52 protein-coding genes (2 of these 52 running past the window's edge) are annotated in these 57,671 nt (G+C 56.2%); 29 read left to right on the top strand and 23 right to left on the bottom strand.

Translation table 11 applies throughout. The features are described 5' to 3' along the window. From rpsA to pyrF, 5 genes are all read left to right on the top strand, one after another. On the top strand, positions 1-325 hold the end of the coding sequence (rpsA, locus tag AAFM31_RS05785; protein WP_088273772.1) for a 30S ribosomal protein S1. It extends 1,358 nt beyond the left edge of the window; the window shows 325 of its 1,683 coding nt (coding positions 1,359-1,683); the start codon falls outside the window, past its left edge; the stop codon is at positions 323-325. A gap of 216 nt (positions 326-541) precedes the next feature. Continuing rightward, the gene (gene ihfB, locus AAFM31_RS05780; RefSeq protein ID WP_088273773.1) at positions 542-835 is read left to right on the top strand and encodes an integration host factor subunit beta; all 294 of its coding nucleotides are present in this window, start codon (positions 542-544) and stop codon (positions 833-835) included. A 69-nt stretch (positions 836-904) separates the two neighbouring features. Then, positions 905-1,204 (top strand): LapA family protein, encoded by a 300-nt coding sequence (locus tag AAFM31_RS05775; RefSeq protein ID WP_341706954.1) that lies wholly within the window; start codon positions 905-907, stop codon positions 1,202-1,204. Between the two features lie 4 nt (positions 1,205-1,208). Continuing rightward, on the top strand, positions 1,209-2,378 hold the full coding sequence (lapB, locus tag AAFM31_RS05770) for a lipopolysaccharide assembly protein LapB (protein ID WP_341706953.1): 1,170 nt from the start codon (positions 1,209-1,211) through the stop codon (positions 2,376-2,378). A 39-nt stretch (positions 2,379-2,417) separates the two neighbouring features. Beyond that, a complete protein-coding gene (gene pyrF / locus AAFM31_RS05765) occupies positions 2,418-3,113 on the top strand; it encodes an orotidine-5'-phosphate decarboxylase (RefSeq protein ID WP_341706952.1) in 696 nt (231 codons plus the stop codon). A 50-nt stretch (positions 3,114-3,163) separates the two neighbouring features. Here the strand turns inward: pyrF and AAFM31_RS05760 are convergent, their stop codons facing one another. The 5 genes from AAFM31_RS05760 to AAFM31_RS05740 form a co-directional block, all read right to left on the bottom strand. Next, the gene (locus AAFM31_RS05760) at positions 3,164-4,219 is read right to left on the bottom strand and encodes an NAD(P)-dependent alcohol dehydrogenase (RefSeq protein WP_341706951.1); all 1,056 of its coding nucleotides are present in this window, start codon (positions 4,217-4,219) and stop codon (positions 3,164-3,166) included. Positions 4,220-4,340: 121 nt separating this feature from the next. Continuing rightward, a complete protein-coding gene (bfr, locus tag AAFM31_RS05755) occupies positions 4,341-4,808 on the bottom strand; it encodes a bacterioferritin (RefSeq protein WP_341706950.1) in 468 nt (155 codons plus the stop codon). Between the two features lie 120 nt (positions 4,809-4,928). Further along, on the bottom strand, positions 4,929-5,138 hold the full coding sequence (locus tag AAFM31_RS05750; protein ID WP_341706949.1) for a bacterioferritin-associated ferredoxin: 210 nt from the start codon (positions 5,136-5,138) through the stop codon (positions 4,929-4,931). Between the two features lie 174 nt (positions 5,139-5,312). Beyond that, positions 5,313-5,798 carry an anti-virulence regulator CigR family protein gene (locus AAFM31_RS05745; protein WP_341706948.1) on the bottom strand — a complete coding sequence of 162 codons (486 nt, stop codon included), beginning with the start codon at positions 5,796-5,798 and terminating at the stop codon, positions 5,313-5,315. A gap of 63 nt (positions 5,799-5,861) precedes the next feature. Beyond that, positions 5,862-7,040: a YbfB/YjiJ family MFS transporter gene (locus tag AAFM31_RS05740; RefSeq protein ID WP_341706947.1), complete on the bottom strand. Its 1,179-nt coding sequence runs from the start codon at positions 7,038-7,040 to the stop codon at positions 5,862-5,864. 366 nt (positions 7,041-7,406) lie between these two features. On the opposite strand from AAFM31_RS05740, the gene AAFM31_RS05735 reads away from it, so the two are divergent. Next, positions 7,407-8,858, top strand: a complete 1,452-nt coding sequence (locus tag AAFM31_RS05735; protein WP_341706946.1) for an MFS transporter — start codon at positions 7,407-7,409, stop codon at positions 8,856-8,858. Positions 8,859-9,000: 142 nt separating this feature from the next. Next, positions 9,001-10,878, top strand: coding sequence for an MFS transporter (locus AAFM31_RS05730; protein WP_341706945.1), 1,878 nt, complete (start codon positions 9,001-9,003; stop codon positions 10,876-10,878). A gap of 41 nt (positions 10,879-10,919) precedes the next feature. Here the strand turns inward: AAFM31_RS05730 and AAFM31_RS05725 are convergent, their stop codons facing one another. The 3 genes from AAFM31_RS05725 to msrB all read right to left on the bottom strand — a co-directional run bounded on the left by AAFM31_RS05725 (position 10,920) and on the right by msrB (position 12,594). Further along, on the bottom strand, positions 10,920-11,399 hold the full coding sequence (locus AAFM31_RS05725; RefSeq protein ID WP_341706944.1) for a peptidylprolyl isomerase: 480 nt from the start codon (positions 11,397-11,399) through the stop codon (positions 10,920-10,922). Between the two features lie 74 nt (positions 11,400-11,473). After that, positions 11,474-12,076 (bottom strand): peptide-methionine (S)-S-oxide reductase MsrA, encoded by a 603-nt coding sequence (gene msrA, locus AAFM31_RS05720; RefSeq protein WP_341706943.1) that lies wholly within the window; start codon positions 12,074-12,076, stop codon positions 11,474-11,476. Then, on the bottom strand, positions 12,073-12,594 hold the full coding sequence (msrB, locus tag AAFM31_RS05715) for a peptide-methionine (R)-S-oxide reductase MsrB (RefSeq protein WP_341706942.1): 522 nt from the start codon (positions 12,592-12,594) through the stop codon (positions 12,073-12,075). The genes msrA and msrB overlap by 4 nt, the downstream gene beginning before the upstream one ends. A gap of 163 nt (positions 12,595-12,757) precedes the next feature. Between msrB and AAFM31_RS05710 the strand changes: the two genes are divergently transcribed. Continuing rightward, positions 12,758-14,005, top strand: coding sequence for a serine hydrolase domain-containing protein (locus tag AAFM31_RS05710; protein WP_341706941.1), 1,248 nt, complete (start codon positions 12,758-12,760; stop codon positions 14,003-14,005). Between the two features lie 95 nt (positions 14,006-14,100). Here AAFM31_RS05710 and AAFM31_RS05705 read toward each other — a convergent pair whose 3' ends face one another. Together AAFM31_RS05705 and argF are read right to left on the bottom strand one after the other, a co-directional pair. Further along, on the bottom strand, positions 14,101-15,207 hold the full coding sequence (locus tag AAFM31_RS05705) for an ABC transporter ATP-binding protein (RefSeq protein ID WP_341706940.1): 1,107 nt from the start codon (positions 15,205-15,207) through the stop codon (positions 14,101-14,103). Between the two features lie 6 nt (positions 15,208-15,213). After that, positions 15,214-16,119, bottom strand: coding sequence for an ornithine carbamoyltransferase (gene argF, locus AAFM31_RS05700; RefSeq protein WP_341706939.1), 906 nt, complete (start codon positions 16,117-16,119; stop codon positions 15,214-15,216). A 264-nt stretch (positions 16,120-16,383) separates the two neighbouring features. On the opposite strand from argF, the gene AAFM31_RS05695 reads away from it, so the two are divergent. Both AAFM31_RS05695 and grxD read left to right on the top strand, forming a co-directional pair. Beyond that, positions 16,384-18,477, top strand: coding sequence for a molybdopterin oxidoreductase family protein (locus AAFM31_RS05695; RefSeq protein ID WP_341706938.1), 2,094 nt, complete (start codon positions 16,384-16,386; stop codon positions 18,475-18,477). Positions 18,478-18,546: 69 nt separating this feature from the next. Continuing rightward, positions 18,547-18,867: a Grx4 family monothiol glutaredoxin gene (gene grxD / locus AAFM31_RS05690; protein ID WP_341706937.1), complete on the top strand. Its 321-nt coding sequence runs from the start codon at positions 18,547-18,549 to the stop codon at positions 18,865-18,867. Between the two features lie 208 nt (positions 18,868-19,075). On the opposite strand, the gene cysQ is transcribed toward grxD, so the two are convergent. The 10 genes from cysQ to AAFM31_RS05640 all read right to left on the bottom strand — a co-directional run bounded on the left by cysQ (position 19,076) and on the right by AAFM31_RS05640 (position 28,970). Further along, positions 19,076-19,855 (bottom strand): 3'(2'),5'-bisphosphate nucleotidase CysQ, encoded by a 780-nt coding sequence (gene cysQ / locus AAFM31_RS05685; protein WP_341706936.1) that lies wholly within the window; start codon positions 19,853-19,855, stop codon positions 19,076-19,078. Between the two features lie 67 nt (positions 19,856-19,922). Beyond that, entirely contained in the window at positions 19,923-20,552 is a 630-nt protein-coding gene (locus tag AAFM31_RS05680; RefSeq protein WP_341706935.1) for a transposase, read from the bottom strand. A gap of 123 nt (positions 20,553-20,675) precedes the next feature. Beyond that, a complete protein-coding gene (locus tag AAFM31_RS05675) occupies positions 20,676-21,065 on the bottom strand; it encodes a VanZ family protein (RefSeq protein WP_341706934.1) in 390 nt (129 codons plus the stop codon). Between the two features lie 2 nt (positions 21,066-21,067). Further along, on the bottom strand, positions 21,068-23,194 hold the full coding sequence (locus AAFM31_RS05670) for a YjbH domain-containing protein (RefSeq protein WP_341706933.1): 2,127 nt from the start codon (positions 23,192-23,194) through the stop codon (positions 21,068-21,070). Then, entirely contained in the window at positions 23,187-23,963 is a 777-nt protein-coding gene (locus tag AAFM31_RS05665) for a capsule biosynthesis GfcC family protein (RefSeq protein ID WP_341706932.1), read from the bottom strand. Before AAFM31_RS05665 ends, AAFM31_RS05670 begins: the two co-directional genes overlap by 8 nt. Next, positions 23,960-24,529 (bottom strand): YjbF family lipoprotein, encoded by a 570-nt coding sequence (locus AAFM31_RS05660; protein ID WP_341706931.1) that lies wholly within the window; start codon positions 24,527-24,529, stop codon positions 23,960-23,962. The genes AAFM31_RS05665 and AAFM31_RS05660 overlap by 4 nt, the downstream gene beginning before the upstream one ends. 101 nt (positions 24,530-24,630) lie before the next feature. Further along, a complete protein-coding gene (locus tag AAFM31_RS05655; protein ID WP_341706930.1) occupies positions 24,631-25,749 on the bottom strand; it encodes a polysaccharide biosynthesis/export family protein in 1,119 nt (372 codons plus the stop codon). An 89-nt stretch (positions 25,750-25,838) separates the two neighbouring features. Beyond that, positions 25,839-26,186: a hypothetical protein gene (locus AAFM31_RS05650; protein WP_341706929.1), complete on the bottom strand. Its 348-nt coding sequence runs from the start codon at positions 26,184-26,186 to the stop codon at positions 25,839-25,841. A gap of 79 nt (positions 26,187-26,265) precedes the next feature. Continuing rightward, entirely contained in the window at positions 26,266-28,491 is a 2,226-nt protein-coding gene (locus AAFM31_RS05645) for a polysaccharide biosynthesis tyrosine autokinase (RefSeq protein WP_341706928.1), read from the bottom strand. Positions 28,492-28,535: 44 nt separating this feature from the next. Then, entirely contained in the window at positions 28,536-28,970 is a 435-nt protein-coding gene (locus AAFM31_RS05640) for a low molecular weight protein-tyrosine-phosphatase (protein ID WP_341706927.1), read from the bottom strand. A gap of 230 nt (positions 28,971-29,200) precedes the next feature. Here AAFM31_RS05640 and AAFM31_RS05635 point away from each other — a divergent pair, with 230 nt between their 5' ends. The 19 genes from AAFM31_RS05635 (at position 29,201) to AAFM31_RS05545 (ending at position 54,196) form a co-directional block, all read left to right on the top strand. Further along, positions 29,201-30,607, top strand: a complete 1,407-nt coding sequence (locus AAFM31_RS05635; RefSeq protein ID WP_341706926.1) for an MBL fold metallo-hydrolase — start codon at positions 29,201-29,203, stop codon at positions 30,605-30,607. 401 nt (positions 30,608-31,008) lie between these two features. Continuing rightward, positions 31,009-32,838, top strand: a complete 1,830-nt coding sequence (gene glmS, locus AAFM31_RS05630; RefSeq protein WP_341706925.1) for a glutamine--fructose-6-phosphate transaminase (isomerizing) — start codon at positions 31,009-31,011, stop codon at positions 32,836-32,838. Positions 32,839-32,893: 55 nt separating this feature from the next. Further along, complete coding sequence (gene wbpA, locus AAFM31_RS05625; RefSeq protein WP_341706924.1) at positions 32,894-34,210, top strand: UDP-N-acetyl-D-glucosamine 6-dehydrogenase; 1,317 nt, start codon at positions 32,894-32,896, stop codon at positions 34,208-34,210. A 30-nt stretch (positions 34,211-34,240) separates the two neighbouring features. Next, positions 34,241-35,191 (top strand): Gfo/Idh/MocA family oxidoreductase, encoded by a 951-nt coding sequence (locus tag AAFM31_RS05620; RefSeq protein WP_341706923.1) that lies wholly within the window; start codon positions 34,241-34,243, stop codon positions 35,189-35,191. Continuing rightward, positions 35,184-35,771 carry a UDP-2-acetamido-3-amino-2,3-dideoxy-D-glucuronate N-acetyltransferase gene (wbpD, locus tag AAFM31_RS05615; protein ID WP_341706922.1) on the top strand — a complete coding sequence of 196 codons (588 nt, stop codon included), beginning with the start codon at positions 35,184-35,186 and terminating at the stop codon, positions 35,769-35,771. Before AAFM31_RS05620 ends, wbpD begins: the two co-directional genes overlap by 8 nt. Then, positions 35,772-36,860, top strand: a complete 1,089-nt coding sequence (locus AAFM31_RS05610; protein WP_341706921.1) for a DegT/DnrJ/EryC1/StrS family aminotransferase — start codon at positions 35,772-35,774, stop codon at positions 36,858-36,860. Then, positions 36,845-38,299 (top strand): lipopolysaccharide biosynthesis protein, encoded by a 1,455-nt coding sequence (locus AAFM31_RS05605; RefSeq protein ID WP_341706920.1) that lies wholly within the window; start codon positions 36,845-36,847, stop codon positions 38,297-38,299. Before AAFM31_RS05610 ends, AAFM31_RS05605 begins: the two co-directional genes overlap by 16 nt. Positions 38,300-38,430: 131 nt before the next feature. Next, positions 38,431-39,744: a hypothetical protein gene (locus tag AAFM31_RS05600; RefSeq protein ID WP_341706919.1), complete on the top strand. Its 1,314-nt coding sequence runs from the start codon at positions 38,431-38,433 to the stop codon at positions 39,742-39,744. Between the two features lie 79 nt (positions 39,745-39,823). Next, positions 39,824-41,038, top strand: coding sequence for a hypothetical protein (locus tag AAFM31_RS05595; RefSeq protein ID WP_341706918.1), 1,215 nt, complete (start codon positions 39,824-39,826; stop codon positions 41,036-41,038). A gap of 135 nt (positions 41,039-41,173) precedes the next feature. Then, positions 41,174-43,054, top strand: coding sequence for an asparagine synthase (glutamine-hydrolyzing) (gene asnB, locus AAFM31_RS05590; RefSeq protein ID WP_341706917.1), 1,881 nt, complete (start codon positions 41,174-41,176; stop codon positions 43,052-43,054). Next, positions 43,051-44,187 (top strand): glycosyltransferase family 4 protein, encoded by a 1,137-nt coding sequence (locus tag AAFM31_RS05585; protein WP_371833014.1) that lies wholly within the window; start codon positions 43,051-43,053, stop codon positions 44,185-44,187. The genes asnB and AAFM31_RS05585 overlap by 4 nt, the downstream gene beginning before the upstream one ends. 42 nt (positions 44,188-44,229) lie before the next feature. Next, positions 44,230-45,447, top strand: coding sequence for a glycosyltransferase family 4 protein (locus AAFM31_RS05580; RefSeq protein WP_341706915.1), 1,218 nt, complete (start codon positions 44,230-44,232; stop codon positions 45,445-45,447). Between the two features lie 2 nt (positions 45,448-45,449). Next, positions 45,450-46,046, top strand: coding sequence for a sugar transferase (locus AAFM31_RS05575; RefSeq protein WP_341706914.1), 597 nt, complete (start codon positions 45,450-45,452; stop codon positions 46,044-46,046). Then, positions 46,043-46,660, top strand: a complete 618-nt coding sequence (locus AAFM31_RS05570; RefSeq protein WP_341706913.1) for an acetyltransferase — start codon at positions 46,043-46,045, stop codon at positions 46,658-46,660. The genes AAFM31_RS05575 and AAFM31_RS05570 overlap by 4 nt, the downstream gene beginning before the upstream one ends. 57 nt (positions 46,661-46,717) lie before the next feature. Beyond that, complete coding sequence (locus tag AAFM31_RS05565) at positions 46,718-47,896, top strand: DegT/DnrJ/EryC1/StrS aminotransferase family protein (protein WP_341706912.1); 1,179 nt, start codon at positions 46,718-46,720, stop codon at positions 47,894-47,896. Positions 47,897-48,055: 159 nt separating this feature from the next. After that, complete coding sequence (galU, locus tag AAFM31_RS05560) at positions 48,056-48,937, top strand: UTP--glucose-1-phosphate uridylyltransferase GalU (protein WP_341706911.1); 882 nt, start codon at positions 48,056-48,058, stop codon at positions 48,935-48,937. 24 nt (positions 48,938-48,961) lie between these two features. Continuing rightward, positions 48,962-50,257: a nucleotide sugar dehydrogenase gene (locus tag AAFM31_RS05555; protein ID WP_341706910.1), complete on the top strand. Its 1,296-nt coding sequence runs from the start codon at positions 48,962-48,964 to the stop codon at positions 50,255-50,257. A gap of 2 nt (positions 50,258-50,259) precedes the next feature. Then, positions 50,260-51,909, top strand: a complete 1,650-nt coding sequence (gene pgi / locus AAFM31_RS05550) for a glucose-6-phosphate isomerase (protein WP_341706909.1) — start codon at positions 50,260-50,262, stop codon at positions 51,907-51,909. Positions 51,910-52,195: 286 nt separating this feature from the next. Beyond that, entirely contained in the window at positions 52,196-54,196 is a 2,001-nt protein-coding gene (locus AAFM31_RS05545; RefSeq protein WP_341706908.1) for a nucleoside-diphosphate sugar epimerase/dehydratase, read from the top strand. A 116-nt stretch (positions 54,197-54,312) separates the two neighbouring features. Here the strand turns inward: AAFM31_RS05545 and galE are convergent, their stop codons facing one another. The 3 genes from galE to AAFM31_RS05530 all read right to left on the bottom strand — a co-directional run. Continuing rightward, positions 54,313-55,329, bottom strand: a complete 1,017-nt coding sequence (gene galE, locus AAFM31_RS05540) for a UDP-glucose 4-epimerase GalE (RefSeq protein WP_341706907.1) — start codon at positions 55,327-55,329, stop codon at positions 54,313-54,315. A gap of 61 nt (positions 55,330-55,390) precedes the next feature. Continuing rightward, entirely contained in the window at positions 55,391-57,217 is a 1,827-nt protein-coding gene (glmS, locus tag AAFM31_RS05535; RefSeq protein WP_341706906.1) for a glutamine--fructose-6-phosphate transaminase (isomerizing), read from the bottom strand. 182 nt (positions 57,218-57,399) lie between these two features. Beyond that, positions 57,400-57,671: the final stretch of a PAS domain-containing methyl-accepting chemotaxis protein gene (locus AAFM31_RS05530; RefSeq protein ID WP_341706905.1), read on the bottom strand. Its footprint extends 1,288 nt past the window's final position; 272 of the gene's 1,560 nt are visible here — the last part of the coding sequence; its start codon lies beyond the right edge, outside the window; the stop codon is at positions 57,400-57,402.

Here is a 57,671-nt window from a genome sequence, read left to right as displayed (position 1 = left end):
CATCACCGGTACCGTTAAGGAAGTTGATGCCAAGGGTGCAGTAATCACTCTGGGCGACGACATCGAAGGCACTCTGAAGGCCTCCGAAATCAGCCGTGACCGTATCGAAGATGCTCGCAACGTTCTGAACGTTGGCGATGAAGTCGAAGCCAAGATCATTGGCGTTGACCGTAAGAGCCGCGTTATCAGCCTGTCCATCAAGGCGAAAGACGTTGAAGACGAGAAAGAAGCCATGCAGGATCTGCGTAAGCAGGAAATGCTGGCCGCTGGTCCGACCACCATTGGTGATCTGATCAAGCAGCAGATGGAAGGCAAGGGCAACTAAGCCGTTCCAGCTGTGAAAAAGGGCGACTTCGGTCGCCCTTTTTTGTGCCTGAATATTGGAGGTGTTGCGCTGGCTTTTTGGACTGGTTCACATGCTGGTTCTGCGAATCCTCAGCAGCCTTGTGCTTATGCTCCGCATATCAGGCTGTTCAAACATAGTCAAGCATGGTAAAACCTTATAAAACGAGTCTACTCGCTTGATAAGAAAGGGAAAACCATGACCAAGTCGGAGTTGATCGAGCGCATTGTCGAGCAGCAGGGGCAGCTGTCGGCAAAGGATGTCGAATTGGCAATAAAGACGATGCTGGAGCATATGTCGCAAGCTCTGGCCACCGGAGAGCGGATCGAGATCCGCGGCTTTGGCAGTTTCTCGTTGCATTATCGTGCGCCTCGGGTCGGCAGGAACCCTAAGACCGGTGACTCTGTGGAGTTAGACGGTAAGTTCGTTCCGCACTTCAAGCCGGGCAAGGAGTTGCGTGACCGGGTTAACGAGTCACTCGAAAACGCCTGATCGCATACCTCGCTGCTGATACCCTGGGTTATACTTCGCAGACACTCAACGGATGCGGAGTTGTCTCACATGCTTTGGTTAAAGCGCGTGTTGTTGATCCTGGTTTTGCTGCTGGTAGCATTAGCGACCATGGATTTCATGCTGGAAAATCAGCAAGCCACCTCACTGCAATTTCTAGAAATGCAGTCGCCTGCTTTGCCCCTCTCCATTTACGTCGTGCTCGCATTTATTCTTGGTAGCGTTCTTGGTGTGTTCGTTGGCTGGCTTATCACGACACGTTTGCGTCTGAAGTTGATGGTTCAGAGCAACGAGCTGAACCGCTACCGCAAGGAAATCGACAAGCTACGTACCCAAGCTGTCAAAGGCTGATTCCATGCAGGAACTGATGTTCCTGGGCCTGTTTGTGCTGGCCCTTGCCATAGGTTGGTTCTTGGGTCGCAGGGAGGCGATCAAGGTCGGTTTCATGCTCAAGCCTAATGGCAGTGCTGTCGATCGCCAGTACTTCATTGGCCTCAATTATCTGCTTAATGAGCAGCCGGATGAGGCGATCGAAACGTTCATTCGGGCGCTTGAAGTGAACCCGGAAACAGTCGAAACCCACATTGCGATTGGCAAGTTGTTCTGCCAGCGTGGTGATGTTGAGCGGGCGATCAAGGTCCATCAGAATCTGCTCGCGCGTCCGAACCTTACAGCCCCGCAGGCGGATCGGGTTCAGTTGGAGTTGGCCCGTGACTACCTTGCTGTCGGAATGCATCAGCGGGCAGAGCGTCTGCTGGAGGAGTTGGCGGGTTCCATTTCGTTGCTCAGGGCTGACGCGCTGGTCGATTTAGTGACGGTATACGAGCAGCAGCACGAGTGGCAGCGAGCAATCGAAATCGGTCGGCGACTGATACGCGAGCAGCCACAATTTGGCGTTACTCTCGCACATTACCATTGTGAAATGGCGGTTGCTGCTCTGCAGCAAAGGGATGTAAACCAGGCGCGCAGCTGGCTTCAGGCTGCGCTGAAGATTGATGATGGCAGTGTGCGCGCCATGATTCTGCTGGCCGAGCTTGAAGAGAAAGCCGGTAATCTGAAGGCGCTGCCAAGCCTCTTGCAACGAATTGCCATCAATTCGCCAGAGTTTGTGCCCGAGGTGCTGGCGTTGGCTCGGCGCTGTGCGGATAATGGCGCGCTGAATTTGACCAGCTATCTCGATCAGGCGCTAGCGCAGCCTGGTCAGCCACCAGTCAAAACGCTGTTGGCTCGCGCCCAGCAGATGTGCGGCGAGCGGGGCAGGGAAGCAGCTGAGATGTTCATGCTCCAACGCCTTGAAGTCCAGCCCTCGGTGGCTGGCGTGCTGGGATTGCTCGAGTTGAGAGACGACGGGCAGGCTCAGTCCGAGGTGTTGGCTCCTCTGCAATTGCTGGAGGTATTGCAGCGAAAGCGCCCGCAGTATCGCTGCGAGCACTGTGGGTTTGCAGGCCACTCGTTGTACTGGCAGTGCCCCAGTTGCCAAGGATGGTCTACGGTCAAGCCGCTGAAAGGCCATGAATTGGTCTGAGGCCTGCCCAAAACGTTATTTGTTAACAGGATGCATGTTATGCCCAATACCAGCCCAATCATTGTTGCCCTCGATTTCGCTGACGCCCATTCCGCGTTGGAAATGGCGCAGGTGCTGGATCCCGAAAAGTGCCGTGTGAAGGTGGGCAAGGAGCTGTTTACCAGTGCAGGGCCAGCGGTCGTTGAATCGCTGCAGAGCAAGGGCTTTGAAGTCTTTCTGGATCTCAAGTTTCACGATATCCCGAATACCACTGCGAGTGCTGTGCGTGCGGCGGCAGAGCTGGGTGTATGGATGGTCAATGTTCACGCCAGCGGCGGCCGCCGAATGATGGAGGCTTGCCGTGATGTGCTTGAGCGTCGCGGTGGCAAACGTCCGCTGCTCACCGCGGTAACGATTCTGACCAGTCTGGAGCACGAAGATCTGCAGGAAGTGGGTGTTGATATCGAGCCAATGGTGCAGGTGCAGCGCTTGGCGCGCTTGACCCAAGACTGTGGGCTCGACGGTGTCGTTTGCTCCGCTCGTGAAGCCAAGGCGCTGCGTGGCGCGCTGGGCGATCAGTTCCTGCTGGTGACGCCGGGCATTCGCCCTGCAGACAGCGCGGCAGATGACCAGAAGCGTATCGTTACGCCAGCCCAGGCAATTGAGAACGGCAGTAGCTATCTGGTAGTCGGCCGGCCGATTACCCGGGCGGATAACCCGAACGCGGCGCTTGAGGCCATTCTCGCTTCGCTCTAATGGGTGTTCTGCTGAATAAAAAAGGCCGGGAGTATCCCGGCCTTTTTTATTTACGGCGTGATCGCGACTTTCAGCACGCCATCACGCTGGTGGCTGAACAGTTTGTAGGCTTCGACGATATCGTCCAGGGTAAACCGGTGGGTGACCATCGGCGTCAGATCGACTCGACCAGATGCCACAACCGCCATCAGGCGCCGCATGCGCTCCTTGCCGCCAGGGCAGAGTGTGGTAACGATCTTGTGATCGCCCAGGCCGGCGGCGATGGCGTCCAGCGGCATGGACAGCTTGCCGGAGTACACGCCGAGGCTGGACAGGGTGCCACCCGGCTTTAGCGCGCGCAGGCAGGATTCGAACGTTTGCTGAGTGCCCAGTGCTTCGATGGCAACGTCGACTCCGGTACCGCCGGTGATAGTCTGGATGCGCTCGAGCGGGTCTTCTTCCCGGAAGTTGATGGTCACGTCTGCGCCTAGTCGCCGGGCTACATCAAGGCGTTCGGAAACGCCATCGACGACAATAATACGCGTTGCTCCCATTAACTTGGCGCCTGCGGTGGCGCAGAGGCCAATGGGTCCTTGTGCGAAGATCGCCACTGTGTCACCAATGCGGATATGGCCGCTTTCTGCACCACCAAAGCCGGTGCTCATGATATCTGGGCACATCAGCACCTGCTCGTCGCTGAGTCCATCCGGTACCGGGGTAAGGTTTGCTTGCGCATTGGGAATCCGGACGTATTCAGCCTGGCAGCCGTCGATGCTGTTTCCCAGTTGCCAGCCTCCCATCGCATGTCCGCCGCATTGGCTGGAATGACCGTCCAAACATGCATGACACTGGCCGCAGGGGGTGATGGCGCCGGCGATAACGCGCTGACCAATCTCGTATCCAGTCACCGCGCTGCCAAGTTTTTCAATAACGCCGACAGGTTCGTGGCCAACGATGAGCCCGGGGCGGACCGGGTACTCACCTTTCAGAATGTGTACATCGGTGCCACAGATGGTGGTTGTGGTGACCCGCAGTAAGGCATCGGTTGGGCCGATTTCAGGGATTGGGCGCTGTTGAAGCTCGATGCGGCCGGGTTCGACGAATACGGCTGCGCGCATGCTGTTCATGACTCCTCCTTGACCAGGCAGTGAGGTGGAGTCTTGAGCATAGGGGATTTTGCAAGGAAGGCCTTGACCGAAGTCAAGGGAGTGCAGCACTACCCGGAGGTAGTGCTGGTGAGACCGCTAATCAGCTGATCTGGGACTGCTGATAGTTCTCGAGGCCGACTGCTTCGATCAGGCTCAGCTGGGTCTCCAGCCAGTCGACGTGCTCTTCTTCTGCTTCGAGGATGTCTTCGCATACCTCGCGGCTGCCGTAGTCGCCAGCCTTCTCGCAGAAGGCAATGGCTTCTTTCAGGGCGGGCAGGGCTTGCATCTGCAATTTCAGGTCGCAGTCGAGGATTTCCTTGGTGTTCTCGCCAATCTTCAGCTTGCCGAGGTCCTGCAGGTTGGGAAGGCCTTCGAGGAACAGAATGCGCTTGATCAGGCGGTCTGCATGCTTCATCACGTGAATGGACTCGTGATATTCCTTGTCGCCCAGCTTTTCCAGGCCCCAGTCCTGCAACATGCGTGCGTGCAAAAAATACTGATTGATGGCAATCAGCTCGAAACCGAGCACGGTATTAAGGTGTTGAATGACTTTCTTGTCGCCTTTCATTGCGCGGCCCTCCGGACTGTTCAGTCGCCAAGTGTGGGCCGCTGCTGTGGGGTTGTCAAATCTAAGTATTTGAAAAGAAAGGCGTTAAAAATGATTATCAGGCGATAATGAGAGTCGCAATCAAGCAGCGACGAATTGGCCTGAAGCCATGCCTGAGGCGGCCTGGGCGGTGAGGGTTTCGCTCAGCAGTGATTTGCAGTCGCGGGCGCATTTGCCGCACTGGGTAGCCACGTCCAGATCGTTGCGCAGATCGCGCATGGAGCAGGCTCCGCCGGCGATGGCGTCCTTGATCTGGTTGTCGGTTACACCTTTGCAGAGACAAACGTACATGTAATCACTCCTGAACAGCCTTGGCTGACAATGAGTGCATGCTAATTCGAATGAGAATGATTGTCAAAGGAAATAGCATCCGTCTATCTGGGTGATTGAGGGATGCCGTTCTGCGTTGGTTTACCAGGGAAGGAAAGACAGGAGACGGGCCTTGCGGCCCGTCTGGACTTGAACTCAGTCGAGAACGTCGTAGATGATGGACTCGATAATCCCGGTGGTTACCTCAGCCAGCACAACATCGCCGTCGATTTGGCGCCATTCGTAGCCATCGTAGTGTGGCAAGCGGTTTGCCAGTCGGGGGTCAAGTTGTTTGGCAATGCCCGGAGGCAGCGGCTTGCCGCGCGCCAGGTTCTTGCGAATACCCGGTGGCAGGCTGCTGTCACGATGAACCAGATCGCGGTTGTCCCGGAAAATGCGGCGAATGACGTCTTCTTCAATTCGGTCGGATGGGCGGGTGTAGCGATCACGGTCCCGGTCACGATCTTCATAGCGGTCTCTGTCGTGGTCCCGATCACGATCATCTCGGTAGTCGCTGTGGTGGGACTGGTGGCCGTTATTACCGTTACCATTGCCGCGCTCGTCCTGCTTCGCTTGAATCGGAGCGGCGATGACCATGGCCAGCAGGCCAGCAACGAGCGCGGGTTTCGTTTGTAGGCGCATGAACGTGTCCTTCATATGCGAGTAGTTTCTCTTGGAGTGCGGTTTTGTGCCCATGGTTCCCGGCTACCTGTTCGAGGACGGCGTTCTCCAAGTCCACAGCAGGCTCCAAACCAGTGCGCCCGCACCAAGCCACAGCGTCTCGGGTAACACGCCGCCACGGTTCAGCCATTCGTGGGCAAGCCAGGGACCGATCAGTTGAGTAACACTGTAGAGCGCAATCAGCGCGGCGGAAAGTCGTGGCCCCTGGTGCGGTTGCAAACTGCGACCCAGTCGCTGGGTAAGCAGCACCGCGCCGAGAAAACTGCTGCCCATCAGGGCAGAGCAGAGCACTACGCCCCACGCGCCAGGCAGCATCAGGGCGCAGATGACACTCGTCAGTTGTATCGCATAGTTGAGCAATAGTGCCCGCTGGTCACCCAGGCGCTGACCAAGGTGATTCCACAGCCAGGCGGCGGGCAGGGTGGTGGCGGCGACGATCAGCCAGCTCTGCTGCACCATTGGGTGCGCGGTGCCGAGTTGGATGCTGGCGATCATCGGCAGAAAGGTCATCGGCAGGATGTAACCAAGACCCGCCCCTGCGTAAGCAAGGAACAGGGGGAGAGTTTTACTATCCAGCAGCGGCGAGTGCCTTGCGCCGTTGTTGTGTGTGCTCGGGGGCGTTGGTTCCGCAACCTGCAATCGCAGCAATACCCAGCCGCCCCAGAGGGCCAGGGGAAGACTGAAGAGCGCCGCGGGCCACCATCGATCCGCTGCTGTCATCGCTATTCCTGGCGGATTAGCGAGCACCCCGGATATCAGTAGCCCTGCGCCAACGCCCAGATAGATCAGCCCGCTGAGGTTGATCCGCTGGCGAGCCGCCAGCCACTCCATGACCAGCGCAGGCACCATGACAAAGATCAGCCCATTACTGATCCCGTTGCCCAGCCGCAGCACGGTGATTCCAAACAGGTTATCGGTCAGGCTTAATCCAATCAGGGTAAGACAATGCACGGCCAAGGCCAGAGGGACGCTTCGGTAAATCTGTCTGGGGCGATGCCAGCGAATCGCAATCAGCGCCCCGATCAGGTAGCCAACGTAATTCCAGGTTGCCAGCGACGCCCCTTGTCCGGTGCTGAACTGACCGTCGCTGACCAATAGAGGCATTAAGGGCGTAAAGATAAATCGCCCCAATCCGTGAACGACCAGCAGAAGCGCTGCGGCGGCAAGCACCGCATGGCGAGTGGAGGGTGCAGGAAACGACATCAGGCTTCTCCTGGTTCAGGCCCGGGTGCGGGAGGTGTGCGGCGGCCCAGCAGTCGGTGGACGCGCCATCATCGGGGCGAATAGGCGGTATACGCTCGGATGATGACGTGCGAACAATGCACCGTTTACGCCTGCAGGCCGCATGCTTGCTGAATCTGGGCGCGAGAGGTGCGGCCGGAGCATACCAGCGGCTGAAACATATTGCATGAAGTTGGTAGGCGCAGCACCGCGGGGCGGTGGTGCGAGAGGCGCACTCTGCGGTATAGAGTAGACAAGTGTGCACTGACGCTGTGGCAGTTCCAGTGCGTAGTGAGAAGACAAATATAAGAAAGCGGGCGGCGCTCGCACGATTCTCTGGAGAGTGGCATGTCGCAGTCGAACAGCGATGCAAACGGCGTTCTGAAACGCTCAACGATTCTGCTTCACGGGTCCATCGGCATGCCGCTGGCCATCATCGGCTACCCCCTGGTGGTCTACCTTCCCCCGTTTTACGCCCAGGAAGTGGGTTTGAACATGGCGCTGATGGCGCTGGTGCTGGTTATCGCACGTTTGTCAGATGTTGTGACTGACCCGCTTATCGGCACGTTGAGTGACCGCTGGCGTACTCGCTTCGGCCGCCGCAAGCCTTGGTTGGTCATGGGGGTACCGCTGATGCTGGCGGGAACGGTGATGATCTTCATGCCACCAGACGGCGCCGGCATCGGCCACCTGCTGTTATGGACCGTGCTGATGTACCTTGGTTGGACCATGGTGACCCTGCCCTACGGGGCCTGGGGGGCGGAACTCTCCAATCAGTATCATCAGCGCAGTCGCGTGGTCGCCTCCCGTGAAGGCTTTGTGCTGATTGGGCTGTTTCTGGCAGCGCTGGCTCCTGCGCTGGTTCAGGCGCTGGGCGCACGTTATCAGGCGGGTCAAACCGATGGCTGGTTGATGGAGACAGCGGTACTGCTGTTCGGAAAGGATGGGCAGCTGGGTATCGGTTACGGCCCAATTCTCGCCGTCATGGCCTGGATGCTGCTGATTCTGCTGCCGCTGACGGTGTTCTGGGTCGTCGGGGCGGTCAAGGAAGCACCTCCGCAATCGGCTGAGCGTACCGATTGGAAGAAGGGCCTGCGGGTCATGAAGAACAACGGCCCATTCAAGCGCATGATTCTGATGCTGCTGGTGGTGGTTACCGGCGAAGCGTTCCGCAATGCCCTATCGGTATTCTTCATGCAGCACGTCATTCAGATTCAGGGGCAGATCGGTTTGATGTATCTCCTGTACTTCGGTATCGGCATACTCGGTATTCCGTTCTGGCTCTACGTCGGCAAGCGCATTGGCAAGCACCGGGCCTTCTGCGCCGCGTTGGCCATTTCCAGCACGAGTATTTTGGGTATGTTCTTCCTGGGTGCAGGCCAATTGGCACCGTTTGCCGTGTTGTTTGCGATCAAAGGATTTTGTTTCGCCGCCTTCCAGTTCCTGCCGTTATCGATGCTGGCTGACATTGTGGATCTGGATACCGCACGCAGCCGCGAACATCGCACCGGTCTGTTCTTCGCTATCAGTGGCATGGCGCAAAAAGCCGCAATGGCGCTTGGGCTAGGTCTATCGTTGGGGCTGCTGTCGCTGGTCGGCTTTGATGCCAAGGCGGTTGAGCACAGCGCCGAGCAGTTACTGTCGCTGCGGGTTCTCTACATCCTCGGGCCGGTGTTGCTGTACATGACGGCGTTTTTCATCGCCTGGCGCTACCCGCTGACGGCCGAACGTCAGGAGCGGATTCATCGCTGGGTCTTGCGCCGCGAACAGCGTCTCTCCGTCGCAGTGGCGACACGCTGATCTTCGGTTTCACCGGTTTTGTCGGCACATTCCGCGCGCGGATGTGCCGACATTGGGTATGCTGGCGTCCTGAAGAGGAAACGGGTGGGGCAGATAAGCCATCCGGTATGCCGCAAATCTGATCGGAAGGACACGCAGGATCATGTCGGAACACTCGCAGTTTCGTTTGCTTGGCAGCAAACGGTTTCTCCCGTTTTTCATCAGCCAGTTGCTTGGTGCCTTCAACGACAACCTGTTCAAACAGGCGCTGATCCTGGCGATTCTGTTCAAGCTCAGCTTCAACAGCGATCGTGACTTGCTGATCAACCTGAGCGCACTGCTATTTATCCTGCCGTTTTTCCTGTTCTCCGCGCTGGGCGGTCAGTTCGGGGAGAAGTTTGACAAGGACCTGCTGATTCGCCGCATCAAGCTGGGCGAGGTCTGCATCATGCTGCTGGGCGCCCTCGGTCTCTGGCTCGGCAGTCTGCCGCTGCTGCTGGTCGTGCTGTTTGCGATGGGTACCCAGTCGGCGCTATTTGGGCCGGTCAAGTATTCGATCCTGCCGCAGGCGCTAGAGGAAGATGAACTGGTCGGCGGTAACGCTCTGGTTGAAATGGGCACCTTTCTCGCGATTCTGGGCGGCACCTTGTGCGCCGGTATTCTGATGGCTTCGGGTGGTTGGGCGGCATTGGTCGGTGGCTCGGTGGTGCTGGTGGCTATCGGCGGCTATCTCGCTGCGCGCCGCATTCCGGCGGCCAGCGCCGGTCTGCCGAACCTTGCCATTGACTGGAATATCTTCCGTCAGTCCTGGGTGATTCTGCGGCTGGGATTGAAAGAGCAGGTGCCCTCGGTCTCGCGCTCGATCCTTGGCAACTCCTGGTTCTGGTTCCTCGGCGCAACCTATCTCACTCAGATTCCGGGTTTTGCCAAGGACTACCTGCACGGTGATGAAAGCGTGGTGACGCTGATCCTGACGGTGTTCTCGGTTGGCATCGCGCTGGGCTCGGTGCTGTGTGAGCGCTTGTCGGGGCACAAGGTCGAGATCGGTTTGGTGCCGTTCGGCTCGTTTGGCCTGAGCGTCTTCGGCCTCCTGATCTGGAGCTTGTCGGGCAGCATTGCCGTCGGAGCCTCACCCTATGACTGGATCGAACTGCTCAAGCAGCCGGGCGCCTGGGGTGTGATGGGCAGTATTCTCGGTTTGGGCGTGTTTGGCGGTTTCTACATCGTGCCGTTGTATGCGCTGATTCAGTCGCGCAGCCACGAAGACGAGCGCGCGCGCGTGATTGCCGCTAACAATATTCTGAATGCGTTGCTGATGGTCTGCTCGGCGATTCTCGCGATTGTCATGCTCAGCGTGCTGGAACTGTCGATTCCCACGCTATTCCTGACCATCTCGCTGCTTAACTTGCTGGTTAACGGCTACATCTTCAAGGTGGTGCCCGAGTTCAGCATGCGCTTTCTCATCTGGTTGCTGGGGCACTCGATGTATCGGGTCGAGCACCGCAATCTGGACGCCATTCCGGATGAGGGGGCCTGTGTGCTGGTCTGCAATCATGTGTCGTTCGTGGATGCGCTGCTGATTGGTGGCGCGGTGCGCCGGCCGGTGCGTTTTGTCATGTACTACAAGATTTACCAGCTACCGGTACTCAACTTTGTGTTCCGCACCGCGGGTACGGTACCCATTGCTGGGCGCCAGGAAGACGAGGCCGTGTATGAGGCCGCGTTCAAACGCATTTCCGAGTATCTGCGTGCCGGGGAGGTGGTCTGTATCTTCCCTGAAGGCAAGTTGACGGCTGATGGTGAGATGGACGCGTTTCGCGCGGGCATAACCCGGATTCTCGAAAATGATCCGGTACCGGTCATCCCGATGGCGTTGCAGGGGCTGTGGGGCAGTTTCTTCAGCCGTGATCCGAACAAGGGCTTCTTCCGGCGTTTCTGGTCGCGGGTGGGGCTGGTGGCAGGAGAGCCGGTTGCTCCGGAGGCTGCGCTACCGGAAAGCCTGCATCAGCAAGTACTGGCGTTGCGCGGGGACAGGCGCTAGAGAGCACAGGGGCACGGCATAGCCGTGCCCTCAACGCTCGATCAGTGCTGGTGGCCACCTACGCCATGGGCGTGACCGTGGGCCAGTTCTTCTTCAGTTGCTGCGCGAACGTCAATCACATCGACGTTGAATGTCAGCTCACGGCCGGCCAGCGGGTGGTTGGTATCAACAACTACCTGCGACAGCCCCGGCTTGACCACGACTACCTGACGCGGACCTTGCTCGGTCTGCAATACGGCGATCATGCCCGGCTTCCATTTTTTGGCGCCTTGCAAGTACTTGGCCTGTACCTTCTGCAGGGCGTTTTCGCGCGGCTGACCGTAGGCCTTTTCCGGCGGAATGGTAACGGTGAAGCTTTCGCCGGCACTGCGGCCTTCCATTGCTTCCACCAAGCCATCGATCAGGCCTGCCTGACCGTGCAGGTACAGCACTGGCTCGTGTTCGCGGGAGGATTCGATCGGGCCATCAGCATCGGACAGGTCGTAGTGAAACTGGACAACGGTTTTTTCGGCAATTTGCATGATTCAATCCGCTCGGGTTGACTGGTCAAAGGCCGCCATTATCCAGAGTCACACGACATATTTCCATCTGCGGTTCAATTACCCCAAAGTTCCTCCAGACGCGCATCGCGGCCGCAGGTTGTGCGGTAGAAGTTATAGCGCAGCGGATTCTTGTGGTAGTAGTCCTGATGGTACTCCTCAGCCGGGTAAAACGGCTGGCGCGCCAGAATCAAGGTGGCGATCGGCTGGTCGAACCGGCCTGACCGCTCCAGCGCATCGCGTGAGGCCTCCAATAACGCTTTCTGCTCGTCGTCGGCGTAGTAGAGCGCGCTCCGATACTGACTGCCATGATCACAGAACTGCGCGTTGGGCGTGATCGGGTCGATGGTCTTCCAGAATGCTTCCACCAGCGCGGCGTAGCTGGTTTTGCTTGGGTCAAAGAATACGGCTACCGATTCGATGTGGCCGGTGCCGCCGGCCGAAACCTGATGGTAATCGGCGGTGCTGGCGTCGCCGCCGGTGTAGCCGGAAATGGTCTCGACCACGCCCGGCATCTTGTCGAAATCTGATTCCGTGCACCAGAAGCAGCCGCCGGCAAATACCGCCATCTCGGTACCTTCAGGGCCGTCAGTCAGCGCTTCATTAGCGAAGCTGATCGGGGCGAGCAGCAGTAGGGTTAGCAGTGTAGTGCGGATCATGCGTCACCTCGCAGGGCCGGCAGCGGCTCTCCGGCAGCAATGAACTCAAGGGCCACGCCGTTGTTGCACCAGCGTTCGCCACGTGGCGGCGGCCCGTCGTTGAAAACGTGGCCCTGATGGCCACCACAGCGTGCGCAGTGGTACTCAGTGCGCGGCCAGATCAGGGCGTAGTCCTGTTTGGTGCCGATGTGGCCGGCAATGGGTTGGGTAAAGCTTGGCCAACCGGTACCGCTATCGAACTTGTGTTCCGACAGGAACAGCGGCAAATGGCATGCTGCGCAAACATAGGTGCCTGCGTCGTACAGCTTGTCCAGCGGGCTGCTGCGCGGGCGCTCTGTGTCTTCCTCGTACAGCACCTTCCAGGCGGCTGGCGAGACTTTGTCGCGCCAGTACTCGGCTGGCACATCAATTGGCTCGACGGTTGCTTCGTGGAACGCGTCGGCTGCCTGAGCGCTGCCGGAAAGCAGCGGCAGAGCAGGGGCGGCCAGCAGGCCGGAAAGCAGGGTGCGGCGTTTCATGGTCGTTCCTGTTTGGTGGGTTCATCTATCTGACGTCGGACAAGGGCATTTGTTACAGCAAGCCTGAATGATCATTCCGAATGATGGTTGTTGAGACAGCTTGGCGGTGTGTCCCATCATAGGTAGATTAATAGTTCCAATCCCATAACAGAGTAGAACAAGAATGATCGGATTACGGATACGTACCCTGCTGGGCGGGGTGGTGCTCGCCGGCGGGCTGGTTGCGGGCAGCTGGGCAGATAGCGCGCCCGAGAGGTTTTCACAGCAGCGGCTGGATGCCTTTGGTGCGGCGATGGCGCAGGAGGTGCAGCAGGGCCGTATCGCTGGCATTGCGACCCTGGTCTACCAAGGCGGCGAGGTAGTTCAGCGCGGGCAGTATGGTTTTGCTGATCGCGAGCAAGGTAAGCCACTGACGCCCGACAGCCTGTACAAAATTTTCTCGCTCACCAAGCTGGTAACCGGTACCGCGCTCCTCACGCTGTACGACGAGGGTCGCTTCGAACTCGATGATCCGGTCGGCAAGTACATTCCCGAGCTGCAGAACCTCCAGGTTGCCGTCGCCGATGGCCCGGATGGCATGCCAGAGACCGAACCTGCGGCGCATCCGGTCACCATCCGCGAGCTGATGACCCACACGGGTGGTTTTACCTACGGCCGTTTCGGCAATACCCAGGTTGATCAGCTGTATGTGAAGGCGGATATCCAGAACCGCGACTCTACCTTTGCCGACATGATGGCTAAATTGCAGCATATCCCGCTGGTATACCAGCCGGGCACGGTCTGGAACTACAGCATTTCGGTAGATATTCAGGCCTATCTGGTGGAAGTGCTGTCGGGCAAATCGTTTGATGTGTACCTGCAGGAGCGTCTGTTCGACCCGCTGAAAATGGTCGATACCGATTTTTATGCGCCGGCAGATAAAGCCGACCGGCTGGCGCTGTCCTACAAACCTCAGGAAGACGGCTCGCTGGCACCGCTGCCGAATACGCCGTTCCTGAGTAAGCCGCGGTTTCTCAATGGCGGTGGTGGGCTGATTTCATCCATGGATGATTACCTGCGTTTTGCACGCATGTTGCTGGCCGGCGGTGAACTGGACGGGGTGCGGATCCTCAAGCCCGAAACGGTCGAGTTGATGCGTCAGAATCACCTACCGGACGGCGTGGCGAACATCGGTCCGTTTTTCCCCGGCAACCAGTTCGGTCTTAACGTCGCCGTGGTTAACGACTCGCCGGCTGCCGGTTATCTGCCCGAAGGTACTTTCTGGTGGTGGGGTATCCAGGGGGCCTGGTGCTGGATTGACCCGGCTAATCAGGCGATCGTCATCGGCATGATGCAGAACACCGACTATCGTCTGTCGCGGATGATTCACGGCAAGGCCAGTCGCGCGCTCTACGGCCCAGCGCAACCCTGATGGATGGTGAGGTGGTCGGAAGGGCCGAGCACTGACTCGGCCGCGGATGAGCAGGCTGGTTTGCTTCGAGCGGTTGCTCGACCTTGCAGGGATTGTCAGGCGGAGCGGCCGGTATCCAGCACTTGCTCTAGCGGTAGTTGGGCATGCAGGTTCACGCTGCCTTGAGCAGGGAATACCACCAAATGCTCCGCTGCAACGCGTAAACCCACCTCGTCGCCGGGCTGGTGGTCGGCATGGCTTGGAAACAGCGCTTCAAGCTGAGTGCCGGTTGGAAGCTGAAGGCGGTAGAGAATGGTCGCACCCTGGAAGGTCCGATCGGTGACCCGCGCTCTCAGTTCGCTGCTGGCGTCGCCCACCAGGTCATCAGGACGCAGCAGCACGTCAACCGCACCGCCAACCGGCAGTTGGTAAGCCCGATTGCCGTGAATCACGCCCAGTTCGGTCTGTACTGTATCGCTGGAGAGCAGCTGCCCGCGAATGAAGTAACCTTGGCCAATGAAACTGGCAACGAAGGGTGTTGCTGGTTCGTGGTAGAGGTTGTACGGGGTGTCCCACTGCTGCAGCTGACCGTCCTTCAGCACGCCTACATGATCACACACGGCAAAGGCTTCGGCTTGATCATGGGTCACCAGCATGGCGCTGATACCGCGCGATTTGAGGATGTCTCGGACTTCGGCAGACAGCCGGCGACGCAGCTCACCGTCCAGATTGGAGAACGGCTCGTCCAGCAGCAGCAGGCGCGGGTTGGGCGCCATGGCGCGGGCCAGGGCTACCCGTTGTTGCTGGCCGCCGGACAGCTCGTGGGGGTAGCGTTTGCCCAGCTTGTCCAGCTTTACCAACGCCAGCAGTTCATCGACGATCCGCTTTCGCTCCGGATTCTGGTGAATGCCGAAACCGACGTTTTCAGCGACAGTCAGGTGCGGAAATAGCGCATAGTCCTGAAACACCATGCCGATCTGTCGCTGCTCGGGTGCGATGCGCAGGGCAGGGGTGCTCAGTGCCTTGCCGTCCAGCAGAATCTCGCCGCCGGTGATCGGTTCGAATCCGGCGATGGCGCGCAGGGTTGTGGTTTTACCGCAACCTGAGGGCCCCAGCAGGCAGCCGATATCACCTTCGCGCAGGCGAATGCTCAGGTCGTTGACGATCAACTGCTGGCCGTAGCCGCATTTGAGGTTGTTCAGCTCTAATACCGGGCTGGACATGCTGCCTCACTCAACCAGCAGGAATTCGACCAGCGCCTTTTGCGCGTGCAGACGGTTCTCGGCCTGGTCCCATACGACGCTGCGCGGATCGTCCATCAGCTCGCTGCTGACTTCCTCGCCGCGGTGGGCTGGCAGACAGTGCATGAACAGCACCGACTCGTCGGCCGCATCCAGCATGGCCGGTGTCACCTGATAGGGCGCGAACTGCTTCAGACGTGCTTCTGCTTCGTCTTCCTGGCCCATCGAAGCCCACACATCGGTATTGACCAGATGTGCGCCGGCAACGGCTTCCATCGGATCGCGCATGACCGTGACGCGGTCACCAGCTTGCTCAAGGAACTGCGCTGAGGGCTCGTAGCCTTCCGGGCAGGCAACGCGAAGCTGGAAGTCGAACTGCACGGCTGCCTGAATAAAGGTGTTGCACATGTTATTGCCGTCGCCAATCCAGGCCACGGTTTTCCCCTTGATCGGGCCACGGTGCTCCAGATAGGTCTGCATGTCGGCCAGCAGTTGGCAGGGGTGCAGGTCGTCGCTCAGGCCGTTGATGATCGGCACCTTGGAATACTGCGCAAAGGTTTCCAGCGTCTCGTGGGCGAAGGTGCGGATCATGATGGCATCGCACATGCTGGACAACACGCGTGCGCTGTCTTCGATCGGCTCACCACGGCCCAGCTGGGTGTCACGCGGGGACAGGAAAATAGCCTGACCACCCAGGTGAATCATGCCGGCCTCGAACGAGACGCGGGTACGGGTGGATGCCTTTTCGAAGATCATCCCCAGCACGCGGTTCTTCAGCGGCTCATACACCACGCCCTGGCGGTGCAGCGACTTGAGTTCGATACCGCGTTTGATCAGGCCGATGAGCTCTGCTTCAGAGCAGTCCATCAGCGACAGAAAGTGCCGTGTAGTCATATGTGTACTACCTGAGTTACCTCGGCCGCCCGGCGACCGGAAACAGTGACCCGTACCACGACCTGACGGCCTGGTATCAGCCACAGCAAATAAAGAGAAGCGGGGATCTTATAGGGAAATTCCGGGCAAAGGCAAATAAAGCGCCCGGGCCCGCTGATTCAGTGACTGAATGGGCCTGCATTCCGCCGCGCGCAGCGCGGTGGCAAGGGACCCGCTACAGCCCCTAGAATGGCGGAACATAAAAATATTTGCCTGGTGAATAACATGTCCGTGACCCACTACCGCGCTTGCCACCTGTGCGAGGCCATTTGCGGCCTGGCGATTGAAACCGAGGGTGAGCGTATCCTCTCGATCAAGGGCGACCCGCAGGACCCGTTCAGCCGTGGGCACATCTGCCCCAAAGCGATCGCTTTGCAGGATATTCAGAACGACCCCCAACGCCTGCGCAGGCCAGTGAAACGGGTGGGTGAGCACTGGGAAGAGATCAGCTGGGACGACGCCTTCACCCTGGTGGCCGAGCGCCTGGCTGCAATTCAGCAAGCACATGGCAACAACGCCGTGGGTGTCTACATGGGCAACCCGAATGTGCACAACTACGGCTCCATGACCCACGGCAATTACTTCCTGGGTCAGTTGCATACCCGTCAGCGCTATTCGGCTACCTCTGTCGATCAGTTGCCGCATCATTTGGTGTCGCTCTGGCTCTACGGCCACATGCTGCTGATCCCGATCCCGGATATCGACCACACTGATTTCTTCCTGATGCTCGGCGCCAACCCGCTGGCCTCCAATGGCAGCATCATGACTGTGCCGGACGTGACCAAGCGGATCAAGGCTCTACAGGGTCGTGGCGGCAGGTTAGTGGTCGTCGATCCGCGGCGCAGCGAAACCGCAGCGATTGCCAGTGAGCATCTGTTCATTCAGCCGGGTACCGACGTTGCACTGCTGCTTGGCTTGCTCAATACCCTGTTCAGCGAGAATCTGACCCGCCAAAGCCCGGTGCTTGACGCCGTTGCAGGGCTGGAAGACGTGCGGGCAGCGGTCGCCGAGTTCACCGCCGAACAAATGGCCCCAGCCTGTGGTATCCCTGCCGAGCAGATTCGCCAGCTGGCACGCGACTTTGCTGGCGCTGAGCGTGCCGTGTGCTATGGCCGCATGGGTGTCTCGGTGCAGCGGTACGGTACCCTGTGCCAGTGGTTGATTCAGGTCATCAACCTGGTGACTGGCAATGTGGATGCAGTGGGTGGCTCACTGTTTCCTGAGCCGGCGTTCGAGGTCGCATCGGCTCGTCGCCCGGGCCACTTCGACAAGTGGCGCTCGCGGGTATCCGGCTTGCCGGAGTTTAACGGCGAGCTGCCGGTCGCAGCGCTGGCCGAGGAGATTTTCACCCCGGGTGAGGGGCAGATTCGTGCACTGGTTACCTCTGCAGGCAACCCCGTGCTCTCCACGCCCAATGGTCGCCAGCTTGATGCCGCGCTGGAAAGTCTGGAATTCATGGTCAGCGTGGATCTGTATATCAACGAGACCACACGCCATGCGGATGTCATCCTGCCGCCTACAGCGTCGCTGGAGCACGATCACTACGACATTACCTTCAACAACTTCGCCGTACGTAATGTGACCCGCTATAACGAGCCGGTGCTGAGTAAGCCCGAGGGCGCGCTGCACGACTGGGAGATTTTTGTCGGACTGGGCAGGGTGTTTGCTGCGGTTACCGGCCAGCAGGCGCGGCCAACCCAACCGCCGCACGAGCTGGTCGATATGGCGGTGCGTGCCGGCCCCTATGGCGATCGCCTGTCGCTGGATGTGCTCAAGGAAAACCCGCATGGCATCGATCTTGGGCCGCTGCAACCAAATCTGCTGCGTCGAATTCAAACCGAGAGCAAGCGGATCGAGTTGGCCCAGCCGGCGATGCTGCAGGATCTGCAGCGGGTCGCTGCCGAGCTGGCCGAACTGGCGCCCGCCGCCGGGGAGCTGCGCTTGATTGGTCGGCGCCATGTGCGCAGCAACAACTCCTGGATGCACAACTATCAGCGTCTGGTGAAGGGCAAGCCGCGTGATCAGTTGCTGATGCACCCCGAAGACTTGGCTGCTCGTAACTTGGCGGACGGCCAACAGGTTACTGTGCGGTCACGGGTAGGCGAGGTTCAGGTGGTCGTTTGTGCCAGTGATGAAATGGCGCCTGGCGTAGTCAGTCTGCCGCATGGCTGGGGGCATAACCGGCCCGGTATTCAAATGGATATTGCCGAGCAGCATGCGGGTGTCAGCGTCAACGACCTGACCGATGAGCGTTTCCTCGATCCGGTTACCGGTAATGCCGCACTTAACGGCTTGCGGGTCGAGGTGGTGGCAGCATAAGCGAGCGCTTTGCTGTAGAATGCGCGGTCAGCAACGCGTTCGAACGCCCTTTACGTAACGAGGAATACCATGGATATCATCGATACCATCAAAGAACAGATCGCCAACAACCCGGTGCTGATCTACATGAAAGGCGCGCCGAATGCTCCGCAGTGTGGCTTCTCCGCACGTGCCGTGCAGGCGCTGATGGCCTGCGGTGAGAAGTTCGCCTACGTGGACATCCTGCAGAACCCGGACATCCGCGCCAACCTGCCGGGCTATGCCAACTGGCCGACCTTCCCGCAGCTGTGGATCAACGGCGAACTGGTTGGCGGCAGCGACATCATTCTGGAACTGCACGAATCCGGTGAGCTGCAAACCATGATCAAGGCCGCTCAACCGGCTGCCTGATCATTCTCATGCGGTACTCAAACGCCCGACGGCCAAAGGCCTCGGGCGTTTTTGTTTGTGCACGCAGTGCATTCTGCAGGTATCGGGCACAGCACGTGCGAGTGGTTGTACCGCGACGCATCAGCAACCGCAGGGACACGGTATGTCGTGTATGTGGCGCAGGAAAGCGCGATTTTGAACTTGGCCATCGAGCAGGGTGGCTAGTCCGTTAGAAAAACGCCTGCTGGCCGCTGGCAACGAAGTGCGGATTCTCGAAGCCGGGTTTGCCGTATAGCAGAGGGCCGCCTTCGAAGGTTTGCACTTGTCCACCGGCGGCTGCCAGCACCGCGTGACCAGCCGCGATGTCCCATTCCATGGTGCGACCTTGGCGGGGGTAGATATCGGCCTTGCCGGCAGCAATCAGGCACAGTTTCAGTGATGAGCCAGCGTTGACTATGTTGCGCACCTTGCGGCCAGCCAGCAGCTTCTCCAGCGCAGTCACGTCGCCGTGTGAGCGGCTGGCGAGAACGTCCAGACCGTCAGGGGCGGGTGCTCTAACGTGAATGGGGCGGCGGTCTGACGAGTCCTCGTAAAAAGCCCCTCCCGCTAGGGAACCGGCATAAAGCTGACCCAAGGCGGGAGCCAGTACCACACCCAGAACAGGCCGGCCATGCTCGATAAGCGCAATGTTGACGGTAAATTCGCCGTTGCGATTGACGAATTCGCGGGTTCCATCGAGTGGGTCGACCAGCCAGAAACAATCGCCAATCTCCGGAATCTCCCCGGCAGCGCAGGCCTCCTCTGCAACCACAGGGAACTGCAGAGGTAATTCAGCAAGGGCCTTGAGAATGATGGCTTCAGCTTTCTCATCCGCTTCGGTCACTGGAGAGGCGTCTGCTTTGCCGCGTACAGCAAAGTCGCTTTGGTACACCTCCATGATCAACTTACCAGCATCGTGAGCAATGGGTAGAAGTGCTTCCAGCAGGGTTAATTGGTCACTTGCCTGCACCTGATATCTCCACTTGGATGGTACGGATGCGCAGGATAGCATTAACTGTCTTGCGCATTCGGGCTGTTCAGTGCGCTCCGTTGCTGACGCTCGACCAGCGCCATTGCTCCGGCCTTTCGCAGAGCCCTGCCTGCACCGGGCTGCTGTGTACCTGCTGAATGGCCTTGCCCAGCTGCTGCGCTTCAGGGATGTAGCGATCCCAGTAGTCGCGCTTCCAAAGCATGCGCCCTGGCGTTTGTAACTTCAGCTCATCCTTGTTCAGCAACATCCAGCGGGTGGTTGCACTCTTCCAAGCCTGCACAATTCGCGGCATGGAGTAGGTTGGTTCAAGCAGAATGTGGGCGTGGTTGGGCATGATGCACCAGGCGATCAGCTTGTAACGCTTGCGATTATGCAGTTCCAGCGCGTCGGCCAGCTCTGCGGCCATGCGCGGTTCGGAAAGCAGGCAGCAACCTTCACCTTGCAGCAACACCTCCTCGAGACGCTGGCGGCGCTGCAGGGCACGTTGTGCCTGAGGCAAGTCTTTCAGTTCGTCACTGACCGCACGCAGGGCGTGTTGGGGCAGGGCATCTGCCAACTTCAGGGTGATCAGCTGTACGTCATACGGGATGGGGCGTTCGGGCTGACTGGGTTGCCGCTGCCAGCCTTTCCATACTTCGGCGCGGGTAAAGCGGGGTGTGAAGGTGTTTCTGGACATTGATCTTCCCTGTCGTTGTTCCAGCGGGAACCATAACAGCGGTAAGCGTGATGTCATTTCGCCGCATTCTACAAATGTGAAGCGAATAATGTTTTTGTCACAAAGTTGATGCGAAAGAGGGTTTTATCTTTGGCTGGCCAAAGTGTGTCGGCGCCACAGGGTATAGATCCCGATGACGAGCAAGCCAGCGCACAGGCCCGTGGTATTGGATGCGATATCCCACCAGTCTGGGGAGCGGGTAGGGTGCAGGGACTGCACCAGCTCTACCGCAACGCCCACCAGCGTCATGAAGGTCGCTCGAAACCACCAGCGCCACCGAGGGAAGGCCGTGAAGCTCAGTACCGTTAGGGCGAAGATGCCTCCGGCGTGATAACCGGAGGCTTGCCAGCTGTAGGCGGCAGGCGGTGGGCTGGGGCTCATGCCGAGATACAGCCCGAGTGCCAGCAGGGCAAAAAAGGCCAGCTTGAACCACAGGCTGTAACGCGCCAGCAGGCGCTCAAGCAGCAGTTTCATGATCAGTGCGTTACGTTGTTGAAGCTGTTGTCGAACAACTGCAGATCGCGGTCTTGGGTCAAGCCGTACAGGTCATAGTTACGCCATAGCTTCGCGCCACCGTCCCGGGTTAGCGGGTTCCACACCAAGTTTGCAACGGACTTGTTTGAACGGAGGAAGAACGCGTCGAATGGCATTTGAATATAAACACCCTTGTCGAAGCTACCCTCGCCAAACTCTTCCTTGGACACGTCTGTAAAGGTGGCCCAGCCGCCCATTACGACGCCGTTGCGGAAGCGCCGGGACAGGTCGATGGTCCCGCCGATATCACCAGCAAGATAGCGGCCAACACTGCCTTTGATTAGGACGTCGTGGAAGCCAGTGCGCAGGTAGCCAGTAACGTGGCCGGTAAGAGTGGAGTAATCCCGGAAGCTGAAGTCTTGCTTGTAGCCGCGCTGCTTGACCCAGTTGACATCAACACCTACCGCCCAATTGACGCCATGAGGACGATAAAGCACCTCGCCGCCGACACCGCCGTACATATCTTCCAGAAGACCAGCATAAGCCATGCCGAACCAGTCGCGGTTGATCTGTTCGGTCTGAGTATATTGCAGGCGGTTTAGCTGTGCGTCGGAGCTGGTTAGGTACTCGCGCAGATCGGTACGTACCCGGGGCAGGTTGCTCGGGCCGTCGTACTCGAATTGGTCGTAGTTGTTCAGCAGGTTGATTGCGATGGTGCCATCGAGCCATTTGTTGCGGTCGAAGTAAAACTGGCCGTCGGCACGCAACAGGAATTGATACAGGATGAAGCTATCCGGACCACCGACGTTCTGTCGATAACCGAGAGCCAAACCGGCATTGGCTCGATCAAGTTCCTCGGTATACACCTCATCGGCGTCCAGGATTGACGGTACAGCATTGGCCATGCTGTAGCGCAGGGCGCGACGATCTGCCTCGAACTGTTCATATTGGCGAAGGGTTTCGGCATTCAGGCTGGTCTGATTGAGCTCCATTCCGTAGGGCTTTTGCACCAGCGTGTACCAGTCGTAGGTGCCTTCTCCGAGGCTATTGTCGAGGATTCGGGCTGCCCGGCTCATGCCCTCTGCCTGGCTGGGGTAGGTAGTTTGTTCCCCGGTAATGATGACCTCGTCGTCCTTGATTGCGATGCTTTGCACCTTGATGCCTGCATTGGAGGTCAGACGCTCGCTGATATCGGCCCAGTCAACGTTGCTTCCGCTTACGCCAGCGGGGAGCGGGCGGCGTGCCTCTGGAGCCGGGTCGAGAATCTTTGGAGGGCGCGGCATGTTTCGCAGGTTGGAGTGCATGGTGATCCCGAACATCGCGGTGTTACCACGCTCCCAGGCAACGGTAAAATCTGCCCAGTCTGCCAGGCTATACAACACTCCCACGTTGATCGGTGAGTCCTGCTTCTGATTATTCTCGAAGGGCTCTGACTTGTAGTCGTTGCCGTCGAGCTCGAGCTTGATGCGTAGGTTGTCCCAGGGTGTCTGATATTCCACACCACCAAAAATGCCGGGGCGGCCGCTGAAGTAGCTGCTGGTATTCAGCGTACCGCCTGGGTCGTCATTGCGGGCGCGGTCATCAAAGCTATCGCTGATTAGCGACAGCGGGTTGCCGAAGTCGCCACGATTACCGATATAGCCCCACGCGACGCCGAGACTCAAATCCAGATCATAGAAGCGCTTGTTGGCAACGATGAATTCGCTTGAGAACAGTCCGGTACCACCTACGTCGCGGAAGCCCAATGCGACTTGAGGCAACCACCGGCTTTCTTGCCAGAGCCTGAACTTGGCGTCTATCGCCTTGTCTTTCAAGCTCTGGCTACTAAAGTCCTCGCTGCCGTAATTGATATTGCTGACATCAATGTAACGAATAGTGCTTTCGAGCCAGGGAAGCGGCTGCACCGAGATACTGTAGCGGGTGTAGGGTGAGGTCCGGCTGGCGGTAAAGCTGAACTCGCCTTCGGGTGCCATGCGCGCGGTTGGTGTCTGCAGCAGGCCGACGCCACCGAAGTCATGCTGGGTGGTGCGATAGCGAGGGTTTTCTGTACCGGTCTCTGCGTTGGCGATGGCGGCAAGCAGCTGTGTCGTCGACACAGCCAGCAGCAGGCGAAGAAGCGATTTACTCATCTGCGGCATTCGCTCCTACACCGATGTACTGGGTAGCGAGCAGGGCCGCCATGTCGTCGTTGAATGCGTTACCACTGTCGCCGAATAGTGCCGCCTGAAAGGGTACATACACGCTGCCGCCTTCTGCTTGCCATCCGTCCTGACTGTTCCAGGGAGCGATGCCGATGGTCTGTACAGTGCCATCTGGCTGGACCAGATAGAGGTAATCCGGGTTCGCAGTCCAATGGCGGGGGCATGCCGCGAGATAGTCCTGTGGTCGTTGCGCGGCAACGAAGTCGAGCACGCACTCCTGGTTAACTGCACCGGTTACGCGAATGGTGCTTGGTTTGGGCGGGTAGACCACCCGGTCACCCGGTTGCAGTATTGGGTTGAACGCGCGCAGTCGTTGTTTCAGCGGGTTCATTTCGGTTTTGATTCGTCCGGTGATTGGCATGCCCGAGACTTGTTGCAGTTGGCGCTCAAGCAGGGCAGTCAACGATGGGTCTTGTATGCGCTCAGCGTTCACCCGGGCGGTGTGCAGGTCAAAAATCAACCCGGCCTGGAGTTTGCGCTGTTCCTTTTTTGCGCTATCGCGCAGCAGCGCTGCGCCCAGCGGCCAACTTTGGAGGCTTACGCCGGCGGCGTTAGTTAAATCTCGCAGGCGCAGGTCATCGCGCCACTGGTAAGGGCCCGGTGATTGCACCAGCCCCCATATAAAAACTTCATCGGCCTGCACAGTGGTCATCAGTGGGGCGGCCAACAGGCAGGCCATCAGCGCAATCCGTTTCAAGGTTGTTCCCCTTGCGCCGGATGGTGGGTGAACAACATGTTCATAGCTGGCAGGTTGGGTGCTGGATGCTGAATGCTGCGGCGCACTTGGCCTGTGGCGGGATTTACCCAGTAGTAGTTGGTTGCCCGAAAGTTGATCTGTGGCATCAGGATCTGTTCATCAATTCTCTGATAGGCCTGTTGCTTGCCATCAATGGCAAGGTACTCGACCGGGCCTCGGTAGTAGGTCGCCAACTGCTGCAGGCCTGTCTGGTAGGTAAGCGGGAAGTCTACGGTGCGCGACACTTGTGTGCCGTCGTCAATGTTAAGCAGGCCAGTTACAAATGGGTCGTCGTTACCCAGTAGTGCGGTTACGTCCGTTTCCAGACCAACTAGCTGGCTTATCCGGCCGTTGTAGGTTTCTAGCTGTTCTGTCAGGCCGTACCAACGGATGCGGCCAGCGCTTCCTTTGGGCGCAACGTACAGACCTTCTGCTTGGCCTGCTGCAATCAGCAGAGTGTCAACGCGAGGGTTGTTTACCCGCTCTGCAGGTATCCTGTTCTGCTTGCCGTCGGTCAGTATTTGCAAGGACCTGACCGAGTCAGACGTCAGCGAGTTACAGGCGCCCAAGGTCAGTGCTGCAATTAGCAGCACTGCGGCTCGTATGAAAAGGGTCACGGAGGTGCCTGTCAGTTGCCGTCACGCAGATCGTTGTAATCGCTGCCAACCCGCACGGTAGTGCCGAGGATGTTGGCGCTGGGGAACAGCTGGCTGACGAAACGGTTCCAGCGGGTAATTCCCGCGGCACCTACAAAGACAACATCCTGCGGGCGCATTTCAAACTGGTCTGCCAGGATGAAGGCGGAAGGTGACTGGGCGTTGAGCTGGAAAATGGTGGCCTTCTCGGTTTCCAGGTTCTCCACACCGCGGATTACATATACCTCACGGCCGCTGGAACTGGTCGGTGAAGGGCCACCGACGGTTGCCAGTACTTCGCTCAGGGTCATGCGGCTGGTGCGATAAGACAGTGCGCGCGGGTCAGCTACTTCACCCATGACGAACACCTTGCGGGTGTCGTTCAAGCCCATATGCAGCTTGTCTCCAGCCTTCAGGTAGACGTTGCCAACGGCACTGGGGTGGCTGGTCAGATAGTCGTAGTCAAGTGTGTAGACCTGGCCATCACGAATCAGGTTCAGGTGCGAGAGGTCGGCGCGGCTGTCGTCGATTCCTGCTTCGCCGACAGCCTGCAGCAGGGTCAGAGGCTGTGACGTGATCGCGCGGAAGCCCGGCTCCTTGAAAGCCCCGCTCAGGGTCACTTTCTGACTGTTGTAGCCGATGATGTTGATGTCGACTTGTGGCTGCTCGATGTAGCGGGCCAGGCGATCGGTAATTACCTTGCGCAGTTCTTCCTGAGTCATGCCGGCAACTTTGACGCTGCCAATGAACGGGTAGAACAGGGTGCCGTCGTCACGTACCACACGTGCGTTGGCTTCGTTGGTCTGCTGCTGGCCGCCGGGCACTGTCAGTTCAGGGTGGTCCCATACGGTGATGAACAGGCCGTCGTTCGGCCCCAGTCGATAGTTGTCTGGCGTGTAATCCAGCAGGGCGGCTGGAACCTCGCGGTTTGGCTGCACGGCGTGCTCTTGGATCAGTACCTTGGGGGTAATCTGGACCATTTGAACCAGGCTTTCCTCTGCAGAGTCCTCGGCCAACAGGCGATCGGTGTCCATGTGCATGCCGGGGGAGAACATACAGGCCTGAAGGAACAAGGCGGAGAGGCTCAGTGCTGCTAGAGGAAGGCGATTCATAGGTCTTGGTCTTATTTGTAGTAATTCGAAGTAAAAACCAAAAAGCCATCTGGAGAGGCAGATGGCTTTGGCAGATCGTATGTTGAGACTCAGTTAGTGCCAGTCGAGCCAGTCGAGCCGGTGGCGTTTTTGGAGCTTCCGCCTGAATCCAGCGCAGAAGCTCCCAATCCGACGGCGATTGCAGCTACTGTCGCTTCAGTAGCGCCTATGCCGCCTTGGGCTTCGCCCTCCAGGGAGGATCCCGTTCCTTCGTCAGGGACGCCTGCATCGTTGCCAGTATCTCGAATTTGACCAGTGCCGGGGGGCAAGATAGCGCCTCCTTGCACGGGCACTGCGTTCAGGTTCAGCGAAGAGTCGACGTTAACGGCTTGACCGAGCGATACACCAGACGCCAGCAGCAGGGTGCTGGCAACGATTGCAATAGCTTGCTTCTTCATAAGATTAACTCCCTGTCTCTAAACAGTGGTTTTGCAACGATTATACGCAAGCACTCCGGCAATGGAAGTGCCGATTGTGTTACTTGCCGTCCGACTTGTACTCGTACTGATAGTAACCGTAGTTGCCATAGCCGTAGGCGGAGGCCTTTTTTTCGACGGCGTTGAAGATCGCGCCCTTGATTTCGACCCCGTTGTTACGGAAGCGTAGCAGGGTTTGCTCGATTTCTTTCAGCGGATTCAGGCCAAAACGCGAGACGATCAGGCTGGTGCCGGCCAGGCGGCCCACCAGCGCTGCGTCGGTTACTGCCAGAATCGGCGGGGTATCGACAATGATCATGTCATACATACCACTTAATTGTTTCAGCAGTGATTCGAAGTTCACGTGCATCAACAGTTCGGACGGATTCGGCGGAATCAGGCCGCGGGCGATGAAGTGCAGGTTGGGCACTTCACTCTTGTGAATGATGTCGGCGAGGGTATGGGTGTTCACCAGCAGATTGGACAGCCCGGGTTCCGCCGGCAGGCTCATCAGCTTGTGGGCGTAACCCTTGCGCATGTCGGCGTCGATCAGCAGGACCTTCTGGCCAGCCTGGGCGACGATGGCGGCCAAGTTGGTCGAAACGAAGGACTTGCCCACGCCCGGGCTGGGGCCGGAAATCATCAAAACGTTGTTGCGCGCTTCCATCATCGCGAAGTGCAGGCTGGTGCGCAGGCTGCGCAGCGCCTCGATGGAGAGATCCGCCGGGTTGGTCGCCGCCAGCAGCTGCGAATTCTGGCTGACGGTCTTGCCCTTGGTGTTGCGCTCGATCTGCTGCTGATCCTTGCTGAACGGAATGGAGGCGTAGACCGGCAGGCCGATCTGCTCCAGCACTTCCGGGTTCTCAATGCCGCGATTCAGCGCATGGCGCAGCAGTGCAATGGCGACACCTAGCATGCCGCCGAGCAGGGTGGCGAGTACTACAATCAGCGCTTTCTTCGGTTTGACTGGCTGGCTGGTATCGACCACGGCGCTGTCGATGATGCGGACATTACCCACTGTGCCGGCGCGCACCACGTCCAGCTCCTGCGAGGTGTTGAGCATGGCTGTGTAAATCTCGGTGCTGACCTTGACGTCACGTGACAGGCGCAGCAGCTCCTGTTGGGTGGCGGGTAGATCGCTGACCCGGTCTACCAATTGCTTACGGCGGCTGTTCAGTTGATCCAGCTGCTCCATCAGTGCCTGATAACTCGGGTGCTGGCGGGTAAAGCGGCGTTCCATTTCGGAGCGCTTGAGCTGCAGTTCGGAGATGGAGGTGTCCAGTTCGACTACCTGGTCCAGCACGGCCTGGGTTTCCAGGGTGATATCAACCGAGCCGGCTTTGCCTTGATAGGCGTTGAGCGCCTGCTCGGCTGCTTCCAGTTGGCGGCGTACGGTCGGCAGCTGCTCTTTCAAAAAGTCCAGGCTCTGTTGCGCCTCGGCTGATTTACGCTCAACGTTTTGCAGAACATACAGGCGGCCAACCTCGTCCAGGATGCGCGCGGCCTTGGCCGCGTGAGGGCTTTCCAGGCTAAGTTGCAGGATGCCGGAATCGCGACCCTTCTCGCTGACAGCGACGTCGCGCTGGTAGGCGAGGGTGGTGCTGAGGAAGTTGCGCTTGGTGACCAAGAACTCGGTGCCCGGGTTGGCGACAAGGGTTGCGATTTGTACGCGGAAACCGTGCTCCTCGACCTGTGCGCCAACTTTGCCTTGTACCAGCACATCGTCATCTTCAGTGAGTAGCTCAAAGGTGCCTTGCTCGCCTGCACGCAGGATAAGCTGTTTGCCCTCGAGGGCGCTTGGCACTTCCAGCTGGAAAATATCGAGCTTCTCGCCACCCCAGGCGTAGCTGCTCATGCCGAGCAGAGCGGATGCAACGGGTTCGGATTCTGTCGGGCTAAAGCGGCGGTAGAAGAAGGAACCAATGGCCAGCAGCAGTTTGGGCTCGGCCTGAATGTCCAGTTTCAGGTTCTCGACCGTCTGGCCAATGACCTTGCGGGACTTGAGCAGCTCGATCTCGGTGGCCGCCGCGCTGGTGCTGGCAAACATGTCGGCGGCGCCGGCATCGCCCAGCAGTCCGCCGATACCACCTGATTTCTCCTCGATCTGGATCACTGAATCGGCACGGTAGATCGGTGTTGCCAGCAGCGCGTAAGCAATACCGGCAAAGGCGAAGAGCAGCGTGCAGATGATGATGGTCAGCTTGTGGTCGATCAAAGCCCCCAGCAGCGCCAGCAGGTCAATCTCGTCTTGGCTGTTCTGAGCGGGGGTAGGCGTCGTGTTCTGCATCAACAATCAGGTTCCATTACCGGGTGAGGAGAAAGTGCGGCGAGTCAAAGATAACGCAACCAGGCGTCTGTCGCCTTGTCCATTACCTTAAATACGTGTTCAAAGGCGGGCAGCTGCTGCCGGTAGGGGTCGGGCACTTCCGCGTTGTCTAACCACTTACCCAATAGCAAGGCTTTGCCGCGTGCCTGCGGTGCCATCTTGTGGATCTGCTGCAGATGGCGTTGCTCCATGGCCAGCACCAGGTCGGCGTCGTGCAGCATGGCTGCCGTCAGCTGGCGTGCTTTATGCTCGGGCAGCGCTAAGCCTGCGCTGGCCATCACCTGAGCCGCTGTTGCGTCTATCGGTTTGCCTACCAGTGCGCCAAGGCCCGCTGAACTGACGCTGATGCCTTTGCTTGCAAGCTTGTGTTGCAGCAACGCTTCTGCTGTGGGGCTGCGGCAGATATTGCCCACACAGACCACCAGAATCTTCTTGATCATTTGTTATGCATGCCTTTGCCAACGTGGCTGTGACGCTGTCAAACGGGTGACGCTTTGCCGCGTCAATTCACCCGCTTGGGGTGGGGAATAATAGCAGCTGCGCGGAATATGGGAACCGGCTAGTCGCCGCGTTTGCCAAATCCCGCGCGCTGGCGAAAAAGTGTGGACTGGTTCATCGCAGCCAGGCTCGCGTCTCGCCTAAGCTTGCCGCCGACAAAAGGAGTTTGTGCATGGATGCGAATTACCCACGGATTGAGCACCACGGCGCGGTGCAGGGCGTTACCGGTTCCTGTCACCAGTTATGGCTGACGGCGCACGACAGCCTGTTGATTGACTGTGGCTTGTTTCAGGGAGCTGAGACCTCAGGCAAAGGTGCGGGGCGCGACCGGCTGATGATTGAGTTTGACCTCGCCTCGGTGCACGCGCTGGTTGTCACCCACGTTCATGTTGATCACGTTGGCCGCTTGCCCTGGCTGATGGCTGCGGGCTTCAAGCAACCGATTCACTCTACTGAGCCCTCTGCGCTGCTGTTGCCTGCGGTGTTGGATGACGCTTTTCGTGTTGGCGTGGGGCCAGATGCGGAGCTAGCCGAGCGTTACGTGAGCGCGGTTAGTAGCTTGCTGCAAGGGCATGCCTATGGGGCCTGGGTGACCCTGCTTGAGCGGGCGGATCTGGTTTGTCGCATTCGCTTTCAGCCAGCTGGGCATATCCTCGGCTCTGCCTACGTGGAATGCGATGTGCGATATCCGCTTGAGCAGCGCCAGCGCCGCGTTGTTTTCTCGGGAGATCTGGGGGCAGCCGGTGCGCCCCTGCTGGCTGCCCCTGTGGCGCCTGAGAGCGCCGATGTGGTTGTGCTGGAAAGTACCTACGGCAACCGCCTGCACGAAGACCGCCGCATTCGGCGCGCGCGGTTGCAGAGCGTGCTGGAGCAGGCATTGGCCGACGGCGGCACGGTCATCGTCCCGGCGTTCAGCATCGGCCGCACCCAGGAGTTGCTTTACGAACTGGAGGGCGTCATGCACGACAACTCGGACTGGCAGCGCATTCCGGTGATCCTCGATGCGCCGCTGGCGACCCGCTTCACCGAACTGTATCGCGAGCTGCGCCAGTACTGGAGCGCCGAGGCGCAGGCTCGCTACGAGCAGGGTCGCCGCCCATTGGGATTTGAGCAACTGCTAAAGGTAGAAAGTCACGCGCAGCATCAGAGCATGCTCAATCGGCTGGTCAGCACCCGTCAGCCCGCGGTGGTGATCACCGGCAGCGGCATGTGTAACGCTGGCAGGGTGGTGAACTACCTAAAAGCCATGCTGGGTGAACCGCGCCACAATGTGCTGTTTGTCGGTTATCAGGCCAAAGGCACGCCCGGGCATGCGATTCAGCAGTTCGGCCCGGGCGGCGGCTACGTTGAGTTGGATGGCGAGCGCTATACGATCAAGGCAGGAGTGCACTCGATTGGTGGCTACTCCGCGCACGCCGATCAGGCGGGCCTGCTGAACTTCATCCTGAAGATGCCCAGCGGGCCAGCTGAGGTGCGGCTGGTACATGGCGAGGAATATGCCAAGTCAGCTCTGGCGGATCGTTTGAGAGCGTCCACGATTGCAAAGGGCTGGGCTACCCGGGTCACCGTCGCTGGTTAACGACATAGCGTGGCAGGGGCGCGTCCATTTCAAATGAAAATGTCTCTCAATAATACATTTGCACTATTGTCTGTTGTGCGTCTCTGGCTGTTAGAATCCCGTCGGCACCGCATGCTAGATAGCTTGCACTGATTCGGTGCGCGTCGGTATTATCCTCGCCTTTCTTGAAGGGCTGGTGGCGATAAGCCATTTATTGAGTCTGTTCGAGAAGTTTGCCAAGCAATGCATGCGCCGCCGGCGATAACCCGGCTGCAAAGCTGTGCGCCAGTCGTGGTTCTGGTGCACTGCTCTGCGCTATGGCCAATTCTGCGTGAACCTGGTGATCGCACTTCGCTCGAACAGGCAATTGACTGCCGCCTCGTGACGGGACACGAGTCTAGTGAAGGGATGATCTGAACCGTATGTGTGGAATTGTTGGTGGTATCGCCGCGCGCAATGTAACCCCTATTCTCCTGGAAGGGTTACGTCGGTTGGAGTACCGGGGTTACGACTCGGCTGGTGTTGCCGTGCTTGACGCCTCCGCTGAGTTGCGGCGCGCCCGCGCGACTGGCAAGGTCGCCGAACTTGAAGCACTGCTGCAGCAAACGCCCTTAACCGGGCAGCACGGTATTGCTCATACCCGCTGGGCAACCCACGGCAAGGCGACTGAGGCGAATGCCCACCCGCACTTTTCCGACCGTCTTGCCGTTGTGCACAACGGCATCATCGAAAACCACCACCCGCTGCGCGTGCGCCTGCAAGAGCAGGGCTACGTATTCAAGTCCGAGACTGATACCGAAGTCATCGCTCACCTGCTGGCCTATCACTACGCTCGACAGCAAAACATGCTCGGGGCACTGCGCAGCACCCTGGCTGAGCTACGCGGCGCCTTCGCCCTCGGCATCATTCATCAGGACGAACCCGACGCGCTCTATTGCGCCCGCATGGGCAGCCCTCTGGTGGTTGGCGTGGGTAGTGGCGAGCACTTTATTGGTTCAGACCCGTTGGCGCTGCTGCAGGTAACGGATCGCTTCCTTTACATGCAGGAAGGGAGCCACGCACGCCTCACTCGCACCGAGTGTGAAGTCTGGAACCGCAGCAACCAGCCAGTCCAGTTGCCGGTGCAGCAGTATCAGCACGCGGCGTTGAGCTTGGAGAAGGGCGAGTACCAGCACTTCATGCTCAAGGAGATCTACGAGCAACCCTCGGCCATTGCCGAAACACTTGATGGCCTGCTGGGTGATGAGCATGTGCTCACTGCAGCGCTCGGCCCCGGCGCGGAAAGTCAGTTGGCTGAGATTCGCAATATTCATATCGTCGCTTGCGGTACCAGCTATCACGCCGGGCTGGTCGCCAAGTACTGGCTGGAAGAGCAGGCCGGTTTGCCGTGTCAGGTAGAGGTTGCCAGTGAATATCGCTACCGCAGCGTCTGTGTACCAGATGGCACGTTGCTGATTGCTATCTCCCAATCCGGCGAGACGGCAGACACCCTGGCCGCTCTGCGCTATGCACGGGAACAGGGCTATCTCGCCACGCTGGCGATCTGCAACGTACCCGGCAGTTCACTGGTGCGCGAGGCCGATTGGCGCCTGCTGACCCAGGCCGGCCCAGAGATTGGCGTCGCCTCCACCAAAGCCTTCACCACCCAGCTGACAGCGTTGCTCTGGCTGACCACCGCACTGGCTCAGGTGCGCGAGCGTGCGCCAGAGATGATCTCTGCCAACGTGCGGGCACTGCGGAGCTTGCCGGGGCGCATTCGCGAAGCGCTGGAGCTGGACGCTGCCATTGAACAGCTGTCTCACCAGTTCTTTAACAAGCACCACGCCCTGTTCCTCGGTCGCGGCACCCATTACCCCATCGCGATGGAAGGTGCACTTAAGCTGAAGGAAATCTCCTATATTCATGCCGAAGCGTACGCCGCAGGCGAACTGAAGCACGGCCCGCTGGCGCTGGTAGACGACGACATGCCTGTCATCAGCGTTGCGCCCAGCGACAGCCTGCTGGAGAAGCTCAAGTCCAACCTTCAGGAAGTGCGCGCGCGCGGCGGCCAGCTGATCAACTTCGCCTGTGAGCGCGCGGTGCTGGATGAGGGCGACGGCATCACCCACGTTACCCTGCCCTGGGTATACGAAAGTGTTTCTCCGATTCTGTACAGCATTCCGCTGCAGCTGCTCAGTTACCATGTCGCTCTGATCAAGGGCACAGACGTAGACAAGCCCCGGAATTTGGCGAAGTCGGTAACCGTGGAGTAACTCTGCGGGCTCATTGTTTTTACTTTTTTAGTCATCGGAAAATTTAGGTACCAATATGACAGCAAAGACGCAGCAAGCTGCTATTCAAAAGCTCCAACAGAAAGAGGCGCTCATCGGAGTTGTTGGTCTTGGATACGTTGGGCTCCCATTGATGCTGCGCTATAACGCAATCGGCTTTCGCGTGTTAGGTATCGATATTGATGCCAGTAAAGTGAATAAGCTGAATGCTGGTGAAAGCTACATTGAGCATATTTCTGCGGAAAAGATTGCGGCTGCTGGCAAGAGTGGGTTTGAAGCCACTACTGATTTTAGTCGCGTTAGTGAATGTGACGCGCTCATTCTGTGTGTGCCGACGCCGTTGAACAAGTACCGTGAACCGGATATGAGCTTTGTGATCAATACCACTGATGCGCTCAAGCCTTACTTGCGTGAAGGCCAGATCGTTTCGCTGGAAAGCACGACCTATCCCGGTACCACAGAAGAAGAGTTACTGCCGCGGGTGCAAGAGCGTGGTTTGGTGGTTGGTGAGAATATTTTCCTAGTCTACTCCCCTGAGCGTGAAGATCCGGGTAACCCCGATTTTGAGACGCGCACCATTCCCAAGGTTATTGGTGGTCACACTCCAGCGTGTTTGGAAGTCGGCTTGGCCTTGTATGAGCAAGCGATTGATCAAGTTGTGCCGGTAAGCTCAACGAAGGCTGCAGAGATGACCAAGCTGCTGGAGAACATCCATCGAGCGGTCAACATCGGCTTGGTTAATGAAATGAAGATCGTCGCCGACCGCATGGGGATTGATATATTTGAAGTTGTTGACGCGGCTGCGACCAAGCCGTTCGGCTTTACCCCGTATTACCCTGGCCCGGGCCTGGGTGGCCATTGCATCCCGATTGACCCCTTTTACCTGACTTGGAAGGCGCGTGAGTATGGGCTGCACACCCGATTCATCGAACTGTCTGGCGAGGTGAATCGCGCGATGCCGGAGTATGTGTTGACCAAGTTGATGGATGGCCTCAACGAAAGCGGAAAAGCGCTGAAAGGTAGTCGTATTCTGGTGCTGGGTATCGCGTACAAGAAAAACGTTGATGATATGCGCGAATCCCCTTCGGTAGAGATCATGGAGTTAATTGAAGCCAAAGGAGGGCTGGTAGCCTACAGCGACCCCCATGTACCGGTATTCCCGAAGATGCGTGAACACAACTTTGAGCTTACCAGTGAGCCTATGACGGCAGAAAATATAGGCAGCTTTGATGCGGTTGTGCTGGCGACGGATCATGACAAGTTTGATTATGAGTTGATCAGGCAGCAGGCGCGATTAATCATCGACAGTCGTGGCAAATACCGTGTCGCAGCAGAAAACGTTATCAAAGCTTGATTCAGCTTCCTCGTTCGTAAGGAACAATGCATGAAAAAGTTTGGACTGATTGGAGCTGCGGGCTATATCGCGCCTCGGCACTTGAAAGCTATCAACGAAACCGGCAACCACTTGGTCGTTGCTATGGATGCCAACGATTCCGTTGGCATCATGGACAGCCATTTCCCTGAAGCGGAATTTTTCACAGAGTTTGAAGAGTTCTCCGGTTTTGTTGAAGACCTCAAACTAAGTGGTCAAAAGCTGGATTACATCGCTATCTGCTCGCCGAACCATTTGCATCTACCACACATGAAGTTCGCGCTGCAGAACGGCATTGATGTGATCTGCGAGAAGCCCTTGGTGCTCAATACTGCCGATCTGGACACGCTGAACCGCTATGAAAGAGAGTACGGGGCCAAGGTCAACTCCATATTACAACTGCGCTTGCATCCTTCCATCATTGCCCTTAGGGACAAGGTCCGGGCTGCGCCCGTCGATAAAGTATTTGATGTAGACCTCACCTATCTCACATCGCGCGGCAAGTGGTACCTCAAATCCTGGAAAGGCTTCGACGAGAAGTCCGGTGGGGTGGCCACCAATATTGGCGTGCATTTTTACGACATGCTCCACTTCATTTTTGGAAAAATCACCCACAACGAAGTGCATTACCGCGATGAGAAAACCTCAGCAGGCTTTCTTAAATATGAGCGTGCCAATGTGCGATGGTTTCTTTCAATTGATTCCAAGCATCTGCCAGAAAATGCTGTTCAAGGAGAAAAGCTAACGTACCGCAGTATCGATATTGAAGGCGAAGAGCTCGAGTTTTCCGGCGGATTCACTGACCTGCACACGCAGAGCTATCAGCGCATCCTGGCTGGAGAGGGATACGGCGTGGAGGATAACCGGGCAGCGATTGAGACCGTTGAAGTAATGCGCAAGGCTGAAGTAGTGAAAAATCCTGAAAACCCACATCCTCTGCTGAAAAAGGTGATGCATGGCTGATTACTACCAACATCCCACTGCTATCGTGGATGAGGGCGCCCAGATCGGTGAAGGTTCGCGGGTTTGGCATTTCGTGCACGTATGCGGTGGCGCGCGCATTGGTAAGGGTGTGTCGCTCGGGCAAAACGTGTTTGTCGGAAACAAGGTTGTCATCGGTGATGACTGCAAAATCCAGAACAATGTATCGGTCTACGATAACGTCACTCTTGAGCAAGGTGTTTTCTGCGGTCCGAGTATGGTTTTCACTAACGTCTACAATCCGCGTTCTTTGATCGAGCGAAAAGATCAATACCGCAACACCATGGTTAAGAAAGGAGCCACTCTGGGCGCGAACTGCACCATCGTTTGTGGCGCTACGATTGGTGAGTTTGCATTCGTCGGTGCCGGTGCAGTTGTCAATAAAGACGTTCCGGCTTATGCGCTAATGGTCGGAGTGCCAGCAAGACAAATTGGTTGGATGAGTGAGTTTGGTGAGCAACTAGCGCTGCCACTCGACGGAACGGGTGAAATTGTATGCCTCCATACCAGCGCGAAATATGTCTTGAAAGGCAGTGTACTCAGCAAAGTGGAAGCGCAGTAAATGATTGAATTTATCGATCTGAAAGCTCAGCAGGCACGTATCAAGGAAAAAATTGATACTGGAATACAGCGAGTGCTCGCTCATGGTCAATATATTCTTGGCCCTGAAGTGGCCGAGTTGGAAGAAAAACTGGCTGACTACGTGGGAGTAAAATATTGTATTACTTGCGCGAACGGAACCGATGCGCTGCAGATTGCGCAGATGGCGCTCGGTGTAGGACCTGGCGATGAGGTGATTACCCCTGGGTTTACTTATATCGCGACTGCTGAAACGGTCACGCTATTAGGTGCCAAGCCGGTTTACGTTGATATAGATCCGCAGACTTACAACATGGATCCAGAGCTGCTTGAAGCGGCGATTACACCTCGCACAAAGGCAATTATCCCTGTGTCTTTATATGGGCAATGTGCTGAATTTGACGCCATCAACGCAGTCGCGGAAAAGTACAGAATTCCGGTCATTGAAGATGCGGCGCAAAGCTTTGGTGCAGCCTACAAAGGTCGAAAGTCCTGCAGTCTTAGCAGTATCGCGTGCACTAGCTTTTTTCCAAGCAAGCCGTTGGGCTGTTATGGAGATGGAGGAGCGATATTTACCGATGATGAAGAACTGGCTCGAACGATAAGGCAAATAGCCAGGCACGGACAAGAAAAGCGTTATTACCATATTCGAGTTGGGGTTAATAGTAGATTGGATACTATTCAAGCTGCTATTCTACTAGCGAAATTAGAGGTTTTTGATAGCGAAATAAAATTAAGGAATGATATCGCGGCGCGATATGAAAGCATGCTTTTTGAGCGCGGATTTATTGGTATTCCTCAAGTATTAATCGGTAACGTAAGTGCGTGGGCACAGTATACTTTAAGATCTAACGCGCGTGATGCGTTACGTCATAATCTGGCGCAGGCTGGCATCCCCACTGCTGTGCATTACCCAATACCGCTCAATAAACAGCCAGCGGTGTCTGACGGAGATGTTAGTCTGCCTGTCGGAGATATGGCGGCGAAAGAAGTTGTTAGTATACCTATTCATCCCTATTTGTCGCTGCGGGATCAGATGTATATTGCGGATAACTTATGCTTGGCCTTATAAGAACGCTATTGAAAGGGGATGGCTTTATACGAGGTGTTATTTTTCTGGTGGGAGGGGCGAGCGGCGCTCAAATAATTTTTTTTCTAGCGTCTCCTATAATTACTCGAATTTATTCGCCGGAAGAGTTCGGGGTACTGTCTTTTTTTGTTGCAATTTTTGCGGTGTGCGGAGTTGTGTCTAGTTTGCGGTATGAACTTGCGATACCTATCGCATCATCTGATGTTGATGCGGTAAATCTCCTGGTTTTGAGTTTTATTTGTTTGCTGGGCATCACTGCGCTAATGGTCGCGATCACGATCCTTCTTTCGATACAGGGCTTAAGAGTTGAAGGGTATTCCCAGATGTATTCGTACCTTTGGTTTTTACCAATAGGTGTTTTTTTTATCGGGCTTCATCAGATTCTCGTGAACTGGGGGTTGAGGAGGAAAGCGTTTGGTCGGATAGCAGGAACTAGAATAAAACAGTCGGTTTCCACGGTTGCTTCGCAGATAGGTTTTCATAAATTTGGTGTTACAGCTCTTGTTGCGGGGTATATAGGTGGGCTGGCAGTCGCTAGTTTCGCTTTGGGCGGGGCTATCTTAAAGAGTAAAGATTTGCAGTATTATCGTTGGAATAGGGTCTTGAATGTCGCTAGGCGTCATAAGAGATTTGCATATATTGATATCTGGGCGGCTTTATTTAATACCGCGGGAGTGCAAATGCCACCTATTCTTTTTGCCCTGCTTTTTAGTCCGGCTGTAGCAGGAGTGTATGCTTTAGCGCATAGAGTGTTGGCGCTGCCTGCTGCATTAATAGGAGAGGCAGTTGGTAAAGTTTTTTTTGCAAATGCAGCGGATGCTCGTCGAAAGGGCGATATCTCGTTTCTGGTTTTAAATTTAAATAAAAGCCTCGCGTACCTTGCTATGCCCCCTGCTTTGATTATTATCACTGCGGGCCCCTATTTGTTCGATTTTATATTTGGTGCTGGCTGGGGTGTTTCTGGTAAATACGCTCAATGGATGATGCCTTGGTTGTATTTAGTGTTTTTGGCATCTCCATTAAGCTCGCTATTCCTTATTAACGAAAGACAAAAGGACGGCCTTGTTTTTCAATCTATACTGCTGGTTTGTAGGCTGGTTTCGCTTCTGGTTGGGGCGGGGTATGAGGATGCAAGTCTGGCTATTTTTTTGTTCTCCGTTTCCAGTGCAATTTGCTGGATCGGCTTTGTAAAGTGGGTCTCATATAGCATTGGAGTTTCATTTGTAAAATTGGTCAGCCCTATACTGACTTCGTTATTTTGGTCTGTGCTAGCTATACTCCCTCTTGGGGTCGTGTGTAATTTTCCGGTGTCGTTAGGAATGTTTTTGGTGGGCTTCTTTCTTACGATAATTTTTGTCTCTGTATACTACTATTTTTTTTTGAAGTGGGCGTTCTTTCAACTCCGTGCTGGTGTTAAATGAAGTGTCTTCAAAAAATGCACTATGTTTACTCTTGTAAAAATTCCCGGCTCGAGGTGTGCCGTTAAGCTGTAGGATGCGGCATTGTCTCTATGCTGCTCCGCATTCACTAACCAGGCGTGGGGAGAGGTCTGATGTTTTCTAAAGTTGTTTTTTATGTGGGGCACTTGTTGTTTAAGCCTAGAGCTTTGTGGTTTTACTTTTACCTAACAAGCAATGAGTGTAAGGACGAAGTTACGGTTAAATCTCGTCAAAGAAAGGAGCTGGTTTCGTTTCTCGAATTTTGTAAAAAAAATGTCCCGTATTATAAAGAAAGAATACCTCAAATTGAATTGGCCTCTACGGACTTTAGCCGGTTTATGAATGGTATTCCTCTTTTAAGTAAAGTGGATATTTTTGAGAATAGAGACGAGATCGAACTTCCTGAAAATTTGGTTGGGAAGTTTAAGCGTGTACAGACTGGCGGGTCTACTGGTAATCCCTTGCGTTATCGACTAAGTGACGTATGCGACGATGCATCATTTGCGATACTGTATCGCGGTCACGGGCGAGGCGGGTATCGGCTAGGCGATAAAATTGCAATCATGGCGGGTGGTTCACTAATAGGTAAGAAGAAGACTTTCAAGTCCATCTTGTCGTCTTGGGTAATGAACAATAGAAAGTACTCCTCTTACGGGGTTAGCGATGACTTGTTTGCTCAATATGCTGATGACTTAGCTGCTTGGAGACCTGACTTTATTCTCGGCTACGTTACTGCGATATATGAATTTGCTAAATATGTGGAAGGGTCTGGGCGAAGCATAAAATTTAAGTCTGTGTTTACTACTGCAGAAATGCTTTTCGAGCACCAGAGGTTGTTTATTGAGCGGGTTTTCGAATGCCGGGTTTATAATGGGTATGGTTTGAATGATGGTGCGATAACTGCATTTGAATGCGCCTTACATGACGGGTTTCATATTGATCTAGAGAGAGGTTACCTGGAGGTGGTCAATGAGGATGGCGAAGCAGTTGTAGATGAAGTAGGTAGAATTGTGGCAACTAGCTTCCTTAATAAGGCGACTCCGTTCGTGAGATATCTGACGGGCGATTATGGAATGATCTCTAGTAGGCGTTGTGCATGCGGTAGCCCATACCCTTTATTGGTTAATGTTATGGGAAGGGTTACGGAAGCGATTAAGATTAATGGCCTTTTGGTGGGGAGTCCAGTTTTAACAGTTTTAATGGCCAATACTGAGGCGATGAGGTATCAGTTCATTCAAGTGGCTGATGATAGCATGAAAGTCGTGATAGAGCGGTCAGGCAAATATGGCCAAAAAGATGAGGAATTTATCCGTAATTCCCTTTTCTCTCAGTTGGGCGAATTCTCTATATGCTTTGAATATGATGTCGAACATTTTGTAATGACGGATGGTGGTAAGCATAGGATTGTAATTAATGAGGTGAGCTAGGTGGTTTTTTTATGTTTTTAGCTGCCGTAGGTTTAGGGGGTTGAGCATTGGGTCTGGTTGTGCTCTCTGGCGTGTCTGTATGCATAAAAATGGCTGGGCTATAGTTATGAATTTCTTTAGAACATTGGGAAGTAGGTTCTCTCTATTTGGCTTTGTTCTTTTGTTTCCGATGTTTTTTTTCTATCACTTTTTAGTCGGTGTTGGAGTGGTGCCGCCCTTTCTAGGCGGATATTTCGGTGTGATGGCGCTTCTGCTAATGGTCGTTTATTTTATACGCCCATCGGGTTTTTTTAGCAGAAAATTCTCTGCCTGGGTTTTTATTGGGATTCTGGTTTGGGTGGTTTGGGTAGCGTTGATGAACTACGCGGCAGACCTGCCTCGTGGCTATTCGCTAGAGATGTTGGCTTGGAGTTTTCAGGGGGTTCTTTTTAATTTGGTATGTTACTTCATTGGTAAGAATATAGAGTTCTCTGCTGCTGATGCTAAGTTAATTTTGATTTTTTTCGTTTTGATGTTTTTTGTAGTTGTGTTCAATGTTGGGGATTCTGGGATTTTTTATATTAAACAAACGGCTGGCGATGTTGCTGGCAGTGTCGCCACTTACCAGGGGTTTGCGCGAAGCTTGGTTTTCGTTTTGTTGATGCTGGTGTCTTTGCTGTTAGATAAAAAAAATCTAATGCTTGCGATATTTTTGTGTGGGTCTGTTGCGCTATTTTTGAATGGGGCGAGGACAGAATTTGTTCTTTTTGTGATTTCGGTTGTGTCGCTGCTTATTGTGAAAAGTGGTAGCAGTGTTAAGTCTATGCTTTATTTTTTGTTGGTGTTTTTTTTGGTTCTTATTGGGGGGTATTTTTTGCTCTCTTTGGCGCCAGAGTCCCGAATGATGCAATTGCTAAATTTGTCTAGTAGTAGTAGTTACTTGGCGAGAGTCGCATTGAATGAGTTTGCCTTGATCACAATAGCAAACAGTCCAGTATGGGGTGGGTATGGAGAATATACTTCTATCGGAGGTGTTGGAAGCTACCCGCACAGTTTGCTGTCAGCATGGGCTAATCTCGGAGTTTTAGGTTTCCTCGGATATGTTTTTTTGTTTGCATTCCTGTGGATTCAGGCGGGATTTGCAATCATGAGAAATTTATACACCAATGAATCGTTTTATTCGTTTTTTGTGTTTTTGGTTTTTTCTACTCTTGCTGTGATTTTCTCAAAACCATACTCCTATATGATGGTTGGCTTTGTGGTTGGCCTGAATGTTAGGTTTGCGAATAAATATAAAATTATGATCCGTGAATGATGTTTTTGTGGGGTTGCGCAAGCGGGTGCGTAACTATTTTGGGGTTGAGTTTGACGTTTTCTTTTGCGAAGTTGCTATGAGGGACGCTGGCTCAAATGCGGCGGCGCGTAAATTTATTCTGTGGGGTAGGTAAGAATGTGCGGTATTTTTGGCTTTGCGGATCCCGGAACCGAAGCTAGCGAGCAGGTATGCTCAGTGATTTTGGAATATGGGTTTTCGGCAATTGGGCCACGTGGGCCTGATAGTCGGGGACTTTTCAAAGTCGATTTAGGTGGGCAATCTTACGCTATGGCCCATACGCGCTTGGCGGTTATAGATCTCTCGCCCTTGGGACGACAGCCTATGACATCTCCGGATTCAAACTGGTGTATGTCGTACAATGGCGAGATTTATAACTACTTAGAGGTTCGCGAGGAGTTGAAGGGGGCTGGTTGGTCGTTCTCTAGTGATAGTGATAGCGAAGTTTTTCTAAAAGCTTGGTGTGAATGGGGGCTTGAAAGTCTTCACAAACTAAACGGAATGTTTGCTGCTAGTTTTCTAGACCTTTTGAGTGGAGATATTTGGCTGGTAAGAGATCGTTACGGAGTAAAGCCGTTGTACTGGTCTCATGTGAGCGGAGGGGGTATGGCTTTCTCCTCATCTCCGGCCCTGCTGGCAAAAGGATTATCGGCCCCTGTTAATGTAGGCTATTGTGCTCGTGGTGCACGATATAAGGTATTTGAGGTTGACGGGGAGGATTCGCCTTTTGAGGGGGTTAGCTCTGTGGGTGCGGGTTGTTGGGTTCGTTATCAGCCGGGCTCTTTAGAGGCTACTATTGTCAATGGTAAATGGTATGACTTGGCTGAGGCGGTCTCGAAAAAAGAGGCGCAGATTAAAGTAAAGAGTGATGATGAAGTTTTGGAAGAGTGTAGATACATTCTAGAGAATGCTATTGCTATTCGTACACGTTCTGATGTTCCTGTGGCTGTTTCACTCAGTGGCGGGCTCGATTCTACAACAGTCGCTGCTTACGCTTCGAAGAAAATTGAAAATCTTGTTGGGTTTAACTACGGATCCCCGTTTGCAACGTCCTCTGAAGGTCCGCTAGTTTCGTCGTTTTCGGATAATGTAGGGATTCGTGCGCGGTACATTTGGCCTAATTTTAGTTCAAATGATCTTGATGATTTGTTGGAGTCAACATTGACGGCACAACAAGCACCGTTTGTTGGTATGAGTGTATTGGCTCAACACCAAGTTTTTAAAGAAGTCAGGGCGGAGGGAGTTAAAGTCTTGCTGGGTGGCCAAGGTGGTGATGAAATATTTGCGGGTTACCGTAAATTTTTTATAGTGGCTGCTTTGAGCGCAATTCGACAAAGGGATGTCCGAGGCGTCATGAGTCTGTTGTCCTCTTTAGCTGTAATGCTGATTCATGAGGTCAGGCAGTACAAGGTTTATTTGCAGGCTCTGGGGCGATACTCCAACAGAGATAAAGTGGCTTTTAATATCCTGTCTTGGGATGTTTGTTCGCTGGATTTGTGGGGAGGAGGGGAGCGCACACTTTCAAGTAGGCAGATCGAAGATGTTCAAAATTTTAGTATTCCCACGCTTCTCAGATACGAAGATCGAAACTCTATGGGCAACGGTGTTGAATCAAGGTTGCCGTTTATGGATTACAGGCTAGTAGAGTTTGCGCTTGCGCTACCAGCGAAGTTTAAATTGGCCAACGGATATGGGAAGTGGATCGTTCGTAAGGTCACTGCGGGCCTGGTATCTGATGATGTTAGGCTCAATAGAATGAAAAGAGGGTTTGATGTAACTCAATCTTGGATCAATGATGGTCTTGGCGAAAGCTTGCGAGCAAGAATAAGCAGTAACCGTCATCTGCTAGATATTTATCTGAAGGAGGGTGTCAATCTTAACCGCTTTATGACTGGCGAGGCTATGTCTAGAGATAGAAATGTTTTAGACGAACTTTTAATGCTGGCTTGGTTAGTTGATCCGTATCGCTTGCCCTCCGCTGGAACGGAGGAGTCGTGAAAAGAATATGTCACTTATCGTCCGCGCATAAGGGTTTGGATGTGCGCATTTTTTACAAGGAGTGCGTTACTCTATCCAAAGAGGGTTATGATACTAACCTTGTTATATCTGCGACTTTGGACGATGTGGAAGTTGCAAGTCGATATGGTGTTAAGGTTCATCCGTTGCCGTTCAAAGGCCGTAGTAGAGTCAAGCGGATGTTTTTTCATACTCTGAATTGTTATCGCTTGGCTCGAAAGATTGATGCGGATATTTATCATATTCATGATCCTGAATTGATTCCCGTCGCCTGTGTTTTGTCCGCTTTAGGTAAAGCTGTCATTTATGATGTCCACGAGGACTTGCCATTAGATGTCCTCTCCAAAGGTTGGATACCTAGATTCTTGCGGGGCTTCATTGCTAGCGCGTCTAAATCTTTGGAATGGCTTGCGTCAAAGTATTTTGTTGACGTTGTGGCCGCAACGCCAGCGATACTGAATAGGTTTAAGCTATACAATCATAACGCTGTTAATGTTAATAATTATCCGTTACTTTCCGAGTTTTGTGGGCCGGGTTTGACTTGGGCGGATAAGCTTTCTCAGGTGTGTTATGTCGGCGGTATTGGTGAGTCTCGCGGAGCGATGCAAGTCGTCAAAGCTATGGAGATTGCAGAGTCAGGTGCTGTCCTTAAGTTAGCTGGCAATTTTTCTGATCCCATTATTGAGGCTGAGGTTCGTAAATTGTCCGGTTGGGCTCTCGTGGACTATCTTGGTTGGTTGGGCAGGAGTGAGGTTTCTTCGGTGCTCCAAAGCTCCTTTGCTGGATTGGTGACCCTACATCCATTACCAAACTACATTGATTCTTTGCCGGTTAAAATGTTTGAGTATATGGGGGCAGGGATTCCGGTTATTGCTTCAGATTTTCCGCTCTGGAAGGAGATTATTGAAGATAATGAATGTGGGTTGTGTGTAAATCCATTGGATCCTATGTCGATCTCGAAGGCGATTGATTTTCTGTATTCTAATCCTGCAGATGCTGAGCGAATGGGTTTGAATGGCTATAATTTGATTTTAAGTAAATATAATTGGAGTGTAGAGGGGCGTAAACTGGTCTTGTTTTATAGAGGGATTGAATCTCGTATGCGTACTGCGTGATTTTTTATTGGCTTTCGTGTTTTCTGGTTTTTAGGGGTCTCCTTGGCTAAAGTAGTATGGATTGTTAATCAGTATGGGTCCACTCCTGAAGTTGGTATGGGCGGGAGGCATTATTACCTTGCGCGCGAACTTGCTAGGCGCGGAGTTAGGGTTTATTTGATTGTTGCTGGTTATCATCATCTTATGAGGATTAAGCCGAAAGTTGATGAGGCCTTTAAAGTTGAAGAGGTTTCTGACCGATTTTCTGTTGTTTGGGTCCGGGTGCCAACCTATTTAGGGGCGCGTAGCAAACAGCGTGTTCTTAATTGGTTTTTATTTGCTTGGAGGGTAAGGGGGGCTGCCAGTGTCATCCCTGATAGACCAGACTCAATTTTGTGCTCATCTCCTTCTCCTTTCGCCTTTTTAATGTCTCGGGCTTTATCTAAAAAATTCTCGGCTCGTCTTTTATTTGAGGTTAGAGATATCTGGCCGCTTACTCTTACTGAAATCGGGGGGCATGGAAAGAGCCATCCTCTGATTTGGTTGATGCAATGGGTTGAGAAGAAGGCGTACAGGGAATCTCATGTCGTAATTTCTAATCTTGAAAATGCTGTTCAGCACATGGAAGCACATGGCCTTGCTAAAGAAAAATTTTGTTGGATTCCTAACGGATTCTCGCTTGAAGAGGCTGAGTGTGTCTCACCTCTTGATGTCGCTATTCATAGTAAGATTCCAAAAGGCAAGTTTGTCGTAGGCTATGCTGGTACTTTAGGCGTCGCGAACGCGCTTGATACTCTTATCGATGCCGCAAAAGAGTTAGCCAGCGTTGAAGGTCTGGTTTTTGTTCTCGTAGGAGGGGGGGAGGAAGCTCTTCGCCTTAAAGAAAAGGCGGCTTGCTATGACTTGAAAAATGTAATTTTTCTTGATCGCGTGGCTAAAGAGAATGTTTACAGCGTATTAGAGATTTTTGATGTTTGTTTCATTGGGTGGAAGGCCGAGAAGCTATATCGTTTTGGAATAGCTGCAAATAAAATACCTGAGTATATGTTTTCTGGAAAGCCTGTTCTTCATGCGTATGGAGGCGGTTGTGATCCTATACACCGTTACGGCGCCGGAGTCGTTGTTGCGCCAGAAGATGTTACGGATTTAGTTCGTGGTGTACTACAGCTGTATCGAATGTCTGACGAAGAGCGCATGAGAATGGGAGCTAATGGCCGCAAAGCAGCTCTAAAATATTATGAGTACGGGGAGTTGGCAGAAAGGCTATTAGGGGTGCTTTAGAAATGATGCATCGACTTTTCGATTTAATAGTGACGCTTACGCTTTTAATTTTGTTGTTTCCGGTTTTAATACTTGTTGGCTTTCAGGTTCGTCGCAAGATGGGTTCTCCAGTGCTATTTCGGCAGGTACGCCCCGGCCTTCACGGCCAGCCGTTCGAGATGATCAAGTTTCGCACCATGAAAGATGCTCTGGATGCTGCCGGTAACCCGTTGCCTGATGCCGAGCGCTTAACGCCCTTTGGGCAGTTTTTGCGTTCTTCCAGCCTGGATGAATTGCCGGAATTGTGGAACGTGCTTAAAGGCGATATGAGTCTCGTGGGGCCACGGCCGCTGCTGATGGAATATTTGCCACTGTATTCGGCCGAGCAGGCGCGGCGACATGAGGTGCGGCCTGGGGTAACTGGCTGGGCCCAGGTGAACGGTCGCAATGCGTTGAGCTGGGAAGAGAAGTTCAAGCTGGACGTTTGGTACGTGGATAACCGTTCGCTCTGGCTGGATATCAAGGTGTTGTTTCTTACCGTAAAAAAGGTACTGGTGCGTGATGGCATCAGTGCGGAAGGAGAGGCCACCATGTCGAAGTTCACTGGGAGCGACTCGTGAAGCACCTTGCGGTGCTGGGTGCCAGCGGTCACGGAAAGGTAATTGCCGATTGTGCCGAACTCTGTGGCTGGGAGCAGGTCAGCTTCTTTGATGATCGCTGGCCGGAGCTGACAGTTAACGGTCGGTGGCCTGTTATCGGCGGCACCAATCAGCTCATAGAGAGCCTTTCGCAGTTTCAGGGCGTCGTTGTGGGGATTGGCAACAACGGTATTCGTTTGACCAAGCTGCAACAGTTACTCGATGCCGGGGCGCAGGTGCCTGTTTTGCAACACCCTTCGGCCCAAGTTAGCCGTTATGCGCGCATTGGTTGCGGCTCGGTTGTGTTCGCCGGCGCAGTGATTAACGCTGGCAGCGAACTAGGCAAGGGCGTCATCATCAACTCGGGCGCCACCGTCGACCACGACTGCGTGCTGGGCGATGGCGTGCATATCAGCCCGGGTGCCAATCTCGCGGGCGGCGTTGTTGTCGCAGAGCGCAGTTGGATAGGTATTGGTGCCAGTGTTCGACAACTGGTTCGGATTGGTAGTGATGTCGTTGTTGGCGCTGGTGCTGCTGTCGTTGCTGATACTGCCGATGCTGTGACCCTTCTTGGCGTTCCTGCACGACCCCGCTGAATGTTTTGTCGCCATACAGTAAGTGCTGTGTGGTCCGTCTTTTAAGGGCTTTTATTGATGCTTAACACCCCGTTTTCTCCCTGGCCGTCGTTCACCTCAGAAGAAGCCGACGCGCTGCAGGCGGTGCTCTTGTCCAACAAGGTCAATTATTGGACCGGGCAGGAGGGGCGTGAGTTCGAGAAGAAGTTCGCTGCCTGGGCCGATTGCAATCATGCCATTGCGCTGTCCAACGGTACTCAGGCGCTAGACCTTGCGCTGAAAGGACTGGGCATCGGACCGGGTGACGAGGTGATTGTAACGCCGCGCACCTTTTTGGCTTCGGCCTCTAGCATTGTCACCGCAGGTGCCGTGCCGGTTTTTGCGGATGTGGACCGTGACTCGCAGAACATCACTGCCGAGACCATTGCCGCTGTGCTGAGCGAACGCACCAGAGCAATCATCTGTGTGCATCTGGCGGGTTGGCCGTGCGATATGGACCCGATCATGGCGTTGGCGGCCAAGCATGGTCTCTTCGTGATTGAGGATTGTGCGCAGGCGCATGGGGCGCGTTACAAGGGGCGCTCGGTTGGCTCTATTGGGCATGTGGGCGCGTGGTCGTTCTGTCAGGACAAGATCATGACCACCGGCGGTGAAGGCGGTATGGTGACGACCAACGACCGTGAACTGTGGTCGCGCATGTGGTCTTACAAGGATCACGGCAAGAGCTGGGAGGCGGTATACGAGCGTGAGCATCCGCCGGGGTTCCGCTGGCTGCATGAGAGCTTTGGCACCAACTGGCGTATGACCGAGCTGCAGGCTGTGATTGGCCGCATTCAGCTGCGGCGTATGGCCGACTGGACGGCGGCTCGCACCCGCCACGCGGAGCGTATCTGGGATACCTGCCGCGCATTTGATGTTGTGCGCGTACCTGCATTCCCCGCCGATTGTGTGCATGCCCATTACAAGTGTTACGTTCAGGTGGTGCCGGATAAGCTGGCTGCTGGTTGGACGCGTGACCGTATCATCGAGGCGATTGTGGCCGAGGGCGTGCCTTGTTTTCAGGGGTCTTGTTCCGAGGTCTATCTGGAAAAAGCGTTTGACGACACTGGCTGGCGGCCGTCTGAGCGTTTGCCGGTGGCGCGTGAGCTGGGTGAGACTAGCCTGATGTTTCTGGTGCATCCGACGCTGACTGAGGCGGAAATGAACAAAACCTGTGCAGTGATTGAGCAAGTGCTGGTGCAAGCAGGGCACAGCTGATCGGCCTTGAGCGCCCGTTTTAGAGCAGCCTCCGTTTGATGGTGCCGTCTTGATGACGTTGGGGTGGTGCCGATCTTGCTTGGTGGATGTTGTGGGGGACGCTCGGGCACAGCACGCGGTGCCCCACGGTTTGATGAATCTGATCTGACAGGAGTGACTGTGAAGGTTTCCAAGGCTGTTTTACCCGTAGCGGGGCTTGGCACACGGTTTTTGCCGGCCAGCAAGGCGATCCCCAAGGAAATGGTCACGGTGGTGGACAAGCCGGTGGTGCAATACGTGGTGGAAGAAGCTTTGGCTGCGGGCATCAACGAGATTGTGCTGGTGACCCATGCAAGCAAGAAGGCGATCGAAGATCACTTCGATGTCAACTACGAGCTTGAGGCTGAGTTGGCGCGCCGGGGCAAGGATGCGCTACTCAAGGTGCTGCGTGAGATTGCTCCGCCTGAGCTGAAGGTGACAGCGGTTCGCCAAGGGCGGGCGCTGGGGCTTGGACATGCAGTAGCCTGCGCGCGGCCGGTGGTAGGTGACGAGCCCTTTGCGGTGTTGCTGCCGGATGTGCTGGTTGAGCAGGCGGGTGAGCAACCTGACCTGGCGTTGATGGCGGGGCGCTTTGCTGAGAGCGGCCAAGCGCAGGTGATGGTCGAGCCGGTGCAGTGGGAGCAGGTGCATCAGTACGGTGTGGTGGATCTGGGCGGCGTTGAGCTGAAGCAGGGTAAGCATGCGGCAATGCAGCAGGTGGTGGAGAAACCTCCACGTGCAGAGGCGCCGTCCAACCTGGCGATTGTTGGACGCTATGTGCTGCCGGGGCGAATTTTTGAGCTGCTGGCCAGCACTGCACCCGGTGCTGGCGGTGAGATTCAGCTGACCGACGCCATCGCGGCGTTGATGCAGCAGGGCGGGGCAGAGGCTTATCGCATGCGCGGCCGCTCGTACGACTGCGGCAGCAAGCTGGGCTATCTGGAGGCGACACTGGCCTACGGCAGTCGCCACCCCGAGCTGGGTGACGATTTCAAAGGATTGTTGGCGCGCTACGCTCAGTGAGCGGGCGGGCTGAGGATAGGCACCATGCAGGTTGATGTTTACGGTGACACGCTGTGCGCACTGGTCAGCGCAACAGCGTTGGCTTCGACCGGTAACCAGGTGCTGCTGCACCTGCCGCCGGGCAATCATGCCCAGCAGTTGAATCGGGGCGAGTGCCCGTTCCGCGAGCCGGGGCTGGCGGAGTTGATGGAAGAGCAGCGCAAGGTAGGCCGTTTGCAACTGGCCCCGCTGGCAGAGCGTCCGCAGGCCGGCAGCCGGGTGGTCTGGCTGGCGTTGAGTCCTGACATGCTGAGCGAGGCGCGTGAGCTGATTGCAGACTTGCCGGAACGCTGCGTGCGCCGCTGGCTGGTGGTGAATCAGTCGACCTTTGCCGTCGGTAGCAGTGAGGTATTGCAGCAGGTGTTGCTCGATTGTGACCCCGCGCCGGCCGATCCGGGGGCGGTGGTTAGCCTGCCGGACCTATTGACTGAAGGTAATGCACTGCAGAGCTTCATGCGTGCCGACAGTTGGCTGCTGGGCGCCGACGCTGATTGGGCTCGCCAACTGGTGACCGAGCTGCTGCGGCCGTTTAACCGTCGCCGCGATGCGATCATGCCGATGCGTCCGCGTGAGGCGGAGTTCACCAAGCTGGCGATCACCGGCATGCTGGCCACCCGCTTGAGTTATATGAACGACATGGCCAATCTGGCCGACAGTCTGGATGTGGACATCGAGCAGGTGCGCCAGGGCATGGGTGCAGACCGGCGGATTGGCGATGCCTATCTTTACCCCGGCTGTGGCTTCGGCGGCCTCAGTTTCTCCCGTGATGTGATGAGCCTGGCGTCGACGCTGGAAGGCAGCGGCATGGCGGCGCAGCTACTGGATGAAGTTCTGAACATCAACGAGCGCCAGAAAGAGGTGCTGTTTCGCAAGTTGTGGCGCCACTACGGTACTGACCTGCGTGGCCGCAAGGTGGCGCTTTGGGGGGTGGCATTCAAACCGGAGTCATCGCGTATCAACAATGCACCGGCGCTAAAGCTGATGGAGGCATTGTGGGCTCAGGGGGTTGAGGTACATGTGCATGACCCGCGTGCGCTGGGCGCGCTGGCCGAATGGGCTGGGGAGCGGGAGGATCTGGTGCTGCATCAGGACCCCTACGCTGCCACAGCTGGTGCTGATGCGCTGATGCTGGTGACCGAGTGGAAGGCCTACTGGAGCCCCGACCTGATTCGGCTCAAGGAGTTGATGGCATCGCCGTTGCTGCTCGACGGGCGTAACGTCTGGGACCCCGCCTTCATGAAGCAGAATGGTTTTGCGTATTATGGCATAGGACGGCGATGAACATGGATACCCGATTACCCCAGAAGGCCGCTTGGCGCGCTCTGGTGGACCATGCCGAGCAGTTACGTGGCACACATTTGGCGGATCTGTTCGCTGCTGACGCCCAGCGTTTTTCCACGCTGCATCGCGAGTTTGGTCCGATCCTGTTTGATTTCTCCAAGCAGCGGGTCGTTGCCGACACCTTACCGCTGTTGTTTGAATTGGCGGCTGAGCAAGGCCTGACAGAGCGCATGAGTGAACTGTTTAGTGGCGCTCCGGTGAACGTCAGTGAAGGCCGTGCGGCCATGCACTGGGCACTGCGGCTGCCAGCTGAGCGCGAGTGCCTGCTCGAAGGTGAGGATGTGAACCAGCAGATCCAGGCGCAGTTGCAGCGTATGGAAGACATCGTGCGCAAGGTGCGTGGCGGGCAGTGGCGTGGCGTCACTGGCGAGATCATCACTGATGTGGTGAACATTGGCGTCGGCGGCTCAGACCTTGGCCCGTTGATGGTGACCGAAGCGCTGACCGATTGGCGTTTGTCTACTGAGTCACCGTTGCGTGTGCATTTTGCCTCGACCATGGATGGCAGCCAGGTATCGCAGCTGCTGGGTGGTCTGAATCCCCACGCGACGCTGTTCATCATTTCTTCCAAGTCGTTTTCCACCATCGATACCTTGAGTAACGCGGCGACTGCACGCGGCTGGCTGGAACGCGAGCTGGGTGACTTGCCGGGACTGTTGCGCTGTCACTTCGTCGGCGTGTCGGCCGCGGCAGAGCGCATGACCGAGTGGGGGATTGATCCGGCCAATCAGCTTGCGCTGTGGGATTGGGTCGGCGGGCGGTTCTCTCTGTGGTCGGCCATTGGCCTGCCAATTGCGCTGGCGATTGGTATGCCTGCTTTTGGTGAGCTGCTGACCGGTGCCCATGAGATGGATGAGCACTTCCGTCAGGCGCCGTGGGAAGACAACCTGCCGGTGCTAATGGGGCTGATCGGAATTTGGAATACCAACATGCTGGGCATTAATGCCCACGCGGTATTGCCCTATGACGGCCGCTTGAAGGAGCTACCCAACTATCTGGAACAGCTCGAAATGGAGTCAAATGGCAAGAGCGTTAATCTGGCCGGTGAGACGGTCGATTACGCCACCTGCCCGATTGTTTGGGGCACCATTGGCCCGAACGCGCAGCACGCGTTCTACCAATTGCTGCATCAGGGCACCGAGGCGGTGACCTGTGACTTTATTGTGCCTGCGCGCCGTTATCAGGAGGCGCAGCATGGTGAGGCTGCCGCTGAGCTGCTGGCCCAGCATGAACTGGCTTTGGCTAATTGCCTGGCACAGTCACGGCTGTTGGCTCTAGGGGATGCCGCTGTTCCGGATGCGGACAGTCTGCCGCGCAACCGCCGCTACCGCGGCAACCAGCCGAGCTCCACTTTGTTGCTGGATGAACTCACGCCACGGAGTCTGGGCGCGCTGATTGCCCTCTATGAGCACAAGGTGTTCGTGCAGTCGGTGATTTGGGAGATCAACCCGTTTGACCAGTGGGGCGTAGAGATGGGCAAGCGTATCGCGGTTGATGCGCTGGCGCAGATTCGTGGCGGAAATACGGTGCCAGCCGAGCTGGATTCCTCCAGTGCTGGGCTGCTGGCGCGGATCCTGATTCGCCCGACCTAGGTTCGTACGTTCGTAGGGTAGCAGGGCCACAGCGTGCTGTGACCGTCTCAGTTCGGGACCGCACGTATCCTGACGCGACATCGCCCCCCAACGCGCTGAGATTACGACGGCCCGCTGATCTACCTCGCCATGCCGTTCGTTAATAGACAGGTGGTGGTTATTCTCACTTATTCAGCGCGTATGCTTCTGTTATCTCCGGTGGGGAACAAAATTAACAGAACTGTATCGGTTAGTGGCTCGGTGCTATCGCCTATACTTGCGTGCAGTTGGCTAGTCGGAGAGCTAGATGTTCAAGGAAAGACTGATTGGATTGAGCCACGCTCAAAAGCGCTCAATTCAGATTTTTGCAGATGTGGTTCTGATCTGGGTGGCGCTGTGGCTGGCGCTGTATCTGCGTCTGGGCGGCGAAGAGAACTGGCTCGTACCGACCCCTGATCAGCGCTGGCTTTTTGTTATGGCCCCGGTTTTGGCACTGCCCATCTACATTCGCATGGGAATGTATCGTGCGGTGATGCGCTATTTCGGCAGTCAGGCACTGTTGTGTATTTTCAAGGCCGTCACTCTCTCGTTTGCGGCGTTGGTGATGGTTGTTCTGGCGGCCCGCGACGGTGGGTGGGATGTCCTGTTTCCGCGTTCTGCGATGGTTTCCTACTGGTGGATTTCGCTGCTATTGATCGGTGGCCTGCGGCTTGCTGCCCGCGAGTATTTTATGGGCGACTGGTTGATGGGGATGGCTCCTGCGCCAGAACAGTCCAAAACCGAGCACGAGGCTGGTGTGCCCGTGGCTATTTTTGGCGCAGGTGCGGCGGGGAACCAACTGTTGGCGTCGCTGCGGCTTGGGCGCATGTATAAACCGAAGGCGTTCATTGATGACGACCCGGGCCTTAGCGGCCGCTTCATCGGTGGTTTGCCGGTCTATTCCACCAAGCACATGGCGACGCTGCTTGCCGACGCCGACATCCGCGAAGTATTGCTGGCGGTACCGTCTGCATCCCGTGCTACCCGTCAGCAGATTTTGCTGCGCCTCGCGGGTTTTCATGTACACGTGCGCAGTATTCCAGGCTTCATGGATATCGCCAGCGGCAAGGTGAAGGTAGACGACCTGCAGGAGGTGGATATCGCGGACCTGCTTGGGCGTGACCCGGTGGCACCGGTCGATCAGTTGCTGGATTTCTGCATTCGCGATCAGGTGGTGATGGTGACTGGCGCGGGTGGCTCAATTGGCAGCGAGTTGTGCAGGCAGATTGTCAATGCCGGCCCCACGACACTAGTGCTGTTTGAGCACAACGAGTATGGCCTCTACGCGATTCATGCTGAATTACAGGGCTGGATACGGGCGCAGAGCCTGAATATTGAACTAATCCCGATTCTCGGGTCGGTACGTAACAGCGGCCGATTGGCAGACGCGATGTCGGCTTGGAAGGTCAACACGGTTTACCACGCTGCTGCTTACAAACACGTGCCGATGGTAGAGCACAACGTTGCTGAAGGCATCATGAATAACGTGTTTGGCACCCTCAAGGTAGCCCAGGCGGCGATTCGCTGTGGGGTGCAGAACTTTGTGTTGATTTCCACCGACAAGGCGGTGCGGCCGACCAATGTGATGGGCGCGACCAAACGCCTGGCTGAGATGGTGCTGCAGGCGCTGAGCGCGGAAGCGGCCCCTAATCTTTGGGGAGACGACGCCAGTGTGCGTGTGGTCAACCGCACCCGCTTTACCATGGTGCGTTTTGGTAACGTGCTTGGTTCCTCCGGCTCGGTTATTCCGCTGTTTCGTTCGCAGATCAAGCGTGGTGGGCCAATTACCGTTACCCACCCGGACATTACCCGCTACTTCATGACCATTCCCGAAGCTGCGCAGCTAGTTGTGCAAGCGGGCTCTATGGGTAAAGGGGGTGATGTCTTTGTGCTGGACATGGGTGAGCCGGTGCGGATCGTGGAGTTGGCGCACAAGATGGTGATGCTATCGGGGTTAACTGTACGGGATGAAGTCGATCCTAATGGCGATATCGCGATCAATTTCACCGGGTTGCGTCCGGGCGAGAAGCTCTATGAGGAGCTATTGATCGGCGATAACCCGGAGCCGACGGCGCACCCGAAGATTCATCGTGCCAACGAAGAGTTCATCGACTGGGCTGCATTGCGTCAGCTGTTGAACCAGATGCATCAGGCTGTGCGGGACGACGCCTATGATCAGGTGCGCGAGCTGCTGCTGAGCACGGTGAGTGGTTATGAGCCTAGTAATGGGATTGTCGACCTGATCCACGAGCAGCGTACCCAGAGCTGACAGCTACTGTTGATCAAAGGCCGGGCTTATGCCCGGCCTTTTTGTTTACAGGGTACTGCCGAGTGGGGGCTGGGAGGGCCAAGTTCCAACTCGACCTTCCCGAGCAAGGGGATGCCTCAGTTATAGCCGTTCGGATTCTGCTGCTGCCAGCGCCAGGCATCCGCGCACATAGCATTCACGCCTCGCTCGGCTTTCCAATCGAGCTCGCGGGCGGCGAGGGTCGGGTCGGCGTAGCAGCTGCCGACGTCGCCGGGGCGGCGGTCGACGATCTGGTAGGCGAGGGTTTTGCCGCAGGCGCGCTCGAACGCGTGCAGCATGTCGAGCACCGAGTAGCCGCTACCGGTGCCTAGGTTGAATGCTGCCAGCCCTTGCTTGCGCGTTAGCCACTGCAGTGCCTTGACGTGGCCTTCGGCGAGATCCATCACGTGGATGTAATCGCGCACGCCTGTGCCGTCGTGGGTCTCGTAGTCACCACCGAACACGCTGAGGTGCTCACGGCGGCCAACGGCAACTTGGGCGATGTAGGGCAGCAGGTTATTGGGGATGCCGGCCGGGTCTTCGCCGATCTGGCCGCTGGGATGCGCTCCAACCGGGTTGAAGTAGCGCAGCAGCGCAAGGTTCCAGCTGGCGTCGCTGCGGTACAGGTCGCGCAGCATTTCCTCGATCATCAGCTTGGAACGGCCGTAGGGGTTGGTCGTACTGGTCGGGAAGTCTTCGGTGATCGGCAGGCTGGCCGGGTCACCGTACACGGTGGCGGAGGAGCTGAATACCAGATCACGCACGCCGGCGCTTTGCATTGCCTGCAGCAGGGATACCGCGCCGCTGACGTTGTTGTGGTAGTACATCAGCGGTTCGGCCACCGATTCGCCAACCGCTTTGAGGCCGGCAAAGTGAACCACCGCGTCGATCTGGTGCCGCGCAAACAGGGTGTTCAGTGCGGCGCCGTCGTTGACGTCGCCGGTGATGATTTCCAGTGTCTTGCCGGTTAGGCTCTGGACCCGGTTAAGGGCTTCGGGTGAGCTGTTGCTGAAGTTGTCCAGCACGATCACCCGGTAGCCGCATTCGAGCAGGCGCAGGCAGGTGTGGGAGCCGATGTAGCCGGCGCCGCCGGTGACCAGTACGGTTGAGGTCATGGTGTTACCTCGCTTGGCGGTGAGCAGTCGTGCGACTGCTCATGCTGAATGTTTGTTGCCGTTACTCTACGGTAACGGATTTGGCCAAATTACGCGGCTTGTCGACATCGGTGCCTTTGACCAGCGCGACGTGGTAGCTCAGCAGCTGCAGCGGCAGGGTGTAGATGATCGGCGAGATGCAGTCGTCTACCCATGGCAGGCTGACGTCACGAACTTCCGGGTCGGTACTTTGCTCGATGGTTTCGCAGGCGAAGTTGATCAGCTGGCCGCCGCGGGCGCGTACTTCTTCCAGATTGGACTTGAGCTTCTCCAGCAGGCTGTCGCTCGGTGCTACCGAGACTACCGGCATATCTTCATCCACCAGCGCCAGTGGGCCGTGCTTCAGCTCGCCAGCCGCGTAGGCTTCGGCGTGGATGTAGGAAATTTCCTTGAGCTTGAGCGCGCCTTCCATCGCGATGGGATAGTGCGGACCGCGGCCGAGGAACAGCGCGTGGTGCTTGTTGGCGAACTGCTCGGCCAGTGCAACGATGGCGGGTTCCAGCGCCAGTACCTGCTCGACGAGCGCCGGCAGGCCGCGCAATGCCTCGACGTTGCGGACGACGAACTCGTTGCGGCCTCGGGCCTGTGCCAGCGCAGTGGTCAACCACAGCAGCGACACCAGCTGGGTGGTGAAGGCTTTAGTTGACGCAACGCCAATTTCCGGGCCGGCGTGGGTCAGTAGGCGCCAGTCGGCCTCGCGGACCAGCGAGCTGCCGGCAACGTTACAGATGGCGAGGGTGGCCAGATAGCCCTGGTCCTTGGCGTAGCGCAGGGCGGCCAAGGTGTCGGCGGTTTCTCCAGACTGGGAAATGGTGATCAGCAGGGTGTTGGCCGGCACCACGACGGTGCGATAGCGGTATTCGCTGGCGACTTCGACCTGGCAGGGAATGCCGGCCTGCTCCTCGATCCAGTAGCGTGCGACCAGGCCTGCGTGGTAGCTGGTGCCGCAGGCGACAATGTGGATATTGGAGATATCGGCCAAGCGGGTTTCCGCCTCAGGGCCGAGGATCGCGGTCAGCACGTGATCGTCACCGAGGGTGCCGGCGAGAGTGTCGCTGATGGCCTGCGGTTGCTCGAAGATTTCCTTCAGCATGAAGTGGCGGTATTCGCCCTTATCCAGGCTGTGGGCTGCGTGCTCGTAGCGCACGACAGGGCGGTCTGCGGTATTTCCTGAGCGATCCCAGATATCACATTGGGTCTGGGTGACACGGGCGTAGTCGCCTTCTTCCATGTAACGGAAGCGGTCGGTGACCTGCAACAGCGCCAGTGGGTCGGATGCGAGGTAATGCTCGCCGCTGCCTTCGCCGATCACCAGCGGGCTGCCCATGCGTGAGCAGTACAGGGTGCTCGGCTCAGACTCGTGGACTACTGCCAGTGCGTAAGCGCCGTGAATATCGCCCAAGGTGTTGCGGAACGCGGTCAGCATGTCTCCGGTTTCAGCGAAGTGGTGTGCCAGCAGATGGGCGACGACTTCGGTGTCGGTTTCGGAGGTGAAGCTGTAGCCCAGATCCTGCAGCTGTTTGCGCAGCGGGGCGTGGTTTTCGATGATGCCGTTGTGCACTACCGCCAGGCCGTTGGACAGGTGCGGGTGCGCGTTGTGCTCTGCGGGCTTGCCGTGGGTTGCCCAGCGCGTGTGCGCGATGCCGAGGTGGCCGCAAACCGGTGTGGCCTTTAATGCGCTCTCGAGTTCGGCGACCTTGCCGACGGCGCGTACGCGCTGGATAGCGCCGTTTGCGTCCAGGACGGCGACACCTGCGGAATCATAGCCGCGATACTCGAGACGGCGCAGGCCTTCGAGCAGGATGGGAGTGATATCGCGCTGGGCGGTGGCGCCGACGATTCCGCACATGAGGGTGTCCTTGTTTCACAGGCAAAGGCGGCAGTTTAGCACTGTCGCCCAGCGGGTGGGTAACGTCTCAGGTGGGGCAGTAAGGATGTTTTGGGAGGGCCGAACTCACGCTCGGCCACGTGTTGGAGGGATAGTTCGGCTGGTCGAGCGGGTGCTCGACCTTTTCGAAGGGCAGCTACCGATCAGCGGCGGTCGAAGCGTTGAACCAGATCGACCTGACGCTGGGCGGTTTGCGCCAGCTCCCCGCTCAGTTCCGCGCTGCGACTGGCTTGGTCGGTGGTGTCGTCGGCAAGCATCGCGATGTTGGTGATGTTGCGGTTGATCTCTTCGGCTACGCTGCTTTGCTCTTCGGCCGCACTGGCAATCTGGCCGGCCATTTCGTTGATGCGGTCGATGGCCTGACGAATGCCTTCCAGCGCCTCGTCAGCCTCAATCACCTGCGCGACGCCACGCT

This window comes from Halopseudomonas sp., assembly GCF_038130085.1.
In the GTDB taxonomy this organism is placed as follows: Bacteria; Pseudomonadota; Gammaproteobacteria; order Pseudomonadales; family Pseudomonadaceae; genus Halopseudomonas.
This window is presented reverse-complemented; position numbering and strand designations above follow the sequence as displayed.

Bases quoted from the DNA above. Each gene is read 5' to 3' on its own strand.
- ihfB (WP_088273773.1), top strand. From the start codon at position 542: ATGACCAAGTCGGAGTTGATCGAGCGCATTGTCGAGCAGCAGGGGCAG.
- AAFM31_RS05775 (WP_341706954.1), top strand. From the start codon at position 905: ATGCTTTGGTTAAAGCGCGTGTTGTTGATCCTGGTTTTGCTGCTGGTA.
- lapB (WP_341706953.1), top strand. From the start codon at position 1,209: ATGCAGGAACTGATGTTCCTGGGCCTGTTTGTGCTGGCCCTTGCCATA.
- pyrF (WP_341706952.1), top strand. From the start codon at position 2,418: ATGCCCAATACCAGCCCAATCATTGTTGCCCTCGATTTCGCTGACGCC.
- AAFM31_RS05760 (WP_341706951.1), bottom strand. From the start codon at position 4,219: ATGAACAGCATGCGCGCAGCCGTATTCGTCGAACCCGGCCGCATCGAG.
- bfr (WP_341706950.1), bottom strand. From the start codon at position 4,808: ATGAAAGGCGACAAGAAAGTCATTCAACACCTTAATACCGTGCTCGGT.
- AAFM31_RS05750 (WP_341706949.1), bottom strand. From the start codon at position 5,138: ATGTACGTTTGTCTCTGCAAAGGTGTAACCGACAACCAGATCAAGGAC.
- AAFM31_RS05745 (WP_341706948.1), bottom strand. From the start codon at position 5,798: ATGCGCCTACAAACGAAACCCGCGCTCGTTGCTGGCCTGCTGGCCATG.
- AAFM31_RS05740 (WP_341706947.1), bottom strand. From the start codon at position 7,040: ATGTCGTTTCCTGCACCCTCCACTCGCCATGCGGTGCTTGCCGCCGCA.
- AAFM31_RS05735 (WP_341706946.1), top strand. From the start codon at position 7,407: ATGTCGCAGTCGAACAGCGATGCAAACGGCGTTCTGAAACGCTCAACG.
- AAFM31_RS05730 (WP_341706945.1), top strand. From the start codon at position 9,001: ATGTCGGAACACTCGCAGTTTCGTTTGCTTGGCAGCAAACGGTTTCTC.
- AAFM31_RS05725 (WP_341706944.1), bottom strand. From the start codon at position 11,399: ATGCAAATTGCCGAAAAAACCGTTGTCCAGTTTCACTACGACCTGTCC.
- msrA (WP_341706943.1), bottom strand. From the start codon at position 12,076: ATGATCCGCACTACACTGCTAACCCTACTGCTGCTCGCCCCGATCAGC.
- msrB (WP_341706942.1), bottom strand. From the start codon at position 12,594: ATGAAACGCCGCACCCTGCTTTCCGGCCTGCTGGCCGCCCCTGCTCTG.
- AAFM31_RS05710 (WP_341706941.1), top strand. From the start codon at position 12,758: ATGATCGGATTACGGATACGTACCCTGCTGGGCGGGGTGGTGCTCGCC.
- AAFM31_RS05705 (WP_341706940.1), bottom strand. From the start codon at position 15,207: ATGTCCAGCCCGGTATTAGAGCTGAACAACCTCAAATGCGGCTACGGC.
- argF (WP_341706939.1), bottom strand. From the start codon at position 16,119: ATGACTACACGGCACTTTCTGTCGCTGATGGACTGCTCTGAAGCAGAG.
- AAFM31_RS05695 (WP_341706938.1), top strand. From the start codon at position 16,384: ATGTCCGTGACCCACTACCGCGCTTGCCACCTGTGCGAGGCCATTTGC.
- grxD (WP_341706937.1), top strand. From the start codon at position 18,547: ATGGATATCATCGATACCATCAAAGAACAGATCGCCAACAACCCGGTG.
- AAFM31_RS05680 (WP_341706935.1), bottom strand. From the start codon at position 20,552: ATGTCCAGAAACACCTTCACACCCCGCTTTACCCGCGCCGAAGTATGG.
- AAFM31_RS05675 (WP_341706934.1), bottom strand. From the start codon at position 21,065: ATGAAACTGCTGCTTGAGCGCCTGCTGGCGCGTTACAGCCTGTGGTTC.
- AAFM31_RS05670 (WP_341706933.1), bottom strand. From the start codon at position 23,194: ATGAGTAAATCGCTTCTTCGCCTGCTGCTGGCTGTGTCGACGACACAG.
- AAFM31_RS05655 (WP_341706930.1), bottom strand. From the start codon at position 25,749: ATGAATCGCCTTCCTCTAGCAGCACTGAGCCTCTCCGCCTTGTTCCTT.
- AAFM31_RS05650 (WP_341706929.1), bottom strand. From the start codon at position 26,186: ATGAAGAAGCAAGCTATTGCAATCGTTGCCAGCACCCTGCTGCTGGCG.
- AAFM31_RS05645 (WP_341706928.1), bottom strand. From the start codon at position 28,491: ATGCAGAACACGACGCCTACCCCCGCTCAGAACAGCCAAGACGAGATT.
- AAFM31_RS05640 (WP_341706927.1), bottom strand. From the start codon at position 28,970: ATGATCAAGAAGATTCTGGTGGTCTGTGTGGGCAATATCTGCCGCAGC.
- AAFM31_RS05635 (WP_341706926.1), top strand. From the start codon at position 29,201: ATGGATGCGAATTACCCACGGATTGAGCACCACGGCGCGGTGCAGGGC.
- glmS (WP_341706925.1), top strand. From the start codon at position 31,009: ATGTGTGGAATTGTTGGTGGTATCGCCGCGCGCAATGTAACCCCTATT.
- wbpA (WP_341706924.1), top strand. From the start codon at position 32,894: ATGACAGCAAAGACGCAGCAAGCTGCTATTCAAAAGCTCCAACAGAAA.
- AAFM31_RS05620 (WP_341706923.1), top strand. From the start codon at position 34,241: ATGAAAAAGTTTGGACTGATTGGAGCTGCGGGCTATATCGCGCCTCGG.
- wbpD (WP_341706922.1), top strand. From the start codon at position 35,184: ATGGCTGATTACTACCAACATCCCACTGCTATCGTGGATGAGGGCGCC.
- AAFM31_RS05610 (WP_341706921.1), top strand. From the start codon at position 35,772: ATGATTGAATTTATCGATCTGAAAGCTCAGCAGGCACGTATCAAGGAA.
- AAFM31_RS05605 (WP_341706920.1), top strand. From the start codon at position 36,845: ATGCTTGGCCTTATAAGAACGCTATTGAAAGGGGATGGCTTTATACGA.
- AAFM31_RS05600 (WP_341706919.1), top strand. From the start codon at position 38,431: ATGTTTTCTAAAGTTGTTTTTTATGTGGGGCACTTGTTGTTTAAGCCT.
- AAFM31_RS05595 (WP_341706918.1), top strand. From the start codon at position 39,824: ATGCATAAAAATGGCTGGGCTATAGTTATGAATTTCTTTAGAACATTG.
- asnB (WP_341706917.1), top strand. From the start codon at position 41,174: ATGTGCGGTATTTTTGGCTTTGCGGATCCCGGAACCGAAGCTAGCGAG.
- AAFM31_RS05575 (WP_341706914.1), top strand. From the start codon at position 45,450: ATGATGCATCGACTTTTCGATTTAATAGTGACGCTTACGCTTTTAATT.
- AAFM31_RS05565 (WP_341706912.1), top strand. From the start codon at position 46,718: ATGCTTAACACCCCGTTTTCTCCCTGGCCGTCGTTCACCTCAGAAGAA.
- AAFM31_RS05555 (WP_341706910.1), top strand. From the start codon at position 48,962: ATGCAGGTTGATGTTTACGGTGACACGCTGTGCGCACTGGTCAGCGCA.
- pgi (WP_341706909.1), top strand. From the start codon at position 50,260: ATGGATACCCGATTACCCCAGAAGGCCGCTTGGCGCGCTCTGGTGGAC.
- AAFM31_RS05545 (WP_341706908.1), top strand. From the start codon at position 52,196: ATGTTCAAGGAAAGACTGATTGGATTGAGCCACGCTCAAAAGCGCTCA.
- galE (WP_341706907.1), bottom strand. From the start codon at position 55,329: ATGACCTCAACCGTACTGGTCACCGGCGGCGCCGGCTACATCGGCTCC.
- glmS (WP_341706906.1), bottom strand. From the start codon at position 57,217: ATGTGCGGAATCGTCGGCGCCACCGCCCAGCGCGATATCACTCCCATC.